Annotated in this window: 48 protein-coding genes and 1 riboswitch (1 of these 49 running past the window's edge); of the genes, 15 read left to right on the forward strand and 33 right to left on the reverse strand. The window is 68.1% G+C overall.

The window, feature by feature from the left end; genetic code table 11:
* Positions 1–153: 153 nt before the first annotated feature.
* The 12 genes from trmB to CMO28_RS06825 all read right to left on the reverse strand — a co-directional run bounded on the left by trmB (position 154) and on the right by CMO28_RS06825 (position 12,444).
* On the reverse strand, positions 154–897 hold the full coding sequence (trmB, locus tag CMO28_RS06770) for a tRNA (guanosine(46)-N7)-methyltransferase TrmB (protein ID WP_296711501.1): 744 nt from the start codon (positions 895–897) through the stop codon (positions 154–156).
* Between the two features lie 99 nt (positions 898–996).
* Complete coding sequence (gene metK / locus CMO28_RS06775) at positions 997–2,166, reverse strand: methionine adenosyltransferase (protein ID WP_296711504.1); 1,170 nt, start codon at positions 2,164–2,166, stop codon at positions 997–999.
* Positions 2,167–2,302: 136 nt separating this feature from the next.
* Positions 2,303–2,379, reverse strand: a riboswitch (SAM riboswitch).
* An 84-nt stretch (positions 2,380–2,463) separates the two neighbouring features.
* The gene (locus CMO28_RS06780) at positions 2,464–2,901 is read right to left on the reverse strand and encodes a helix-turn-helix domain-containing protein (RefSeq protein WP_296711507.1); all 438 of its coding nucleotides are present in this window, start codon (positions 2,899–2,901) and stop codon (positions 2,464–2,466) included.
* A gap of 307 nt (positions 2,902–3,208) precedes the next feature.
* Positions 3,209–4,813, reverse strand: coding sequence for an apolipoprotein N-acyltransferase (gene lnt, locus CMO28_RS06785; RefSeq protein WP_296711510.1), 1,605 nt, complete (start codon positions 4,811–4,813; stop codon positions 3,209–3,211).
* A gap of 38 nt (positions 4,814–4,851) precedes the next feature.
* Entirely contained in the window at positions 4,852–5,760 is a 909-nt protein-coding gene (locus CMO28_RS06790) for a hemolysin family protein (protein WP_296711512.1), read from the reverse strand.
* Positions 5,761–5,999: 239 nt separating this feature from the next.
* Positions 6,000–6,659, reverse strand: a complete 660-nt coding sequence (gene ybeY / locus CMO28_RS06795; RefSeq protein WP_296711515.1) for an rRNA maturation RNase YbeY — start codon at positions 6,657–6,659, stop codon at positions 6,000–6,002.
* On the reverse strand, positions 6,656–7,798 hold the full coding sequence (locus tag CMO28_RS06800) for a PhoH family protein (protein WP_322111304.1): 1,143 nt from the start codon (positions 7,796–7,798) through the stop codon (positions 6,656–6,658). Before CMO28_RS06800 ends, ybeY begins: the two co-directional genes overlap by 4 nt.
* A 41-nt stretch (positions 7,799–7,839) precedes the next feature.
* Positions 7,840–9,243, reverse strand: coding sequence for a tRNA (N6-isopentenyl adenosine(37)-C2)-methylthiotransferase MiaB (gene miaB, locus CMO28_RS06805; protein ID WP_296711518.1), 1,404 nt, complete (start codon positions 9,241–9,243; stop codon positions 7,840–7,842).
* 104 nt (positions 9,244–9,347) lie between these two features.
* Complete coding sequence (locus tag CMO28_RS06810; protein ID WP_296711521.1) at positions 9,348–10,280, reverse strand: lysophospholipid acyltransferase family protein; 933 nt, start codon at positions 10,278–10,280, stop codon at positions 9,348–9,350.
* The gene (locus CMO28_RS06815; protein ID WP_062764089.1) at positions 10,277–11,107 is read right to left on the reverse strand and encodes a GNAT family N-acetyltransferase; all 831 of its coding nucleotides are present in this window, start codon (positions 11,105–11,107) and stop codon (positions 10,277–10,279) included. The genes CMO28_RS06810 and CMO28_RS06815 overlap by 4 nt, the downstream gene beginning before the upstream one ends.
* A 150-nt stretch (positions 11,108–11,257) precedes the next feature.
* A complete protein-coding gene (locus CMO28_RS06820; protein WP_041605099.1) occupies positions 11,258–11,698 on the reverse strand; it encodes a Fur family transcriptional regulator in 441 nt (146 codons plus the stop codon).
* 323 nt (positions 11,699–12,021) lie between these two features.
* Positions 12,022–12,444 carry a MucR family transcriptional regulator gene (locus CMO28_RS06825; protein ID WP_014747042.1) on the reverse strand — a complete coding sequence of 141 codons (423 nt, stop codon included), beginning with the start codon at positions 12,442–12,444 and terminating at the stop codon, positions 12,022–12,024.
* Between the two features lie 285 nt (positions 12,445–12,729).
* On the opposite strand from CMO28_RS06825, the gene CMO28_RS06830 reads away from it, so the two are divergent.
* On the forward strand, positions 12,730–12,978 hold the full coding sequence (locus tag CMO28_RS06830) for a sulfurtransferase TusA family protein (protein ID WP_041605096.1): 249 nt from the start codon (positions 12,730–12,732) through the stop codon (positions 12,976–12,978).
* A gap of 18 nt (positions 12,979–12,996) precedes the next feature.
* Here CMO28_RS06830 and CMO28_RS06835 read toward each other — a convergent pair whose 3' ends face one another.
* Both CMO28_RS06835 and tsaB read right to left on the reverse strand, forming a co-directional pair.
* On the reverse strand, positions 12,997–13,473 hold the full coding sequence (locus tag CMO28_RS06835; protein WP_231889412.1) for a GNAT family N-acetyltransferase: 477 nt from the start codon (positions 13,471–13,473) through the stop codon (positions 12,997–12,999).
* Positions 13,470–14,201, reverse strand: coding sequence for a tRNA (adenosine(37)-N6)-threonylcarbamoyltransferase complex dimerization subunit type 1 TsaB (tsaB, locus tag CMO28_RS06840; RefSeq protein ID WP_296711538.1), 732 nt, complete (start codon positions 14,199–14,201; stop codon positions 13,470–13,472). The genes CMO28_RS06835 and tsaB overlap by 4 nt, the downstream gene beginning before the upstream one ends.
* A gap of 73 nt (positions 14,202–14,274) precedes the next feature.
* On the opposite strand from tsaB, the gene ddpX reads away from it, so the two are divergent.
* Genes ddpX through CMO28_RS06855 form a run of 3 tightly spaced genes read left to right on the forward strand, consistent with a single transcriptional unit; the run spans position 14,275 to position 17,067 of the window.
* The gene (gene ddpX / locus CMO28_RS06845) at positions 14,275–14,832 is read left to right on the forward strand and encodes a D-alanyl-D-alanine dipeptidase (protein WP_296711540.1); all 558 of its coding nucleotides are present in this window, start codon (positions 14,275–14,277) and stop codon (positions 14,830–14,832) included.
* Positions 14,833–14,873: 41 nt separating this feature from the next.
* Positions 14,874–15,575 carry an SDR family NAD(P)-dependent oxidoreductase gene (locus CMO28_RS06850; protein WP_296711543.1) on the forward strand — a complete coding sequence of 234 codons (702 nt, stop codon included), beginning with the start codon at positions 14,874–14,876 and terminating at the stop codon, positions 15,573–15,575.
* A complete protein-coding gene (locus CMO28_RS06855) occupies positions 15,562–17,067 on the forward strand; it encodes a lipid kinase (RefSeq protein WP_296711545.1) in 1,506 nt (501 codons plus the stop codon). The genes CMO28_RS06850 and CMO28_RS06855 overlap by 14 nt, the downstream gene beginning before the upstream one ends.
* Here CMO28_RS06855 and CMO28_RS06860 read toward each other — a convergent pair.
* The 4 genes from CMO28_RS06860 to CMO28_RS06875 all read right to left on the reverse strand — a co-directional run bounded on the left by CMO28_RS06860 (position 16,998) and on the right by CMO28_RS06875 (position 22,733).
* A complete protein-coding gene (locus CMO28_RS06860) occupies positions 16,998–17,879 on the reverse strand; it encodes a glucosaminidase domain-containing protein (RefSeq protein WP_296711548.1) in 882 nt (293 codons plus the stop codon). The two genes, CMO28_RS06855 and CMO28_RS06860, sit on opposite strands and share 70 nt — an antisense overlap.
* Positions 17,880–17,895: 16 nt before the next feature.
* Complete coding sequence (locus CMO28_RS06865) at positions 17,896–18,441, reverse strand: NifU family protein (RefSeq protein WP_014747036.1); 546 nt, start codon at positions 18,439–18,441, stop codon at positions 17,896–17,898.
* An 84-nt stretch (positions 18,442–18,525) separates the two neighbouring features.
* The gene (locus CMO28_RS06870; RefSeq protein ID WP_296711555.1) at positions 18,526–21,615 is read right to left on the reverse strand and encodes a MexW/MexI family multidrug efflux RND transporter permease subunit; all 3,090 of its coding nucleotides are present in this window, start codon (positions 21,613–21,615) and stop codon (positions 18,526–18,528) included.
* On the reverse strand, positions 21,612–22,733 hold the full coding sequence (locus CMO28_RS06875; RefSeq protein WP_296711556.1) for an efflux RND transporter periplasmic adaptor subunit: 1,122 nt from the start codon (positions 22,731–22,733) through the stop codon (positions 21,612–21,614). Before CMO28_RS06875 ends, CMO28_RS06870 begins: the two co-directional genes overlap by 4 nt.
* A 101-nt stretch (positions 22,734–22,834) precedes the next feature.
* Between CMO28_RS06875 and soxR the strand changes: the two genes are divergently transcribed.
* Positions 22,835–23,302, forward strand: a complete 468-nt coding sequence (gene soxR / locus CMO28_RS06880) for a redox-sensitive transcriptional activator SoxR (protein ID WP_296711559.1) — start codon at positions 22,835–22,837, stop codon at positions 23,300–23,302.
* A 127-nt stretch (positions 23,303–23,429) separates the two neighbouring features.
* Positions 23,430–24,734 carry an adenylate/guanylate cyclase domain-containing protein gene (locus tag CMO28_RS06885; protein ID WP_296711562.1) on the forward strand — a complete coding sequence of 435 codons (1,305 nt, stop codon included), beginning with the start codon at positions 23,430–23,432 and terminating at the stop codon, positions 24,732–24,734.
* Here the strand turns inward: CMO28_RS06885 and CMO28_RS06890 are convergent.
* The 14 genes from CMO28_RS06890 to CMO28_RS06955 all read right to left on the reverse strand — a co-directional run bounded on the left by CMO28_RS06890 (position 24,727) and on the right by CMO28_RS06955 (position 41,465).
* On the reverse strand, positions 24,727–25,239 hold the full coding sequence (locus CMO28_RS06890) for a universal stress protein (RefSeq protein WP_296711564.1): 513 nt from the start codon (positions 25,237–25,239) through the stop codon (positions 24,727–24,729). The genes CMO28_RS06885 and CMO28_RS06890 overlap by 8 nt on opposite strands.
* Before the next feature lie 15 nt (positions 25,240–25,254).
* Positions 25,255–26,037 carry a TIGR02186 family protein gene (locus tag CMO28_RS06895; protein WP_014747029.1) on the reverse strand — a complete coding sequence of 261 codons (783 nt, stop codon included), beginning with the start codon at positions 26,035–26,037 and terminating at the stop codon, positions 25,255–25,257.
* Positions 26,037–26,948: a sulfite exporter TauE/SafE family protein gene (locus tag CMO28_RS06900; protein WP_014747028.1), complete on the reverse strand. Its 912-nt coding sequence runs from the start codon at positions 26,946–26,948 to the stop codon at positions 26,037–26,039. Before CMO28_RS06900 ends, CMO28_RS06895 begins: the two co-directional genes overlap by 1 nt.
* A gap of 168 nt (positions 26,949–27,116) precedes the next feature.
* Entirely contained in the window at positions 27,117–28,109 is a 993-nt protein-coding gene (gene trpS / locus CMO28_RS06905) for a tryptophan--tRNA ligase (RefSeq protein ID WP_014747027.1), read from the reverse strand.
* Between the two features lie 172 nt (positions 28,110–28,281).
* Positions 28,282–28,908 (reverse strand): LysE family translocator, encoded by a 627-nt coding sequence (locus CMO28_RS06910; RefSeq protein ID WP_014747026.1) that lies wholly within the window; start codon positions 28,906–28,908, stop codon positions 28,282–28,284.
* Between the two features lie 95 nt (positions 28,909–29,003).
* Positions 29,004–29,702: a phosphate regulon transcriptional regulator PhoB gene (gene phoB, locus CMO28_RS06915; RefSeq protein WP_014747025.1), complete on the reverse strand. Its 699-nt coding sequence runs from the start codon at positions 29,700–29,702 to the stop codon at positions 29,004–29,006.
* 145 nt (positions 29,703–29,847) lie between these two features.
* A complete protein-coding gene (phoU, locus tag CMO28_RS06920) occupies positions 29,848–30,573 on the reverse strand; it encodes a phosphate signaling complex protein PhoU (protein WP_014747024.1) in 726 nt (241 codons plus the stop codon).
* Between the two features lie 27 nt (positions 30,574–30,600).
* Entirely contained in the window at positions 30,601–31,371 is a 771-nt protein-coding gene (gene pstB, locus CMO28_RS06925; protein WP_296711576.1) for a phosphate ABC transporter ATP-binding protein PstB, read from the reverse strand.
* 94 nt (positions 31,372–31,465) lie between these two features.
* Entirely contained in the window at positions 31,466–32,791 is a 1,326-nt protein-coding gene (pstA, locus tag CMO28_RS06930; RefSeq protein WP_296711579.1) for a phosphate ABC transporter permease PstA, read from the reverse strand.
* 19 nt (positions 32,792–32,810) lie between these two features.
* Positions 32,811–34,193 (reverse strand): phosphate ABC transporter permease subunit PstC, encoded by a 1,383-nt coding sequence (pstC, locus tag CMO28_RS06935; RefSeq protein WP_014747021.1) that lies wholly within the window; start codon positions 34,191–34,193, stop codon positions 32,811–32,813.
* A gap of 256 nt (positions 34,194–34,449) precedes the next feature.
* On the reverse strand, positions 34,450–35,472 hold the full coding sequence (locus CMO28_RS06940; RefSeq protein WP_296711582.1) for a PstS family phosphate ABC transporter substrate-binding protein: 1,023 nt from the start codon (positions 35,470–35,472) through the stop codon (positions 34,450–34,452).
* Positions 35,473–35,870: 398 nt separating this feature from the next.
* On the reverse strand, positions 35,871–37,409 hold the full coding sequence (locus CMO28_RS06945) for an acyl-CoA synthetase (RefSeq protein ID WP_296711584.1): 1,539 nt from the start codon (positions 37,407–37,409) through the stop codon (positions 35,871–35,873).
* Positions 37,410–37,534: 125 nt separating this feature from the next.
* Positions 37,535–38,971, reverse strand: a complete 1,437-nt coding sequence (locus CMO28_RS06950) for a sensor histidine kinase (protein ID WP_145978170.1) — start codon at positions 38,969–38,971, stop codon at positions 37,535–37,537.
* Between the two features lie 196 nt (positions 38,972–39,167).
* The gene (locus tag CMO28_RS06955; RefSeq protein WP_062764116.1) at positions 39,168–41,465 is read right to left on the reverse strand and encodes an NADP-dependent malic enzyme; all 2,298 of its coding nucleotides are present in this window, start codon (positions 41,463–41,465) and stop codon (positions 39,168–39,170) included.
* Positions 41,466–41,913: 448 nt separating this feature from the next.
* Between CMO28_RS06955 and mutS the strand changes: the two genes are divergently transcribed.
* On the forward strand, positions 41,914–44,727 hold the full coding sequence (gene mutS / locus CMO28_RS06960) for a DNA mismatch repair protein MutS (RefSeq protein WP_296711592.1): 2,814 nt from the start codon (positions 41,914–41,916) through the stop codon (positions 44,725–44,727).
* On the opposite strand, the gene CMO28_RS06965 is transcribed toward mutS, so the two are convergent.
* Positions 44,706–46,337, reverse strand: coding sequence for a long-chain-fatty-acid--CoA ligase (locus CMO28_RS06965; protein ID WP_322111303.1), 1,632 nt, complete (start codon positions 46,335–46,337; stop codon positions 44,706–44,708). The two genes, mutS and CMO28_RS06965, sit on opposite strands and share 22 nt — an antisense overlap.
* A 366-nt stretch (positions 46,338–46,703) precedes the next feature.
* On the opposite strand from CMO28_RS06965, the gene CMO28_RS06970 reads away from it, so the two are divergent.
* The 8 genes from CMO28_RS06970 to CMO28_RS07005 all read left to right on the forward strand — a co-directional run.
* Positions 46,704–47,924: an ABC transporter substrate-binding protein gene (locus CMO28_RS06970; RefSeq protein WP_296711595.1), complete on the forward strand. Its 1,221-nt coding sequence runs from the start codon at positions 46,704–46,706 to the stop codon at positions 47,922–47,924.
* 250 nt (positions 47,925–48,174) lie between these two features.
* Positions 48,175–50,724, forward strand: a complete 2,550-nt coding sequence (mprF, locus tag CMO28_RS06975; protein WP_296711597.1) for a bifunctional lysylphosphatidylglycerol flippase/synthetase MprF — start codon at positions 48,175–48,177, stop codon at positions 50,722–50,724.
* Positions 50,721–51,488, forward strand: a complete 768-nt coding sequence (locus CMO28_RS06980; RefSeq protein WP_296711600.1) for an AcvB/VirJ family lysyl-phosphatidylglycerol hydrolase — start codon at positions 50,721–50,723, stop codon at positions 51,486–51,488. Before mprF ends, CMO28_RS06980 begins: the two co-directional genes overlap by 4 nt.
* 101 nt (positions 51,489–51,589) lie before the next feature.
* Positions 51,590–52,558: an alpha/beta hydrolase gene (locus tag CMO28_RS06985; protein WP_062766850.1), complete on the forward strand. Its 969-nt coding sequence runs from the start codon at positions 51,590–51,592 to the stop codon at positions 52,556–52,558.
* A gap of 21 nt (positions 52,559–52,579) precedes the next feature.
* Entirely contained in the window at positions 52,580–53,935 is a 1,356-nt protein-coding gene (locus tag CMO28_RS06990; RefSeq protein WP_296711607.1) for a methyl-accepting chemotaxis protein, read from the forward strand.
* Positions 53,936–54,153: 218 nt separating this feature from the next.
* Positions 54,154–54,999: a MetQ/NlpA family ABC transporter substrate-binding protein gene (locus CMO28_RS06995; protein WP_296711614.1), complete on the forward strand. Its 846-nt coding sequence runs from the start codon at positions 54,154–54,156 to the stop codon at positions 54,997–54,999.
* A 199-nt stretch (positions 55,000–55,198) separates the two neighbouring features.
* Positions 55,199–56,065, forward strand: a complete 867-nt coding sequence (locus CMO28_RS07000) for a MetQ/NlpA family ABC transporter substrate-binding protein (RefSeq protein ID WP_296711616.1) — start codon at positions 55,199–55,201, stop codon at positions 56,063–56,065.
* A gap of 194 nt (positions 56,066–56,259) precedes the next feature.
* A protein-coding gene (locus CMO28_RS07005) for a [protein-PII] uridylyltransferase (protein WP_372021211.1) crosses the window boundary here: on the forward strand, positions 56,260–57,671 show its 5' portion. 1,396 nt of this gene lie beyond the right edge of the window; the window shows 1,412 of its 2,808 coding nt (coding positions 1–1,412); it begins with the start codon at positions 56,260–56,262; the stop codon falls past the right edge of the window.

Consider the following 57,671-nt stretch of genomic DNA (forward strand, 5'->3'; position numbering starts at 1 on the left):
GGCTCGTCGGCTTGGGCGCTGGCGGGATCGCCGGCGGTCCGCAATCGCGGACGCTGGTCAATATACGCATATGTCGCGGAACCGCAAGGGGTTTATCCACAGCATCCCCGCGCAGGGATGCGCAGCGGTTGCAGGTCCGCCCTGCGGTCCGGGTCAACCGCGCCGGAAACTCATGAAGACCGGCACACGCCCGGCGGCACGGGCCTTCGCTTCGTAGCGGGTCTCGATCTGCCCGTCCGGCCGCCGCTGCCAGTCGCCCGGCCGCCGGGCCTCCCAGCTGAAATCGGGATGGGCGCGAAGATGGGCCAGCGTCCAGGCGCAGAGATCGGGATGGTCGGTGGCGGCGATCAGCCGCCCGCCCGGCCGCAGCACGCGGGCAAGCCCCGCCACCGTCTCCGTCTGGATGAAGCGGCGCTTGTTGTGGCGGCGCTTGGGCCAGGGGTCCGAGAACAGCAGGTAGACCCGGGCCAGCGAGGCATCGGGCAGGGCATCGAGCAGTTTCGCCGCATCGTCGCCCAGCACCCGGACATTGCGCAGCCCCCGGCGCTCCAGCTCCACCAGAAAGGCCGACATGCCGCCGATATAGGGCTCGCAGCCGATGAAGCCGGTATCCGGTTCGGCCTCGGCCCGGGCAATCAGATGCTCGCCGCCACCGAATCCGATCTCGACCACGATTTCGCGCATCGGCCGGCCGAACAGCCCGGCGGGCTCCAGCCGCGTCCCGGGTTCCGGCAGGGCGATTGCCAGTTCGGGCAGGGTCTCTTCCATCGCCCGGCTGCGCCCGGCCTTGAGCGGACGCCCCACCCGGCGGCCGAAATGGCGGCGGCCCATGCTTTCACCGGCGGCATCCGCCAGGGTATCGGTCCCGGGGGTCCGGGTATCGTCGGCGCTGGTCATCGTCGGCACGGGTCCGGCTTGCGGCTGAAGATCGGGTCGGAAACGCAACGGGGCGGCGGCCGTTCCCGGCCGCCGCCCCGCTGATCGCACGAATGGGGATCAGAGCACAAGCTGCTTGATCGTCTCCGCCAGATCGGTCTTCTCCCACGAGAAGCCGCCATCGGCCTCGGGGTCGCGGCCGAAATGGCCGTAGGCCGCAGTGCGGCCGAAGATCGGCCGGTTCAGCTTCAGATGCTCGCGGATGCCACGCGGCGTCAGGTTCATCGCCTCGCGGAGCGCATTCTCGAGCTTCGCCTCGTCGACCTGGCCGGTGCCGTAGGTGTCGACATAGACGGACAGCGGATGCGACACGCCGATCGCATAGGCGAGCTGGATGGTGCAGCGATCGGCAAGGCCGGCCGCCACCACGTTCTTCGCCAGATAGCGTGCGGCATAGGCGGCCGAGCGGTCGACCTTGGTGGGGTCCTTGCCCGAGAACGCACCGCCACCATGGGGAGCGGCACCGCCATAGGTGTCGACGATGATCTTGCGGCCGGTGAGGCCGGCATCGCCATCCGGGCCGCCGATCACGAAATTGCCGGTCGGGTTGATGTAGAGCCCGGCGTCGTCGCACATCCAGCCGGCCGGCAGCGAGGCTTCGATGACCGGCAGGACGGCCGCGCGGACCTCTTCCTGCGACGCCGAGGCCAGATGCTGGGTCGACAGCACGATCGAGGTCGCGCGCACCGGCTTGCCGTCGACGTATTCCAGCGTCACCTGGCTCTTGGCATCGGGGCCGAGCACCGAGATGTCGCCCGAACGGCGGGCCGTGCGCAGGTTGCGCAGGATGGTGTGGGCATAGTGGATCGGCGCCGGCATCAGCGCGTCGGTCTCACGGCAGGCATAGCCGAACATGATGCCCTGGTCGCCGGCACCTTCATCCTTGTTGCCGGCGGCATCCACGCCCATGGCAATGTCGGCCGACTGCTCGTGCAGCAGCACCTCGACCTTCGCCGTGTTCCAGTGGAAGCCGTCCTGCTCATAGCCGATGTCGCGAATCACCTCGCGAGCGACACGTTCGATCGTGTCGGGCGCGGTGTCGCCATGCGAGCGGATTTCGCCCGCGATCACCACGCGATTGGTGGTGGCAAGCGTCTCGCAGGCGACGCGGGAATAGGGATCTGCGGCGAGCAGATGATCCAGCACCGCATCCGAAATCCGGTCACAGATCTTGTCCGGATGTCCTTCGGAAACCGATTCGCTGGTAAAAAGATAGTTGCTGCGGGCCATGGCGCGTGTTCAACCCCTCAAGAACCGACGACGGACCACGAGATCGGAATCCGTGGTCCGGGCACCATCGCGGGTGGCGAACCGCGCTGGCACCACTGATGGACTCCGTGCGTCTGGGTTCTCGGCAGATAACGCGACAGCGCACCACCAAGCCCACTTAGCGCACTGTTTAACGTGGCGGCAAGCGGCACAAATCCGACCACGGACGATGTAGCGACATCCACGTCTACGCCGGGTGCGCTATCTACACCCTACATATTCACGCAGAAGTTTCAACTTCGTCGTCAGATGAAACTTTCACGGTACGACATCGGAATCAAGAGTGCTTTTTTGAGAGGCAGTCGCGAGGCCGTCGCTGATGGTCCTTGCAAGTTCAACCAGCCGCGCACGCGCACGCGGGTCCTGAATGCGGGAGAAGTTGAAGGCCAGGGTCTGCGCCTCGGGCCCGTCCATGACGAGCCAGTCGAACCCGTCGTCGATCCCGTCCGCGCTCTCTTCGGCCGTCACCGTTCCGACGTCCTCGTAAAAGAACGACACCGGAACATTGAGCGCATGCGCAATGAGGAACAGCCGTCCCGCGCCGATGCGGTTCGCCCCACGTTCATATTTCTGAATTTGCTGGAACGTCAGACCGACCCGCTGTCCCAGCTTTTCCTGACTAAGCCCCATCAGCTGGCGGCGAAGCCGCACCCGGCCACCGACATGGGCATCAATTGGGTTCAGTCGCGTCGCCATCCGTCACATCCCTCCTCGCTCACGGCTGCCTTCAATTCCGGCCCGTTTGTCAGGCGGATAGATGACATCACGCCATGGCATGGGTCAACCCCGGCGCGCGCATTGCAATGGCCGAAACGCGCATTCCGGGTTGCATTGCAAGCCCTACTCGCCTTTGATGACATGTGGCCAACGCCTCGATTGCCGGCTTCGACGCCACGGCGTCGACAGGTAGCCGAACAACCGGTCTGCGATCCGATGCCCCCCGGTCAGGCTCGCCACACGCGAAAGCGGCCGTTTTTCAACCCCGGGCCATCACACCCTGCCATCAGTTTCTCCTCTGCCGGATACGCCGTCCCAGGCCGCCCGGCAGGAAGGCGAGCGCCAGAACGATCAGGCCCGCCAACGCGGCCGAGGCATCGCCGAGGCGGGCATAAAGCGTGGGGGGCAGAGCTGCGGGCAGCGGCCCGTCCAGCACGCCCCGGCGGTCCAGCTCCAGCAGGGCGATGATCCGCCCAAGCGGATCGACGATCGCCGAAATGCCGTTATTCGCCGCACGGACCAGCGGCAGCCCTTCCTCGATGCTCCGCAGCCGGGCGGACGCGAAATGCTGATGGGGCCCCGCCGTCAGGCCGAACCATCCGTCATTGGTGACGTTCAGCAAAAAGCCCGGCCGGACCATGGGCGCCGCCCCCGCCGTCACCTCCCCCGGAAAGATCGCCTCATAGCAGATCAGCGGGCTGGCCGGCGGCAGCCCGGGCAGCGCCAGCGTCGCCGGGCCGGGGCCGGGCGTGAAATCGATGCTGCCGGCGGTAAGCTTCGGGAAGGGGTTGAATTCGCGCAGCGGCACATATTCGCCGAAGGGTACCAGATGTGCCTTGTCGTAGACGCCCACGATCCGCGCCCGATCATCGATCGCCATCACCGAGTTGAACACCCGCGGCTGCGGTTCCGTTCCCGCCGGCGCGCCGGCCGGCGGTGGCGTCCATTCCACACGGGGGGCGCCCGTGATCAAAAGACCGCCCGGCGGCACGGCCCGGGCCAGCACCTCGCGAACCTCGGCTTCCTGCTGCGGATAGTAGCCGACGGCCGTCTCGGGCCAGATCACGTCGGTGATGGTGTCGAAGCCCGGCCCCCGGGTCAGATCCAGATGCGTGCGCAGATGCTGCGCCTTCATCCCGCCGCGCCATTTTTCCTTCTGGTCGATCGCGGCCTGGACAAGGCGGAGTTTCACCCCCGGCACCATGACCGTCGGATGGGCCTCGAGACGCAGGGCGCCCCACAGGCCGACGCCCGCCAGCACCACAAGAATCAGCCCCCCGGTCATCGCCGCCGGCCGGCGGTCCCCCGGCTCCCGCACCAGCAGCAGCGCCGGGGCTGCAAAGACGGCGACGGCAAGCAGGCCCATGCCATAGGTGCCGACGATCGCGGCCCCCTGCGCCAGGGCGGGCACGGCCAGAACCGAGGCACCGGCCAGATTCCAGGGAAATCCCGTCAGCAGATGGCCGCGCAGCCACTCGGCCGCCACCCATGCCACCGCCAGAAACAATACCCGCCCGGCGCCCTTCGGCGCCGCGCGGGCCTGCGCCATGCCGGCCAGCCCCGTAAAGATTGCAAGTCCGGCCGACAGCCCCAGAACCGAGGGCACGGCCAGCGCGCCGAAGGCCGCCGCGTCGACGAAGAAGGCGACGCCGATCCAGTACAGCCCGGCCGCGAACTGGCCGAGCCCGAAAGCCCAGCCTGTCCAGAACCCCGGCCAGAGCCGGCCGCGGACGCCATCGAGCAGCAGCAGAAGCAGGGGGAAGGCAACGAAGCCCAGGGGCCAGGCGTCGGCCGGCGGCAGCGCCGCCGTCGACAGGCCGCCGGCCAGGGCCGCCAGTCCCAGACGTGCACGCACGCCAAGCCCGCCGATCCGGTCGGCGAGGCGGTGCAATCGGCCTTCCGCAGCCGGGCGGTCCCGATCGGCCAGGGTCACGCGGCCGTCGTGGCTTCAGGGGCGGTCACGCGGATGCGCAACCGCTTGATCCGCCGGGGATCGGCATCCAGAACCTCGAAGACAAGCCCCGCCGGATGCTCGACGGTCTCACCCGCCGCCGGCACACGGCCGGTGAGGGCGAAAACCAGACCGCCCAGCGTGTCGACATCCTCGTCGTCATCGACCAGAACCCTGTCGAGCCGCGCTTCCAGCTCTTCGACATCCAGCCGGGCATCGGCCTCGAAGACGCCGTCTTCCACTTCCTCCAGCCGCGGCTGCTGTTGATCGTCGTGCTCGTCCTCGATCTCGCCGACGATCTGTTCGACCAGATCTTCGATCGTCACCAGCCCGTCGGTGCCGCCGTATTCGTCGACCACGATGGCAAGATGAATGCGGGTGGTCCGCATGCGGTTCAGCAGGTCGAGCACGCGCCTGGAGGGCGCCTCGAACAGCACTTCCCGCACCAGCCCCGGGCTTTCCAGCGTGCCGGTTTCTCCCAGACGCCCGACCACATCCTTGATGTGGACCATGCCGACCAGTTCATCCAGCGTGCCGCGATAGACCGGCAGCCGGGAATGCCCCGCCTCGGCCATGGCGCGGAGGGCGGCATCGATGGGTGTGGAGATTTCGATGGCGATGATGTCCGCGCGTGGCACCATCACGTCCTCGACGGTCAGATCGCCGAGTTTCAGCACGTTGGTCACCAGCTGGCGTTCGGCGGGGTAGAGCGCCTCGCGCTCCTCCTCCTCGCCTTCAATGCGCTCGGCCAGTTCGACCAGGCTCTCGCGCAGCTCGTCCCGGTCGCGGGAACGCCCGCCGCCGAGCCAGGACATCAGCAGATGCCCCAGGGAAGTATTGCCGGCCCCGCCCGAGCGGGGCCGTCTAGACGAAGATTGGTCGCTCATCGCTTCCTGCCCGATGGGCCGCCGGCCGACGGATCCTCATGATCCGGGCCCGGGGCCCCTGCCCTCGGACCCAGGTCAGCCCTGCGGTCCGGTCGATCGTATTGCCGCCCTGCCCGGAACGGCCTCCCGATCCTCCGACTTCTCAGACTCTCCAACGAAGGCGGGGGTGTCGTCAATCATCCATCTGAACGCGGCAGCAGCGCGGCGGCCGCATGGTGCCGGGCAACCTTCGCGCGCACTCAGTCCGCGTCGGGCGCGCCCTCGATCTCGGCATAGGGGTCCTGGATGCCGAAGCCCGCCAGACAGCGGATCTCGACGGCTTCCATCTGCTCGGCCTGATCGTCGTCGACATGGTCATGGCCAAGCAGATGCAGCAGGCCGTGGGCGATCAGATGCATCAGATGGGCCCGCGGCACCTTGCCCTGCGCGGCCGCCTCGGCCTTCACCGTCTCGGCCGCGACGATCACGTCGCCCAGCATCAGCGGCGCCTCTGCCGGCAGCATGTCGAGAACCTCATCGATCGTCTCCGGATCCTCCGGATCGATGGACTCTGCGGGAAAGGACAAGACGTTGGTCGGCTTGTCCTTCTCCCGCCAGTCACGGTTCAGCTCGCGCACGGCGGCATCGTCCGTCAGCGTGACCGAGATCTCGATCAGCCGGTCCTCCGCCCGGGCGAGCAGATCCGAGGCCGCCATCGTCAACAGGGCGCCGGCCAGACGACCGATCGCCTCGGGCAGCGGCCCGTCCAACCGGGCCGCCGGCTCGTCCCAGCAGGGATCAGCCCAGATTTGCCCGACGCGCTGCAGGGCGATCTCCACCCGCCCCCCCATGAGAGCAAGCGTTTCGACATCCTCTGCCACGCCCTCGTCGCCATCCTCCTGCGGCGGCAGGTCGATCATGCCGTGTCCTCCCCGGCCTTCGCAGGGGCGGCGCCACGTTCCGCCTGCCGGCGCGGGCGACGCCGGGCTTCGTCGCGGGCGTCATAGGCGCGCACGATGCGGGCCACCAGCGGGTGGCGGACGACATCGGTATCATCGAAGGTGACGACGGGCACCTCCTTAAGCCGCCCCAGCACCGACAGCGCATCCGACAGGCCTGAGACGGTGCCGGCCGGCAGATCGATCTGCGACAGGTCGCCGGTGATCACCATGCGGCTGTTCTCACCCAGGCGGGTGAGGAACATTTTCATCTGCACCGCGGTGGTGTTCTGCGCCTCGTCCAGGATCACGAAGGCGTTGGAGAGCGTGCGGCCGCGCATGAAGGCGAGCGGCGCCACCTCGATCTTGCCGCTTTCGATCAGCTTGGCGACGATGTCGTCGGGCAGGGTGTCCTGAAGCGCATCGTAGAGCGGGCGGAGATAGGGGTTCACCTTCTCCTCCAGCGTGCCGGGCAGGAAGCCCAGCCGCTCCCCCGCCTCCACCGCCGGACGCGACAGAATGATGCGGTCGACCTTCTTTTCCAGGAACAGCGCCACCGCCATGGCCACCGCCAGATAGGTCTTGCCCGTACCCGCCGGGCCGATGCCGAAGACCAGATCATGATCGCGGATCGCAGACAGATAGGCCCCCTGGCGCATGGACCGGGGCGTGATGCGCTTTTTCTTGGTCTTGATGACCACTTCGCCGGTGATGTAGGCACCAGCCTGCGCACCGTGATCGCCGCTGCGCCCTGTCGCCGGATGCGTGACCGTGGTGGTCGCCTCTGCCGGCGGGATTTCCACCGCCTCGGTGCCGAGCGCCGCGGTCGCGGCCTGGGTGACCATGCGGATCGCGGCGTCGACCTCGGCCATGGTCACGATCAGGTTGCGCTTCAGTCGCTGGTAAAGGCCGTCCAGCACATCGGCGGCGGCATCCTGGGCACTTTCACTGCCCTGGATCGCCAGGCGGTTGCCACGGCTGACGATATGCACGCCAAGCTGGCTTTCGATCCGCACCAGATGCTCGTCATGTTCGCCGACCAGCAGCGCGAGCAGGTGGTTGTCGTCGAAATCCAGGATCACCGCATCGATGTCGGCTGCGGCAACCCGCTCGGCAGCCATGGGGGTGCGGCCGCGCGCCGCGCGATCGGTGCGCCGGGCCGTCAAGAAACCACCCCGGCGGACGCGGCGATCCGGCTGTCCCCGGCGGCGGTGATCCCGGTCGGCAGCCATTCGCCGCCCGTGATCCGCCCGTTCAGGCTGAAGGAATTGACGGTGTCGATGTCGACCTCCACCATCCGGCCCGCGGCCTCCGCGGGTGCGTCGACCACCACCGCCTGCATGTAAGGCGAGCGGCCGACCATCTGCCCGGCATGCCGGCCGGGCCTCTCCAGCAGCACCGGCAGGCGCCGCCCCGTCATGCTGGCATTGAAGGCGCGCTGCTGGGACGAAAGCAGGTCCTGCAGGCGCTGCAGGCGCTCGGACTTCACCTCTTCCGGCACCTGGTCGTCCAGATCCGCGGCCGGCGTGCCGGGACGCGGGCTGTATTTGAAGGAATAGGCGAGCGCGTAATCAACCCGCTCCACCAGCCGCATGGTCGCCTCGAAATCCGCATCGCTCTCGCCGGGGAAGCCGACGATGAAATCCCCGGACATCGCCATGTCGGGGCGCACCTCGCGCAGCCGGTCGACGACGCGCAGATAGTCTTCGGCGGTGTGCTTGCGGTTCATCGCCTTCAGGATCCGGTCGGATCCCGACTGCACCGGCAGGTGCAGATAGGGCATCAGCTGCGGCAGGTCGCGATGGGCCAGGATCAGGTCGCCGCCCATGTCGCGGGGGTGCGAGGTGGTGTAGCGGATCCGGGCGATGCCGTCGATTTCGGCAATCGCCCGCGCCAGCCGGGCCAGGGTCCAGTCGCCCGCCGGTCCGCGGGCCCCTTCAGGGGCCGCACCGTGATAGGCGTTGACGTTCTGGCCAAGCAGCATCACCTCGCGCACGCCGTCGGCCGCAAGCGCGCGGATCTCGTCCAGAATGGCCCCCGCCGGCCGGCTGTATTCGGCCCCGCGGGTATAGGGGACCACGCAGAAGGTGCAGAACTTGTCGCAGCCTTCCTGCACGGCCACGAAGGCGGTATGTCCGCTCCGGCCGGTGGCGGTCGGCAGATGGTCGAACTTGGCCTCGGTCGGGAAATCGGTCTCGACCACCGCCTGGCCCCGGCTGGCGCGCTCCACCATGTCGGCCAGACGATGATAGGTCTGCGGGCCGAAGACGATGTCGACGAAGGGGGCACGGGTCCGGATCTCGGCGCCTTCGGCCTGTGCCACGCAGCCGCCGACCGCGATCAGCCGTCCTGCGGGACCGCCGGCCGCGCGCAGCCGCCCCAGATCGGAATAGACCTTCTCGGCCGCCTTTTCCCGGATGTGACAGGTGTTCAGGATCACCAGATCCGCGTCTTCCGCCACCTCGGTCGGCGCAAAGCCCTGGGCGGCCAGCACGTCCGACATGCGTTCGCTGTCGTAGACGTTCATCTGGCAGCCATAGGTCTTGATGTAGAGCTTCTTCGTCACCCTCGCCTCGGGCCTCGTTCTGATCGGGCCGCGGTCCGCTGACCGCCTCACCCGCAAGATATCAGCCGCGCCGCGGCCGCTTCAAGACGCACACCCGGCCTTCGTCAGACCCGCACGTCCTCGGAGGTCGCCTCGCCCTCTGCTGCATCGATCTCCTGGGGGTCGAGCGGCTCGTCCTCTTCGGCCACCTGAAGGGCGCCGCCCTCCACTGCCGGGCCGCGCTGCGCCAGGACATGGCCGATCAGGGCGAGCGCCGCCGTCGAACGGCCCTGCAATGCCTGGGCGACACCGGCCGAGACCGCCTGCTCGCAATGGCGGGCAAGCGCCTTGCGGTCCTTGAAGTCATCGATGGTAACCGGTGGATGGAAAACCAGTTCCACCCGGGCGGGGCCAAGGGTCAGGGCGGTCCACAGATGGCCCGCCAGATCCATGTCACCATACCAGGCATAGGCCGGACGCAGCTTGCGCCCCATGGGCATGCCGCGGACATGGGTATAGGCCAGAGAGACCGGCTGCACCACCAGCGGCCGCCCGGTCGGCCGGCGATCCGCCACCGAGAAGAAGGCGGTGCGGAAGGGCAGCACCCGCTGGCCGTCATTGCTGGTGCCCTCGGGGAACAGGATCAGCCGGTCGCCCGCTTCCAGCCGCCTCGCCACCTCGTCGGCCTGTTCGGCCGTGCGGCTGCGCTCGCGTTTCACGAACACGGTGCGCTGCAGCTTGGCGAGCAGGCCATAGAGCGGCCAGTCCGCCACCTCGCTCTTGGCGATGAACGAGCCGGCGATCACCGATCCCAGCACCGAGATGTCGAGATAGGAGCTGTGGTTGGAAACGAACAGCGCCGGCCGGTCGCGCACCGGCGTGCCGACCACATCGACGTCGAAGCCGATCAGCCGGCAGGTCAGCCGGTGATAGAAGCGCGGGAACCGCACGGCACCGGGCAGCTTCAAAGCCACCAGCGCCGCCTGCACCGGGATCAGTGCCGCCGTCACCGCCAGATAGACCGGCAGAAGCACGGCGGCCCGCAGCCACCCGGTCATGCGCCCTCGTCGCCGGCCTTGCCCCGGCCGCGCCCCGAGCCGCCTTCATAGCGATCCCGGTAGCGCCCGGTGATCAGGTCGCTCTTTACGATCATGCAGACGTCGGTGGTGTTGAACTGCTTGTCCACCACCGCGCCGTCACCGACGAAGCCGCCAAGCCGCAGATAGCCCTTCACCAGCGGCGGCAACTCGGCCAGGGCGCGGGTGGCGTGCAGATCGTCCTTTGCCACCAGATCCATCGCGACGTAGCGCTCGGGCACCGCCACCGGCCGCAGGGCCTCGGGCGCCAGATGATAATGGTGCAGATAGGCGAGCTGGGTCTTCAGCATGTCGATATCGGTGCCGTCCAGACTGGCGCAACCGAACATCAGCTGAATGTCGTAATGCTCGAGATAGATGGCGATGCCGCGCCAGAGCAGCTGCATGGTCGAGCGGTTGCGGTATTCCGCCGCAACGCAGGATCGGCCAAGCTCCAGCAGTTCGCCCTCGACCGTCATCAGCGGGCCGATGTCGAACTCGTCGGCGGTATAGAAGCGGCCATGGGCAAGGGCCACCGACCGGCGCAGCAGCCGGTAGGTGCCGACCACCGTCGGCGCCCCGCTCGGATGGGCCTCGTCGATCACCAGAAGGTGGTCGCAGATCGCATCGAAACCGTCCAGATCGCGCTTCACAGCCGCCATCTCGGGGCTCGGCTGAGCGTGGCGTTCCTCGTAGAACACGTGGTAGCGCAGGCGCTGGGCCGCCTCGATGTCGTCGGCTCCGTCCGCGAGGCACACCCGCAGATTTCCGGAACGCAGGCCGAGGTCGGGTTGGAGTGTTTCGGTCATCCGAACATGCCCTGAAGTCTCGCGGCGATGAGGACCGGCCACCGGGGTGGCCGGTCGTGGGTGAAGGGGCGGACCGGAGCATGGCCCTCTGTCCCGGGATCCCGGACGATCCCGGAGGGGGCCCGCGCCGGTCGGCGGCGGGGCGGCCCGTCAGGCCTTGCCGGCGTCCGTGTCGTCGTCCTGGGGCTGATCCAGCGGAATGCCGTACAGTTCCAGACGATGATCGACCAGTCGGTAACCGAGCTTGCGGGCGATCTCCTGCTGAAGACGCTCGATCTCGGTGTTCTGGAATTCGATCACGGTTCCGTTGCGCATGTCGATCAGATGATCGTGATGCTCTTCGGGAATGGTCTCGTAGCGGGCGCGGCCGTCGCCGAAATCATGCCGCTCCAGAATGCTCGCTTCCTCGAACAGCCGCACCGTCCGATAGACGGTGGCGATGCTGATCCGCGGATCAACGGCACTGGCCCGGCGATGCAGCTCTTCGGCATCCGGGTGGTCGTCGGCTTCCGACAGCACGCGGGCGATCACCCGGCGCTGGTCGGTCATCTTCAGACCCTTTTCGAGACACAGACGCTCCAGTCGCGACATCTCCAAGATGGCCTGGCTCCTTGGGCAGAAAGGGGGCGGAACACGCGGATGGCCGGTCTGCGCGCTTCTGCATGCCGCCACCCCCTGTTCCGTCCGGAACGGAGGCCGCGCCATCGTCGCGCCTTCGGACGACCGTCACGAACGGATAAGGACGGCCCCATCAGAGGCACGGTCCCCGCAATCGGTCGTGGCGGGATGGTCTGGAAGACCACCCCGCCCGTCAGGCCATTATCGGACAGCAGCCGCGCAACGACAAGCGGCGGGCGCCACAGTCTTCCGACCGGCGCCCGCAAAATCGTCAGCCGAGGCAGCTGCGGGCCGGATCAATCCGCGTCGCCGCGGCCCCGACGGCCAAGACCGATGCGCTTGGCAAGATCGCTGCGCTGGCGGGCATAGCCCGGCGCGACCATCGGATAGTCGTCGGCCAGGCCCCAGCGGCGGCGATATTCTTCCGGGGTCATGTCGTAGGCCGTCTTGAGGTGGCGCTTCAGCATCTTCAGCTTCTTGCCGTCCTCGAGGCAGATGATGTAGTCGTCATGCACCGACTTGCGGATCGGCACCGCCGGGGTCGGGCGCTGCTCTTCCTCACGCGGTTCAGGCTCGCGGCCGAGGCCGGCAAGGCTCTGATAGACCTCGCCGATCAGCTGCGGCAGTTCGCCGGCCGACACGGTGTTGTTCGCGACATGGGACGACACGATCTGTGCGGTCAGCGAGAGAAGATCGAGCGGGCTCGGATTTTCGGCCATGATATGGTCTGGACCTCGGTGTCTCGGGCGGAAATCAGGGTCGGGAGCAGATGTCGGGACAGGCCGGGCCTTCCGCGCGGGAATGCCCTTGACTTCGACGGCCCGGGGGACGACGTCGAGGTCTGAGAGCCTGGCGGGTGGTCTGTCCGACCGGGATGACGATGACGAGGATGGACATCGGCACTGATGTCCGGGCCCCGCACCGGTACCGGCCTCCGCCCAGGATGGCCGTCACCGGGACGTACCCGTCCCTCGCACTCCGAGACGACGACCGGATGGTTCGCAATGAAACCAAGTGCAGATCGCTTTCTCGACGTCACGCATGATGTCTGCCCGATGACGTTTGTCAAAACAAAATTAATGATCGGGAAGATGTCCGGCGGTCAGATCGGTGAAGTCCGACTGAAGGCGGGCGAGCCTCTGGAGAACGTACCGCGGTCGGTTGTGGAACTGGGGCACCAGATCGTGGACCTGTCGGCTGAAACGGACACGCCGGACGTGTGGCGGCTGACCTTCCGAATCGCCGGCGGATAACGAAATCTCGGGCAGATTTCAGGCGGGAACCAAAGGCAGTTCCATGACTTCGGCATCCACCGCCGGGGCCTTGCCGCGTGCATAGTAACCGCGCCGACGACCTGCGATCCGGAAACCTGCCGACAGATAAAGAGCCCGCGCCGGCATGTTGTCGACCGCCACTTCCAGCAGCAGCCGGTCTGCCCCGCGGGCAGCTGCCCAGATCGCCGCCCCGTCGAGCAGACGCCGTCCCAATCCACGCCCGCGGCAGGCCGGATCGACGGCGATGGTCAGAATCTCGGCCTCGCCGGCCGCGGCCTGCACCATCACCATGCCGGAAAGCGCCGGCTCAGGGCCCAGGATCATCGCGGCCACCGTCGGCAGGGCCAGCAGATCGCGGATGGCGTCGGCACTCCACTGCGTCTCCCACGGGGCATCGAAGGCCCGCGCATAGAGTGCGGCCATGGCCGGCGCCGTATCGGCCGTTGCCGGCGCCAGATCATGGGTGCCGGTCACGGCGTCTCGATCCCGCTCGGCGCCGGCGGCAGGGCATCGGGTGCCCGCAGATAGAGCGGCACGGGCGGTGTGCCGCCGGCCTGCCCCGCCGCCAGATGGCGCTCTGCCAGGCCGATCAGATCGGCGGCATCCGGTTGCCCATGCCCGTGCGGCAGATCGTCACGGACCAGATCGGCCAGCCCGTGGGCATCCAGCAGCGGGCGCAGCAGCCGCGCCCCTGCCCCCACCGCCAGCGCCGGCCGGGCGACCAGATCGGCCGCCGCCGTCTCGGGCGTCACGGCCGCCGGCTCGCCGGGGCTGCCATCGGCAGCGATGCGCTGAACATAGACCTCGCCGCGCCGTGCATCGATCACTGCCAGCACCCCGCGCCCGCGGGCATCCGCAGCGGCGACATCTTTAGCGGCACCAGCGGCCAGCAGCTCCAGCGTGGTCATGCCAAGAACCGGGCAGCCGGCCGCCAGCGCCAGACCGCGGGCAAATCCCAGCCCGATGCGCACGCCGGTGAAGGTGCCGGGGCCGCGGGTGACCGCCACGGCGGCAAGCTCCACCGGTGCGACACCCGCCTCGGCCATCAGCCCCTTGACCAGGGGCGCCAGCCGTTCCGCCGCCGCCCGGGCATCCGGCAGAAAGAACCGGGCCACCACCTCTCCATGGCGGCCGATCGCCGCCGAGGTCGCCCCGGCGCAGGTGTCGAGTGCCAGAACTGCCGTCCGTCCGCCGAAGGTCATATGTATGTCCGTGCCCCCGGAGCCGTGCCTTGTGCTAGGGTTCCCCCGCCGCATAGCACGGACGGGACAGCTGATGTTAGAAGAAATCCTGAGCGCGCGGGACGGGGTCGATATCGACATCGCCTACGCCACCACCCGCAACTTCACCGGCCGGCCGATCTATGCCCGCGCCGCCTGCTTCCTGCATCCCGAGGCCGCAGCGGCGATGCGCCGGGCGATCGCCATCGCTGCACGCCAGGGGCTGCGCTTCCGCATCTACGACGCCTTCCGGCCGTCCGAGGCCCAGTGGAAGCTGTGGGAACACACGCCGGATCCGAACTTCGTCGCCGATCCGCGTCGGGGCTCGCCCCACTCTCGCGGGGCTGCGGTCGACCTCACGCTGATCGACGGGTCGGGAGAGGCGCTCGACATGGGCACGGGGTTCGACGACTTCACCCCGCTGTCGCATCACGGTGCCGCCGGCATCACGCCCGAGGCGGAACGCAACCGGCTGTTGCTGATGGGGATCATGACCACCGCTGGATGGGATTTCTACCGCAATGAATGGTGGCATTATCAGCTCTTCGACGCCCGACGCCTGCCGGTGTTGAGCGACACGGCCGCAGGCACGCGGCTGATGCCCGCCGGCTGACTGCCGGAACCTGACGCGATCACGAGGGGAGATCCGCCGAGATGTCGATCGAGGGACGCAAGCTGCTGGTCACCGGGGGAACCGGCGCACTGGGCCGCGCGGTGGTGCTGGCCGCGCTGGACCGGGGGGCCGAGGTCGCCGCGACCTATCTGGTGGCAGAGGAATGCGCCGCCGCCGAAACGGCATTCGGCGGCCGGGCGGTGCTGGTCCAGGCCGATCTGGGCAGCGAAGACCAGACGGCGACCGCCGTGGACGCCGCGGCGGCGGCCCTGGGCGGCCTCGACGGCATCGTCGCCATCGCCGGCGGCTTCGATATGGGGCCGCTTGCCGAGGTGGACGGCAGCCGCTTCGACGCGATGATGTCGATGAATGCCCGCAGTCTCTATCACACGCTCCGGGCCGGCGTGCCGCATCTGAAGGCGGCCGGCGGCGGATCGATCACCGCCATCGGCGCCAGGCCCGCGGTCGCAGGGGCGGCACAGATGGCAGCCTATGCCGCCTCGAAGGCGGCGGTGATGTCGCTGGTCCAGAGCCTGTCGCAGGAACTGCTGGCGAGCCATATCCGCGTCAATGCCGTGCTGCCCTCGATCATCGACACCCCGGCCAACCGCGCGGCCATGCCCGATGCCGATCATGCTGCCTGGGTCACGCCCGAGGCACTGGCGAAGATCATCCTGTTCCTGACCTCATCGGAGGCCGCCCCGATCAGCGGCGCCCTGGTGCCCGCCTATGGCCGCGCCTGACCGACCGTCTGCGGCACCCGGCCGCCGCGCCCTGGTCCTGATCCCGCCGCGCAAGCGCGACCGGCTGGCCAAGGGGTTCGATCGCGACGAGCTGGAGCGCCGCCTGATCCGCGCCGGCTTCCGCCCCGACATCCCGGATCTGGACGGGCCCGACGCTTTTCCCGAGGCCATCCGCACGGCAGGCGCCTCGGCGGAGCCGCCGGCCCTCGTCATGGTCGGCGGTGGCGACGGCACCCTCTCGGCCGTGGCCGACGCCATGGCCGAGACCGGGTTGACGCTCGCCATCCTGCCGCTCGGCACCGCAAATGATCTCGCCCGCACGCTCGCCATTCCGGCCGATCCCGCCCAGGCGGTGGACGTGGCGCTGAAGGGGCGCGTGCGGCAGATCGATATCGGCACCGTCGATGGCCGCGGCTTTTTCAACGTCGCCAGCATCGGCCTGTCGGTCGACGTCGCCGAGGCGCTGGATGGCGAGGAAAAGCGTCGTTTCGGCCCGCTCGCCTATCTGTTCGCACTGTTCAGGGTGGTGACCCGGCACCGTCGCTTCCACAGCGTTCTGACGGTCGACAACCGGCGGGTGGAGATGCGGGCGATCATGGTCGCGGTTGCCAACGGCCGCTATCACGGCGGCGGGCTGACCGTTGCCCCCGATGCCGCGATCGACGACGGCCGGCTGGACGTCTATGTGATCGAGCCCGTCTCCCACTGGCGCATGGCCTTGCTGCTGCCGGCGCTGCGTCTTGGAACCGCCGATGCCTGGATGGGTGTTCACCGTATGTCGGGCCGTGAGGTCCGGGTCGAAACCCCGTCCAAGCCGAAGCGGATCAATGTCGACGGCGAAATCCTGACCAAAACCCCGGCGAGCTTCGGCCTGAAACGCCGGGCGATCCGGGTCATGACCCCCGACCGGCCAGCGGCCGAGCTGCCGGGCACCCGGAACCGGCCGGACAACCGGCCTCCGTCATCCCCCCCACGCGCTCCGCACCCGGCGCCGCCTGAAGATCAGGAGGAGCAGATGCATCCCGAAGAGGAAGGCCTTGCCACCGAGGCCGAGATCGCCCTGCAGGATCTGGCCCGTGCCGCCCGCGAGGGCGTGGCGCTGACCGAACGGCTCGCCCTTCATGCCGGCCCGCATCTGGGCGAAGAGGTGGTGGCGGCGCTGGGCCGGATCGGCGGCGCCTGGGGCCGGATCGCCATCACCGCCGACGAGGCGCTGGATGCGATGGACCTGCCCACCCGCGACGCCGATGACGACCGGGCGCTGATCGAGGATGTGGTGAACTGGCTGGAAGGTCTGGTCGGCATGCCGCTGGATCAGCGGGTCAGCCAGCGCCTGCATCAGGCGGCGACCCGGATCGAGATCGCGATCGAAGAGGTCCGTCAGGTCGGCCAGGCCCGCGTGGCCGAAGTCGTTACCGCCGCCTATGACGAGGCCTGGTCGCTGATCGTGGCATCTCTGCCCGATCCCGATGGCGGCGGCGCCTCGGACTGAGCCATCTCGTCGTCGCGGGAGACGCCGCGAATCATCGCCCTGAGCTTGGCGACATAGCGCGGCCCCAGCTCCGAATAGGCACTGAGGCCGCCCGCCAGCTGCAGCGGATCGGGCAAGGTGCCGTCCAGCCGCGCCTCGGCACGGTGGCGCCGGAAGGCGGCATAGGCGCGGTGGGTGTTCAGATTGTGGACATAGGCCGCGACCGAGGCGGTGATGTCGGGGAAGGCACGCGCGACATGGGCCGCCCCGCGCTTGCGCGCCAGCGGCATCACACCGTCGGCCAGCCGCCAGGCCCGCTCGCCGAACAGCGCATGAGCCTCGTGCGCCAGACGGGAGCGGCCCCAGCCGCTTTCCAGGGCCGCCTGGGCGGTGATCAGGGCCGGCGGCACGGTGTCCACCCGCACCAGCAGACGCACCGGATCGTCGGCGGGAACGCCATAACGGGCGGCGATGGCCGCGACCCGCGCCTCCAGCCCGCGGGGCGGCCGACGTCCTTCCGCCCGGGCATCGGCCGCCAGCGTCACCAGCGCCCGTTCCAGCCGCACCCGGGCATTCACCGCCCGGATGGCGGGGTCAAGCGTGTCGCGAAACAGGGCCTTGCGGGTGTCGGTATCGAGCGCACCGGCCAGCTCGGCCGGCAGCGCCCCGGGTGCCGCCGCCTCGGCACGGCGGAGATCTAAGGCCGCCAGCGTCGCCGGCGACAGCCCGAAACCGCCGGCCGGCCGCGGCAGCACGCCCAGAGCGGACCCGAACGCGACCAGCCCGGCCGCAACGGCGACGGCCAGGCAGGCGAGACGGTAGCGGGGTGTCATCACGCGGAAGGTCGGCTCAGACCTGACGGACCTCGACCACCTCGGGCACATAGTGCTTGAGCATGGTCTCGATGCCGTTTTTGAGCGTCATGGTCGAGCTGGGGCAGCCCGAGCAGGCACCATGCATCTGCAGATAGACGATGCCGTGATCGAAACCCTCGAACACGATGTCGCCGCCATCCTGGGCCACGGCCGGGCGGACCCGGGTATCGATCAGCTCGCGGATGGTCGCCGTCACCTCGTCCTCGTCGACGGCCGGAGCGGCTGCCGCATCGCCTTCACCGGTCAGCACAGGCCGGCCCGAGGTGAAGTGCTCCATGATGTCCGACAGGATCAGCGGCTTCAGCAGCATCCAGTCGGCCTGTTCGGACTTGGTGACCGAGACGAAATCGGCCCCCAGATAGATGCCTTCGACGCCGTCGATGGCGAGCAGGGTGCCGGCCAGCGGCGAGCGGGCCGTGTCGTCGCCGCGCGCGAACTGGGCGCCGCCCTCGGCCACATCCCGGCCGGGCAGGAACTTCAGCGTCAGCGGATTGGGCGTCCGCTCGGTCTGGATGAACATCGGACCTGATCCTCTCTGCGGCTTTCGGGTGACGGAACCCATGCCGTCTGTCGTGCCCTGATTTGGCACCTCGATCCGGCGGGATCAAGACGTCTTCGACGCAGCCCCGTTCTGCACGATCCCCTCCTGTGGCACTCCTGCATGCCCCGGGCGGTGATCGCGGGCGAGCACGGTATAGACGGTCGGCAGCACGAACAGGGTGAACAGCGTGCCGACCATCATGCCCGAGACGATCACCACCCCAAGGCCGAAGCGGCTTGCGGCCCCGGCCCCTGCGGCAAAGAGCAGCGGCACCAGGCCGAAGACCATGGCCGCCGTGGTCATCAACACCGGCCGGAGCCGGATCTCCGCCGCCCGCCGGATCGCCTCCCGCCGGGCCAGCCCTTCATGCAGCTGCAATTCGTTGGCAAACTCGACCATCAGGATGCCGTGTTTGGCGATCAACCCGATCAGGGTGACCAGCCCGATCTGGGTATAGATGTTGAGCGTGGCCGCCCCCATCGCCAGCGGCGCCAATGCCCCGCAGATCGACAGCGGTACCGTGATCAGGATGATCAGCGGATCGACCAGGCTCTCATACTGCGCGGCCAGCACCAGATAGATCACCACCAGCGCCGCCAGGAAGGCGATGACGAGGCTCGCCCCTTCCTGAACGTATTGGCGCGAATCCGACTGCCAGTCATGGCTGAATCCGGCCGGCAAGGCCCGGGCCTCGGCGTCGAGAAACGCGACCGCCTGCCCCATGGAGACGCCCGGCGCCGGAATGGTCTGGATGGTCGCGGCATTCTGCTGGTCGAACTGGCTGAGCCGGTTGGGCTCCACCCGCATCGAGATCTCCGCGACCGCCCGAAGCGGTACCAGCGTGCCGTCGCGGCTGCGCAGGAACTGGCGGCCGAGGGCGTCCGGGGTCAACCGCTCACTCTGCAGGCTCTGGGGAATGACGTCGTAGGACCGGCCGGCCATGGCAAAGCGGTTGACGTAGTTCTCGCCCACCAGGACCGCCAGCGTCTCGCCGATATCGGCCATGGCGATGCCCAGGCTCGCCGCCTTGTTCCGGTCGACCGACACCTGCACCACCGGCCGGTCATAGTCCAGATCGCCGTCGACCACCACGAACAGCCCGCTCTCCCGCGCCCGTTGCTTGATCTCTTCCATGGTTCGGTAGAGCACGTCATGAGGCTCGGGCGTGCGCAGCACCATCTGCACCGGCAGACCGCCGGTGGAGCCGGGCAGCGGCGCCGGCTGGAACACGAAGATCGCGCTGCCCTCCACCTCGGCCACCGCCTGCTGCAACCCCGCCTGGACGTCCGACGCCGTGCGGCTGCGGGCCTCCCAGCGGGAGAGATTGGCGCCGCCGAAGCTTGCAGACGGCCCGTCGGTGCCGTTGATGATCCAGGTGCCGACCGTCTCGGGCATCGCCGCGAACACCTCGTCCAGCCGGGCCGCAAACCGCTCGGCATAGGCGAGATTGGCATGCTGGGGCGACTTGATCGCCGCCAGGACCGAGGCCTGATCCTCGACCGGCGCCAGCTCCCGCGCCGGCATCTGGTAGAGCAGCGGCAGGCTGATGCAGACGCCCAGCGCCACCAGCCCGGTTGCCCAGCGATGGCGCAACGACAGGCCGAGCAGATGCCCGTAGCTGCGGGTCAGCCCGCCGAAAACCCGCTCCGTCACCCGCGCCATCCGGCTTTCATGAAGCTTCGCCGTCAGCAGCAGCGAACTCATCACCGGCGAGAGGGTCAGCGCCACCACGCCCGAGACCACCACCGATCCGGCCAGCGTCAGGGCGAATTCCCGGAACAACGCCCCGGTCAGCCCGCCCATCAAGCCGATCGGCGCGTAGACCGCAGCCAGCGTCAGCGTCATGGCGACCACCGGCCCCGCCACCTCGCGGGCGCCGATCAGCGCTGCCTCGAAGGGCGTGCGCCCTTCCTCGACATGGCGATGGACGTTCTCGACCACCACGATCGCATCATCGACCACAAGCCCGATCGCCAGCACCATGGCGAGCAGGGTGAGCAGGTTCAGACTGAATCCGAAAGCGAGCATCAGGGCCGCCGCCCCCAGCATCGACAGCGGGATGGTCACAACCGGGATCAGCACGCTGCGCAGCGAGCCGAGGCAGAGGAAGATCACCACCACCACGATCACCAGCGCCTCGACCAGGGTGTGCAGCACCTCGTCGATCGAGGCCTGGATGAAGCCCGCACTTTCATAGGCGAGATCGACGCGGACATCGGGTGGCAGGGTCTTGCCGATCGCGGGCAGAAGATCGCGGATGCCGTCGACGATCACCAGCGGGTTGCCGGCCGGCGTCGGAAACAGACCGAGGAAGACCGCGGCCTCACCATCCATCACCGCACTGGTCTGGGTGGAGGCGGCGCCCAGCTCGATCGTGGCCACATCGCCCAGCCGGACCAGCCCGCGGGCATCGTCGCGGATCACCATCTCGCGGAAGCCGGCGACGTCGGTGACGTCGGTATTGACCGAGAGGTCCGAGAGCACATAGAGCCCGTCCAGCCGGCCGGGGGCAGCCTGGACATTGTTGGACCTGAGGGCGGCCGCCACATCGCCCCCCGTCAGCCCACGGGCCGCCAGCCGGTCCGGATCGAGCCAGAGCCGCATAGCCAGCTTCTGCCCACCGAAGACCTGGACCTTGGCGACACCATCGATGCCCGAGAACATCGGCTCCACCACCCGTGACAGATAGTCGGTCAGGGCCGGTATCGGCAGGGTATCGCTGGCAAAGCCGACATAGGCCACGGCGGTCGAATCGCCCGCCGAGCGTTCGATCACCGGATCATAGGCCGCTTCGGGCAGGCGGTAGCGGACCGACGACACTTTGGCCATCACCTCGGTCATCGCCCGGGTCGAGTCGCGGTTCAGCTCCATGCGGATCGTCACCGTGCTCCGCCCTTGCACGGAGGACGAGGAGAGATAGTCGATGCCCTCCACCGACGAGACCGCCTGAGTGATCGGCTGGGTGACGAAGCCCTGCATCAGCTCGGCCGAGGCCCCGGGATAGTCGGTGGTGACGGTGATCGTGGCGCTCTCCAGCGCCGGATACTGCCGGATCGGCAACTGGCCGAGCGAGACCGCGCCGCCCAGCAGGATCAACATGCTGACCACCAGCGCCAGCACCGGGCGGCGGACGAAGATGTCGGTGAAGCTCATGGCCGCACCTCGAGCGTGTCATGCGCAACCGGCTCCACCGCCATACCGTCCACCAGCCGCACCTGGCCCGAGGTCACCACCCGGTCGCCATCGGCGAGCCCGGAGACGATCTCGGCACGCCCGTCCCAACGCGCGCCCACCTCGACCGCCACCCGGGTCGCGACCAGCCCGCGTGCCGGATCGGCGCGCGCCACGAACAGGCTGTCGCCATAGGCGGTATAGGTGATGGCGGTCTCGGGCACCACCAGCGCCGGGGGGCCGGAGGGTCTGACCACCCGCACGCCGGCGAACATCCCGGCTTTGAGCCGCCCGTCAGGCTCGGGCAGCGTCGCCTGGATCCGGACCATCCGGGCGTCACCGATCAACGGGTCGATGGCGGTGATCTCCGCCACGAACACTTGATCGGGCCAGGCGTCGGCCGAAACCTCTACCCGCTGCCCCAGGCTCAACTCCGGCATGGCCTGCTCGTCGAGTGCGAAATTGATCCGAAGCAGGCTGGTATCGACCAGGCTCACCACCGGCGCGCCGGTTTCCAGATACTGCCCTGGATGCACCCGGCGGATGCCGGCAACCCCGTCGAACGGCGCCCGGATCGCCTTCTGATCGATAAGCGCCCGGGTCCGTGCGACGGCCGCCGCCGTCACGTCACGCTCCGCCTGGGCATCGTCCAGCTGCTCGCGAGAGGCGGCATTACGCTCGACCAGCCTCTTCAGGCGGGCAAGACGGGCCTCGGCATTGCGCAGCTGGGCCAGTTGCTGCTGCAGCTCGGCACGTTCCACCGCATCGTTCAGCTGCACCAGCAGTGTGCCGGCCTTGACCGCTTCGCCCGAGGTGACGTCGATGCCGGTGATCCGGCCGCTGGTTTCGGCCGCCACGAGCACCTGTCGGATGGCCTCCACCTCGCCCACGCCCTGAAAGCGCCGCGGCACCGTCACCCGTTCGGCCGTGGCCAATGCCACCTTCGTCGCCGGCCAGGCGGGCGCCGCCGGGGCCGGCCGGGGCTCCGCCAGAAGCAACCAGGCGCCGGCGAGGCCGGCGGCGGCGACCGCGGCGAGGCAGATCCTGGCGGTCAGCCAGAGCCAGGCGCTGTCGAGCGCCCGTTCGATGAACCCTGTCACGGAACCGATCCCGTTGCTGAATGAAGGCCGGCAGGCTTGCCGGTCCGGATCGGCCGGACTATAGAACCTCAAGTAAAGTTGAGGTCAATGGGGAACCGGGCATGCCGATAAAGCCGGACGACCGCGCCGATGCGCATCGGATCCTGACCGTGGGGGAGGTCGCAAAACGCGCCGGGGTTGCGGTCTCGACCCTGCATTTCTACGAAAGCCGTGGCCTGATCCGCAGCATGCGCAGCGCCGGCAACCAGCGCCGCTTTCCGGCCGCGGTGCTGCGCAGGATCGCGATCATCAAGGTGGCTCAGCGCGCCGGTATTCCGCTCGAAGACATCGGGGCGGCGCTCGCCCCCTTCCCGCCCGATGCGAAGCTGAGTGCCGCCGAGTGGAAGGACATGTCGTCGCGCTGGCGCGCCATGCTGGAGGCGCGGATCACCCGCCTGACCAGGCTGCGCGACGAGCTGGACGGCTGCATCGGCTGCGGCTGCCTGTCGCTGGCCGACTGCCCGCTGCGCAATCCCGGCGATGCGCTGGGCCGTGAGGGGGCAGGCCCCAGGCTTCTGGAGCGCCCGTGAAAGTCACACCTCCGCAATTATCGGGCAGGCGTGAGCTTTACCACTCGACGCGGGCACATCGAGCCACGATATGAACGTGGGCGCGTTGTGCCGACACGCCCCGCCCCACCGCCTGCAGGACGATCCGATGATGGAAGCCGAACGCCTGGACGACGTCTTAGTGCCGCGTACACCCGTGCGCCGTGCCGCCGCGGTCCCGTCGGTGCTGGGCCCGGATCCGATCGGTGAGTGGCTTGCCCAGGAAGGTCCCGGCCTGCCGGTGGGAGAGCTGATCGCCGGCCTGTCCGAGCGGTTGCTGGCAGCAGGTGTGCCGATCGATCGGGCTACCCTGCATCTGCGCCTTCTGGACCCGCAATTCCGCGGCGTGTCGATCGAATGGCGACCCGACCAGCCGGTCGAGGAGATCCGTCGCGCCCACGGGGTGGAGTTGACCGAGGCATATCTGCGCAGCCCCTTCATGCTCGTCGCCGAACACGGCGTCGGCGTGCGCCGACGGCTGACCGGCCCCAACGCCCAGATCGGCGATTTCCCGATCCTGGCCGAGCTGCACGAAGAGGGCTTCACCGATTATGCGATGATGCCGCTCGCCTTCCATGACGGCACACCCAACGCCCTGTCGCTCGCCACCCGCAATCCCGGCGGCTTCAGCGAGGGCGATCTGCGCCGGGTATCGTCCCTGCTGCCGATGGTGACGCTGGCGGTGGAGGTGATCAGCCAGCGCGGCCAGGTTCGCACCCTGCTCAAGACTTATCTGGGCGACGATGCCGGCGAACGGGTGCTGGCCGGCACCATCAAGCGCGGCGATGTGGAACGGATGAACGCCGCGATCTGGTTCTCGGACCTGCGCGGCTTCACCGCCATGTCGGAACGGGTGGCGCCCGAGGTGCTGATCGCCACGCTGAACGACCATTTCGAGGTGATGAACCGCGCGATCACCGCCCATGGCGGCCAGGTGATGAAGCTGATCGGCGACGGCGTGCTCGCCGTCTTCCCGACCCCGGTGCGCGAAGGGGCCTGCCCCTATGCCGGCTGTGCGGCGCTGGATGCCGCCCGCGACGCCGTCCGCGGCATGGCGGAGCTGAACGCCCGCCGCCGGGCACTGGGCCAGGAACCGCTGGCATTCGGCCTGGGCCTGCATGCGGGCGAAGTGCTCTACGGCAATATCGGGGCCCCCGAACGGCTGGACTTCACCGTCATCGGCCAGGCCGTCAACGAAGCAAGCCGGCTGGAGGTTCTGGCCCGCGATCTGGGCCGCACGGTCGCGATCTCATCCACCATCGCCCGGATCGTCGAACATATGGGCCGCAGGCTCGAACCGCTCGGCACCTTCCATCTGCGCGGGCTCGCCGCCGAGGAAGAGGTCTATACCCTGCCCGAGGATTGCGAGGATTGCGGCGTGGATGTGCCGGCAGAGGCCGCCGCCGTCAGGTAAGACGCAGCAGATCGTCCTCGGACAGGTTGCCGGGGACGATCGTCATCGGCACCAGCAACTCCCCCGCCAGCTGGCTTGCCAGCCAGCGCACCAGCTTGCCCGGCCCTTCCGATGGTGGGCGGGCGGCCAGCACGATCATGCCGATATCCTTGTCCTCGCGCATCTGGCGCAGGATCTCGTCGCCGATCGGGCCGACGCGGACCAGCAGTTCGGGCATCAATCCGGCGAAAGCGTTCACCTCGGCCGCAATCTCCTGCAGCACCTGCTCGGCCTGCTCGCGCAGTTCCTCGGCCATCAGATTGCCGACCGACATCCAGTGCTGGTTCTCGGCCGGCTCGATCACGGTCAGCAGGGTCACCCGGCCACCACGGGCGCGGGCACGCCGGCAGGCATAGCGCACCGCCACCCGGCTATGGGCGCTGCCATCGACGCAGACCAGGAATTTGACGGCGGGCCGGGGCTTGGGCACGGCCGCAGGGTCGGGGGTCGAAGTCTCGTCGGTCATCGGATGACAACCTCCTCAGAAGCGGCGGAACACGAAGCCTGCGGTCCAGCCGGCGGTCAGCGCAATCAGCACCGCGGCGATGCCGTAGCCGAGCGGCTGTTCATGGGCCAGACGGGCGATGTTGTCGCCCAGCCCGTCCTTGCGCACGAACAGGGGCGTGGTCTGCGCCGCCACCACCCGGCCCTCGTTCACCAGGAAGATCTCGGCCCGGTAGCCGCCGGTGGTGACATTGGACGGAAAGGCGACCGTCACCCGGAACAAACGGTCCCCCAATCGCGAGATCGGCTGCACCGCGGGCACGAACAGGCCGGCCTGCTGGCGGTTCCGGATCAGCGCGTCGCGGAAGACGGCGCGTTCCTCGGGGGCCGCATCCTCGCCGCCGGGGAAGTCCAGCCGGGTGAGGCCGATGCGATGCCGGGCCAGCATCTGGTCATTGGTGAAGGTCTCAAGTGGCGCACTTGCCCCCACCCAATAGAAGGCCGGCACCTGATTGAAGCGGATCGTGCGGGCATTGATCCACATGCCGAGGATACGGTCCTTGCGGCGGATGTCGACCGTCTCGGCCGGGCCGCGGATCACCACGATCACCTCGCCCGGGCCTTCGGTCGCGCCGAACAGCAGCAGTTCGGTGCCGGTGAAGCTGGAGGTGATGGAGATCAGATGGCTGGAAAGGTCCGCCACCAGCGGCTGTGCCCGGGCACGCAGGGTTCCCGACACCGCCGTCACCAGCGCGGCCGCCAGGGTCAGCAGAAAGACGAACAGGGCCGGCAGCCTGGCGATGCGCAGCATGTCGGCCATCAGCCCGGCCCCACGACCACGGCCGAGAACAGCTCGTCGGGCCGGATCACCAGATCGGCACCGATCTTGATTGCAGTCAGCACCACCACGGCCGCAAGCAGGCCGCGCAGATGCTCGCCGCGCAGCTTCGTGGTCAGCCTGGAGCCCACCTGGGCGCCGATCACGCTGCCGATCACCAGGATGGCCGCCAGCACCAGATCCACCGCCTCGGTCGTGACCGCGTGCATGATCGTGACGTTCATCGACACGAACAGAATCTGGAACAGCGAGGTGCCGACCACGACCAGCGTCGGCATGCCCAGGATATAGATCATCGCCGGGATCATGATGAAGCCGCCGCCGACGCCCAGAATGGCGGTCAGCACGCCGACCCCCGCCCCCAGCGCCAGCGGCAGCAGCGCCGAGATGTAGAGTTTGGACTTCCGGAAGCGCAGCTTGAAGGGCAGCCCGTGCATCCAGTTGTGCTGATGGCGCTTCTTCGCCGGCTGATTGCGGACCAGCAGGCTGCGGACCGACTCGATGCCCATCAGCACGCCGATCACGCCCAGGAACAGCACATAGGAGACGCCGATCACCAGGTCGATCTGGCCGATCGCCTGCAGCCAGCGGAAGATCAGGATCCCGACGCCGGATCCTGCCAGACCGCCGATCAGCAGCACGCCGCCCATCCGGACATCGACCGTGCCGCGACGCCAATGGGCCAGCAGGCCCGACACCGAGGCCGCAACCACCTGATTGGCCCCGGTCGCCACCGCCACCGGTGGCGGCACACCCACGAACATCAGCAGCGGCGTCATCAGAAAGCCGCCACCGACACCGACCAGACCCGAGAGAAAGCCCACACCCAGCCCCATCAGCAGGATCGCGATCGCATCGATCGACAGCTCGGCGATGGGGAGATAGATCTGCATGACGGTCCGTCTGGCGCGGGGACCGGTCCTGAAGGCGACCGGGCCGGACCATTCTGGTCCGGCCCGTCGGCGCTTGCAACCCGAAGACCGCGGTTTTCCGCGATCCGGGCCATGTCGTGAAGGTCCGCACCCGAAGGCTAAGGCCGCAGCCCGAAGGCTACGGGCGGATCACGGCCGCAACAGACCAATCGTCTCGCGCACCTCGGCCACCACCGGGTCGGCGATGGCGCGGGCACGATCGGCCCCCTTGGCCAGGATCCGGTCGATCTCGGCCGGATCGGCCATCAGGCGCTTCATCTCCTCGGCGATCGGGCCCAGCTTCTCGACCGCAAGGTCGGTCAGCCGCGTCTTCACCGTAGTGAAGGGCGCGTCGGCATAGTCGGCCACCACCTGGTCGGTGGTGCGGCCGTCCAGCGCGGCATAGATCCGGATCAGGTTGGCGACCTCGGGCCGGCGCTCCGGCTCGTAGGTCACGCCGGGCTCGCTGTCGGTCCGGGCCTTCTTCAGCTTCTGGGCGATGGTGTCGCGGTCGTCGGTCAGGTTGATGCGTGCATAATCCGACGGGTCGGATTTGCTCATCTTCTTGGTGCCGTCGCGCAGCGACATCACCCGGGTTGCCGCCCCCAGGATCATCGGCTCGGGCAGCGGCAGCACGTCCTTTTCGTAAAGCTGGTTGAAGCGCTGGGCGATGTCGCGGGTCAGCTCCAGATGCTGCTTCTGATCCTCCCCCACCGGCACATGGGTCGCCTTATAGGCCAGGATGTCGGCCGCCATCAGCACGGGATAGGCATAAAGGCCAAGGCTCGCCTTCTCGCGGTCCTTGCCGGCCTTCTCCTTGAACTGGGTCATCCGGTTCAGCCAGCCGATCGGCGTCATGCAGTTCAGCAGCCAGGCCAGTTCCGAATGCGCGGTCACGGCCGACTGGTTGAAGATCACGCAGCGTTCGGGGTCGATGCCGGCGGCGATATAGGCGGCGGTCAGCTCGCGGGTCTGCCGGATCAGCGCCTTGGGATCCTGCCAGACGGTGATGGCGTGCAGATCGACGATGCAGAACACCGACTCGTAACTGTCCTGCAGCGTCACCCAGTTGCGGATGGCGCCCAGATAGTTGCCGAGATGCAGGTTGCCGGTCGGCTGTGCGCCGGAGAAGATCCTCGCCATCTGGTCCTCGCCTTCGGCATCCGCAGACCGCCCGCCGGGTGTGGATGCCGGCCGGAGCTTGGGTCCGCGATGCGCGGTTCAATGGAAACGCGCCTATATCACGCGCGGGCCGGGGCGCGGTCAAGCGCCGCCGACACGATGAATTTTCACGGAAAGCGGCATTGCGGCCGGCTCAGATCCGGTTGGCGGTGGTCAGGATGCCGCCGATGCCGACAAAGGCCGCACCGGTCGCCCGGTTGAACCAGCGGCCATGGCGCCCCAGCCAGGGGGCGATGCGCCGCGCGGCACCCGCCAGGATCAGCTCGTAGACGAATTCGACCACGGCAAAGGTGCCGCCCAGAACCAGAAGATGGGTCAGGAACGACACGCCCGGCACCATGAACTGGGGCAGGAAGGCGGCGAAGAAGATCAGCGCCTTGGGGTTCGACACCGCCACCAGAAAGCCCTGGGTGAACAGCCGCCAGGGCCCCGCCCCGGCAATGCGGCCCCCGGCATCGGCCAGCGTCACCGAGGGCGGCGGCGCACGGAAGGTGCGGATGCCCAGCCAGACCAGATAGGCCGCCCCGATCCATTTGGCGATGGTGAAAGCCTGTTCCGATGCCGCCAGCAGCGCCCCGAGCCCGGCAAGCGAGGCCGCGACCAGCACCATGAAGCCGGTGACCCCACCCGCCGCGGTGAAGGCGGTACGGCGCACGCCGAAGCGCACGCCGTGATTGAGCGACAGGAGCCCGTTCGGCCCGGGCGTCAGCGACAGCCCCGCCGCCGCCGCCAGATAGATCAACCAGATGTCGAGCGTCATGGGGCCCCCGCGCCATAAACTGCCGGTCGGGCAGTTGCCCCATGCTACGCCCGGCCGCGGGCGCCCGTCCACATCAAGTCGGGTTGCGGGGATCGTCAGGCAGCCGTGCCCTGGGCATCCAGCGCATATCCGGCGGAGCGGACGGTGCGGATCAGATCGGGCAGGTTCTCGCCGTTCAGCGCCTTGCGCAGCCGGCGGATATGCACGTCCACCGTGCGGGGTTCGACATAGATGTCCTGACCCCAGACGCCGTCGAGCAGTTGCTCGCGCGAAAAGACCCGGCCCGGGTGCTCCATCAGGAAGCGAAGCAGGCGGAATTCGGTCGGCCCCAGATGCACGGGCTCCGCCGAGCGGGTCACCTTGTGGGCCGCCAGATCCATCTGCAGATCGGCATAGGACAGCACCTCTTCCGAGAAGGCGGGGCGGATGCGGCGCAGCACGGCGCGGATCCGGGCCACCACTTCCTGGGGCGAGAAGGGCTTGGGCACGTAGTCGTCGGCACCGCTGTCCAGCCCACGCACCCGGTCGGTCTCCTCGCCGCGCGCGGTGAGCATGATGATCGGCAGATTGCGGGTCTCGGGGTCGCGGCGCAGCTGGCGGCACAGCTCCAGCCCGGAAAGCTTGGGCAGCATCCAGTCCAGCAGCAGGACGTCGGGCTTCACCTCGCGAATGCGCCAGAGCGCCTCCTCGCCGTCATTCGCCTCCTCGACGGCAAAGCCCGCGCGTTCGAGGTTGTAGCGCAGGATGGTGACGATCGCGGTTTCGTCTTCGACGACCATGATCTTCGGACGCATCGCTCGGATGTCCTCCAGGAAGTCGGGTGGCCGGCACCAGGAACCCCGGGGGCGTGCCGGCCGGTCAGAGGGGGGTGCGGGGTGCGCGCGGGGGAAGAGACGGCCCGCCGGATCGTCCCGTGGGACGAAGCAGGCCGCCGGGCCGTCAGTCGTCGAGAACGGCGTCGCCCGACCGGTCGAGAACGGTCTCGGCCTTGGGGCGGGCGGTATCGGGCTTGGTGCCCTCGACCACGAAGATCACCTGCTCGGCGATATTGGTGGTGTGATCGCCCATCCGCTCGATGTTCTTGGCGATGAACAGCATGTGCGTGCACGCCGTGATGTGCCGCGGATCCTCCATCATGTAGGTCAGGAGTTCGCGGAACAGGCTGTTGTGCAGCTCGTCGACCTCGGCATCGTTCTGCCAGACGGCACGGGCGCGGCCGGCATCGCGCTCGACGAAGGCGTCGAGCACGTCCTTCAGCATGCGCTGCACCACCGCGGCCATGCGCGGCAGCACATGCACCGGCCGGACCGGGGCCGACTGGTTCAGGATGATCGCGCGCTTGGCGGCGTTCTTGGCCAGATCGCCCATGCGCTCCAGCTCGGCCGCGATGCGCAGCGAGGCGAAGGCCAGGCGCAGATCGTTGGCGACGGGGGCACGCAGTGCGAACAGCCGCACCACCTGCTCCTCGATCATGTCTTCCAGGCCGTCGACCTTGGTGTCGCCCGCGACCACATCGCTCGCCAGCTCGCTGTCACGGCTGGCGATGGCGCGCATCGCAAGGTCGATCTGCGCTTCCACCTGGCCGCCCATGCGGACGATGTCGTTGCCGAGGCGCGCAATCTCTTCGTCGAAGGATTTCACGATGTGCTGACCGGAAATGGGCATGAGACTGGTCTCCCTGGGCAGATCCGGTCAGCCGAAGCGGCCGGTGATGTAGTCCTGGGTCCGGACCTCGCGCGGGTTGGTGAACACCTGCTCGGTGTCGCCGAACTCGACCAGCTGGCCCAGATGGAAGAAGGCGGTGCGCTGCGACACACGGGCCGCCTGCTGCATGGAGTGGGTGACGATGGCGATGGTGTAGTTCTCGCGCAGCTCGTCGATCAGCTCCTCGATACGCGCGGTCGCGATCGGGTCCAGCGCCGAGCAGGGCTCGTCCATCAGGATCACCTCGGGGTCGACCGCGATCGCACGGGCGATGCACAGACGCTGCTGCTGACCGCCCGAGAGGCCGGTGCCGCTTTCCTGCAGGCGGCTCTTCACCTCTTCGTAAAGGCCGGCCCGCTTCAGCGACCGCTCGACGATCTGGTCCAGCTCTTCCCGGCTGTCGGCCAGGCCGTGGATGCGGGGACCGTAAGCCACGTTGTCGTAGATCGATTTCGGGAAGGGGTTGGGCTTCTGGAACACCATGCCGACCCGGGCGCGCAGCTGCACCACGTCGACCATGCGGTCGTAGATGTCGGCGGTCTCCAGCTTCACCTCGCCCTGGATCCGGACATTGGGGATGGTGTCGTTCATCCGGTTCAGGCAGCGCAGGAAGGTCGACTTGCCGCAACCCGAGGGGCCGATCAGCGCGGTCACGCTGTTGGCGTGGATGTCGAGATCGACGTCGAACAGCGCCTGCTTCTCACCATAGAACAGGTTCAGCTTGCGCGCGGTCATCTTGGGCACGAGGCCGGAAGTCATGGGCGGGCTCTCCGCTGAAGGTCTCTGATCCGCCCGGCCGGGGTCCGGGCAACGGCATCCCGGCCGGGGGAGGAGGAAGGTCTCCCGTGCCGGCTTACCAGCGGCGCTCGAAGCGCCTGCGCAGCAGGACGGCGATCGCGTTCATGATGATCAGGAAGCCGAGCAGCACCAGGATGGCGGCGGCGGTCTTTTCGACGAAGGCGCGTTCCGGGCTGTCGGCCCAGAGGAAGATCTGCACCGGCAGCACCGTCGACGGCGTGGTGAAGCCACCCGGCACGTCGGCGATGAAGGCGACCATGCCGATCATCAGCAGCGGCGCGGTCTCGCCCAGCGCCTGGGCCATGCCGATGATCGTGCCGGTCAGGATGCCCGGCATGGCCAGCGGCAGCACGTGATGGAACACCACCTGCACCGGGCTGGCACCCAGCCCCTGGGCCGCCTGACGGATCGAGGGCGGCACCGCCTTCAGCGCGGCGCGGGTTGCGATGATGATGGTGGGCAGGGTCATGAGTGCCAGCGTGAAGCCGCCGACCACCGGTGCCGATCGGGGCATGCCGAAGAAGCCGATGAACACCGCAAGACCCAGCAGACCGAACACGATCGAGGGCACCGCCGCGAGGTTGTTGATGTTGACCTCGATCAGGTCGGTCCAGCGGTTCTTGGGCGCGAACTCTTCCAGATAGATCGCCGTGGTGACGCCGATCGGGAAGGAGAGGATGAAGCAGACGAAGAGGGTGAGGGCAGAGCCGACGGTCGCTCCCCAGATGCCGGCCAGCTCGGGCGAGCGGCTGTCGGCACCGGTGAAGAAGCGGGTGTTGAAGTCGCGGCTGATCGCGTCCTTCGCCACCAGCGCGTCGTACCAGCCGAGCACCCGATCGTCGATCGGCCGCTGCGTCTCGGGCAGATCGCGGTCGATCCAGCCCTTGTCGAGCATGTCGAGATCGCCCGAGGCCGTCAGCCACACCGTCTGGGTGGTGCCGATCAGATCCGGATTGGCCAGCACGAAGTCGCGCAGCTCGAAGCGGGCATCGCGGCTGAACAGGCCCAGGGCCTTCAGGATGTCGCGGCGCTGGGTGGCGCCGAAATTGTCGCGGACGATGTCGGTCAGCAGGCCGGTATAATTGGCGTCCGCGAGCGTCTTCTGGTCGCGCGTGCCCTGCGGGTCCAGACGGGCGGGGTCGAGATTGACCTCCACCGCGATCTGGGTCTGGGTGAAGGCGCCGAGGCCCTGGCCCGCCAGCGTGCCGACCAGCACCACCAGCATGACGATGGCGAGCAGGACGGCGCCCAGACCATAGGCCTTGAAGCGGCGTTCCGAGCGGCGCCGGGCCCTGAGGCGGGCAGCAGCCGCCTGGCCGGCGTGGGGGCTTTCCCGTCCGGCGATCGGGGCGCCGGCAGGGTTCAGGGTGCTGTCGGTCATGACCTGTTGCTCCCGTCGCTCAGTCATAGGCCTGGCGATATTTGCGGACGATGTGCAGGGCCACCACGTTCAGCGCCAGGGTCATGACGAACAGGACCAGACCCAGGGCGAAGGCCGCGAGCGTCTTGGCACTGTCGAATTCCTGGTCGCCGACCAGCAGGGTGACGATCTGCACGGTGACGGTCGTGACCGCCTCGAAGGGATTGGCGGTGAGGTTCGCAGCCAGGCCGGCCGCCATCACCACGATCATGGTCTCGCCGATGGCGCGCGAGAAGGCGAGCAGGCAGGCGGCGGCGATGCCCGGCAGGGCCGCCGGCAGGATCACCAGCTTGATCGTCTCGGAGGTGGTGGCGCCAAGGCCGAGCGAACCGTCGCGCAGTGTCTGGGGCACGGCGTTGATCACGTCGTCGGCCAGCGACGACACGAAGGGGATGATCATGATGCCCATGACCAGACCGGCGGCCAGCGCCGATTCCGAGGCGGCATCGATGCCCAGGCTCTCGCCGAAACCGCGGATCAGCGGCGCCACGGTCAGTGCCGCGAAGAAGCCGTAGACCACGGTCGGGATGCCGGCCAGGATTTCGAGCAGCGGCTTGGCCAGCGCGCGGGTCTTGCGACCGGCATATTCCGACATGTAGATCGCCGCCAGCAGGCCGATCGGGATCGCCACCGCCAGGGCGATGAAGGTGATCAGCAGCGTGCCCGCGAACAGCGGGATCATGCCGAACGAGCCTTCCGAGGCGACCTGATCGGCGCGGATCGCGATCTGCGGGCTCCAGTGCAGGCCGAACAGGAAATCCAGGATCGGGATGCGCTGGAAGAAGCGGATCGATTCGAACAGCACCGAGAACACGATGCCGATGGTCGTGAAGATCGACAGCGTCGAGGCGATGACCAGCAGGATCCGCAGGATCCGCTCGACCCGGTTGCGGGAGCGGAAATCCGCGGTGATCCGCCGATAGGCCGCGGTAAGGCCGGCCAGCGCCAGGGCAAGACCGATGCCGGCAAAAGCCAGGTTCACCGTGCGGGTCAGGCCGGTGATGATCGATGCCGCCTCGCGGACTGCCGGGCTCGGATTGGACGAGACGATGTTGCCGGTGGCGAGGTTGTAGGCATCGGCCATGAACAGGTTCACGGCACCGGCGCCTGCCGCCATCACGTCTTCCGGGATCACGTCATGGACGGCACCGTTGACGATGGGTGTGCGGGCCACGATCCAGACAAATGCCAGCAGCACCGCCGGCAGGCCGCACCACAATGCCACATACCAACCGTAGTAGCCGGGGCGCGAATGCAGGGTGGACAGCCTGCCATTCGCAAGCGACACCGAGCGCCGCCGTCCGAGGAAGAATGCCACCGCGCTCAGAATGAGCACGATGAGCACGAAGGAGCTTACCGTCATGCGCCGCCTCTGCCTTCAGGCATCGGGCCGGTGGGGCCCTTCAGGTTCGCGGGTTCCGCAAGGTCGCGGACGAAAACGTTCGATGCGGCCGTTCTGTCGCGGCTGCTTCGGATGGGCGCCGGCCGGGAGGGCAGGCCTCGGCAGGCGAACGGCGGCTCCGGCGGTGCCAGCCTGCACCGGACGAAAGCCGCCGGGTCGTCTTGCGATGGTTGGGGCTGGCTGCGCCGGTATGCCGGTACAGCCAGCCCTCATCCGATCACATCTTCAGCGGAACCAGGCCCTGGGCGGTCTTCGCCACTTCGGCGCGCTCCGCATCCGGCAGGGCGATCAGGCCACGCTGGGCCAGATAGCCGACCGGGCTCATGGCGTCTTCCGAGGTGAACTCGGCCACGTATTCCTTCATGCCGGGCACGGTGCCGACATGGGCGTTCTTCACGTAGAAGTACAGCGAGCGCGAGACCGGGTATTCACCGCTCGAGATGGCGTCGTATTCCGGCGCCTTGCCCTCGATGGTGGCAGCCTTCACCTTGTCGCCGTTCTGCTCAAGGAAGCTGTAGCCGAAGATGCCGAAGGCGGCCGGGTTCGAGGCCAGCTTCTGAACGATCAGGTTGTCGTTCTCGCCGGCTTCGATGAAGGCACCGTCCTCGCGGATCGACTTGCAGACCGCGCCGCGCATCTTCTTGTCTTCGATCGCCTTCACGGCGTCGAATTCCTCGCAGCCGTGCTCCATGACGAGCTCGACGAAGGCGTCACGGGTGCCCGAGGTGGGCGGGGGGCCGAGAACCTCGATCGGCTCGTTCGGCAGCGAGCCGTCGATGTCCGACCAGCTCTTGTAGGGGTTCTCGACCAGCTTGCCGTCGACCGGAACCTGCTTCGCCAGCGCCTGCCACAGCTGGGCGCGGGTGATGTTCATGTCCGGGCCGTTGACCGCATTCGCCAGCACGATGCCGTCGAAGCCGATCTTCACCTCGGTGATCTCGGTCACGCCGTTCTTGGCGCATTCCTCGATCTCGGACTTCTTGATCCGGCGCGAGGCGTTGGTGATGTCAGGGTGCTGCGTGCCGACGCCGGCGCAGAACAGCTTCAGGCCGCCGCCCGAACCCGTGCTCTCGATGACCGGGGTCGCGAAGCCCGAGGTCTTGCCGAACTCTTCGGCGACCGCAGTCGCGAAGGGGTAGACGGTCGACGAGCCGACGATGCGGATCTGATCGCGGGCAAGGGCCGGAGTGGCGACCGCAACGATCGCAACCGCCGACAGAAGCGCGGCTTTCTTGAACACCGTTCCAACTCCTGTTGGATGTTCGTCATGTGTGCTGGCCGGCGGCAGACACGCCACCGGTCCCGATCTCGAAACGCGGCAGGCGGCGTCGTGTTTCCACCCGGCCTCGCGTCACACATGGTCTAATCCTGCTCGACGACGGGAATATCACAGTTTCATGACGGAATCATGACACACTTCGCCGCAGCCGACCCGCGCCGCTTTCTGGACAACCATTTGTAATTTCTTGGTTTAATCCAGAGGCCGGCACGCCGGAGACCCCCATCGACAATCTGTGGAAAGTTGTCTATACCTCCGGGGAAACCTTCCGGAAGCGACTGTCATATAAAGGAAAACCGCGGCAGTGTGACCTGCCGCGGCCTGACGTCGATGCATGGCTGCCGTCACGGATTCCGGCATCAGCCCTGCTCGGCAAACTCCTGGCGCAGCGTGCGCTTCAGGATCTTGCCGGCGGTGTTGCGCGGCAGGGCGTCGACGAAATGCACGGCCTTGGGCACCTTGTAGGGCGCCAGCCGCTCGCGGGCATGGGCCACCAGCTCGTCGATCCCGACCTCCTGACCGGGCCGGAGCACGACCAGGGCCGTCACCGCCTCGATCCATTTCGGATCGGGCAGGCCGATCACCGCCACTTCCGAGACCGCAGGATGGGTGAAGATGGCATCTTCGACCTCTCGGCTGGCCACGATCACGCCGCCGGTCTTGATCACGTCCTTCACCCGGTCGACGACATAGAGATAGCCCTCGTCGTCGAGATAACCCACATCGCCCGAATGGAACCAGTCGCCAGAGAAGGCGTCTGCGGTCTCGTCCGGCTTGTTCCAGTAACCGGTCAGCAGTTGCGGCGAACGGTGAACGATCTCGCCCTGCACGCCCGGGGGCACGTCGTTCATCTCGCCATCGACGATCCGGGTCTCGACATTCATCACCGGCCGGCCGGCGGAAGCGGGGCGCGCCTCGTGCTCGTCGGGGCCGAGAACGGTGGCAAGCGGGCCGATCTCGCTCTGGCCATAGCAGTTATAGGGCTGGGCGCCGGCCAGCCGCCGGCGCAGCTCCTGCAGGATCGGCACCGGCATGATCGAGGCGCCGTAATAGACGTTCTTCAGGCTGGAGAGGTCGCGCCGGTCGAAATCGGCATGGCGCAGCAGGCTGATCCAGACGGTGGGCGGCGCGAAGAACGAGGTGATGGCCTCTTCCTCGATCAGCGCCAGGCACTGCTCCGGCACCGGGGTTTGGATCAGGATGGTGGTGGCGCCGACCAGCAGCTGGGGCATGGTGAAGCAGTGCATCTGCGCCGAATGGTAAAGCGGCAGGGCTGCGAGCGCCCGATCGCTGCCTTTCAGGTTCAGTTCGACGATGCAGCTGATGTATTCGGCCAGCAACGCACGATGGGTCATCATCGCGCCCTTGGGCGCCGCCGTGGTGCCCGAGGTGTACAGGATCTGCGCCAGATCCTCGTCGGCAAGCCCGACCTCCAGCGGCTCTGCCCCGGCCGAGCCCAGCGCGACCTCCAGCGGGTCGAAATCCGCATCGCCCGTCATCGGGACGGCGAAGGCGAGATCCACCCGCCCCGCCACCGCCCGGGCGGTTTCGGCCAGATCCGGGTCATAGATCAGGCCGCGGGCGCCCGACTGCTCCACGATGTAATGCAGCTCGGTCTCGGTCAGTGCGTAGTTGATCGGCACGTGGACGAGGCCTGCGCGGAGGGCGCCCAGCCAGACCAGCAGATAGGTGTCGGAATTGCGGGCATAGACCGCCAGCCGGTCGCCGCGGCCGAGCCCGGCCTCGATCAGCCGGCGACCGATGGCATCGGCGGCGCGGTTCACCTCGGCGAAGCTCCAGCGCCGGTCGCCATGGCGGAGCGCCAGACGGTCGCGGAACTTGGCGGCCGCACGGCGCACGGCATCATTGATGGTGTTTCGGCGGATCAGATCCGACATGGCGTTCCCTCAAGCTTCGATCTTCTTGCACCGCAGGGCGGTTCTTCAGCTCATAGCATGAATCCGGGTTCACGGGGCAGCGGAAGCGGCCATGGCAGCAGCGCACAGGATAGCGTGCAGGGATGTCAGGAAGCGGCCGCCACCGGCGCCCGGCCGTTGCCGCGGCCGGCCAGCGGCAGATAGACCGTAAAGCACGACCCCTCGCCCACCCGGCTGTCGATCGCCAGATGGCCGCGATGGCGGTTGACGATGTGCTTCACGATGGCCAGCCCGAGACCGGTGGAGCCGACCTGCCGCGACCGGGCGCTGTCCACCCGGTAGAAGCGCTCGGTCAGCCGCGGCAGGTGCTCCCGCGGAATGCCGTCACTCTGGTCGGTCACCGAGAAGCCCACCGCCTCCAGGGTTGCGGCCAGCCCAACCGGCCGCGGTGCCTCGGTCGTGCGGAACAGCCGCACGGTGATCCGGCTGTCGTTGCGGCCGTATTTGATCGCATTGTCGATCAGGTTCTGGGCGACCTGGGTCAGTTCGTCCGGATCACCCAGTGCCGGCACCAGGGTGGGATCGGTCATGATCTCGATCTCGATCCCCCGGGCATGGGCCTTGAACTCCAGCCCCGAGATGACGTCGTCGATCACATCGGTCAGGTCGACCGCCGCAGCGGGCGGCATATGTTCGTTCATCTCGATCCGCGACAGCGACAGCAGGTCGTTGACCAGCCGCGACATCCGCCGGGCCTGATCGTCCATGATCGACAGGAAATGCTCGGCCGCATCCGGATCGTCGCGGGCGGGCCCGCGCAGGGTCTCGATGAAGCCGATCAGAGTGGCGAGCGGCGTGCGGATTTCATGGCTGGCATTGGCGACAAAATCGGCGCGCATCTGCTCCAGCTTGCGGATCTGGGTCAGGTCGTGGAGGGCGATCACTGCCCGGCGCGCCTCGGTATGCTCATCGCCGGCCCGCAAGGCCTCGATATGCGCCTTGTATTCCCGCCGGTCGGGGGCGGCGGTGGAGAACACCACATCAGCGAATTCACCCCGCATCAACGCCTGATCGACCGCATCCAGCAGGGCCGGATGGCGCAGCACGGCAACCAGCTCGCGCCCGACCAGCCCCTCGCCCATCGTCTCTTCGGCGGCACGATTGGCCGAGCGGATCCGCACCTGATCATCGACCGTCAGCACCAGCAAAGGCAGCCGGTCGAGAATCTGACCGAAATCATCGGCCTGAACCGCCAGCCGCTCGGCACGGCGGCGTTCCTTGAGCCAGAGCCGGAGCATGGCACGGGCGATGTCCTGGACGATCCGCCCGCCGGGCGGCGGGGCCGGGCGTTCCTCGCCATGGGCAAGCGCCTCGGCAAAATCCCGCAGGGCATGGAAGCCGCCGAGCAGCAGGCGGGCGACGGCCATGGAGCCGGCGACCGAGACCACCACACCGGCCAGCGCCCAGTGCCAGTCCAGCGCGCCCGCAAAACACAGGCCGCCGAGCGTACCCACGGCAGGGGCCGCGATCGCCGCCGTCGCGCCGAAGAAGCGCCTGATCTCGTTCCGGTCGAATACCGCCATGTCCACCCGCCATCGGCCGTGCCGCATCTGCCTGCCCCCGGTGCACGCTTCCCGGCGGCACGGCCCGCCAGACTGCCCGAGCCCGGCGGCCGGTCAAGCAACCTCGCCATGAAAGTTTTACGACGCGCGCATCCCCGGGGACACGCGCGTCGCAAAGAGGCAGAGGCGAACCGCGAAAGAGGGAGAGCGGCCGCGATCAGCGGCCGGTCTTCTCCTCCTGGTCGAGGATGGCGTCATGAGCGGCCACGGCCGCGATGTTCACCATCTCGGCCACGGTGGCACCCATCTGCACGATCTGCACCGGCTTCGACATGCCGCGCAGGATCGGGCCGATCTGCACACCGCCGCCCAGCTTCTGCAGCAGCATGGCCGAGATGTTGGCGCTGTGCAGGCCGGGCATGACCAGCACATTGGCCGGCCCGGTCAGGCGCGAGAACGGGTAGTAGCGCTGCATCAGCTCTTCATCCAGCGCCACATCCGCCGACATCTCGCCGTCGAACTCGAAGCCGACCCCGCGCTCCTCCAGGATCCGGCAGGCCGCACGGATGCGGTCGGCCTTTTCGCGGTGGGGGTTGCCGAAATTGCTGTAGGACAGCAGCGCCACCCGCGGCTCCAGCCCGAAGCGCTTTGCCGATGCCGCGGCCTGCATGGCGATATCGGCCAGGGCTTCCGCCTCGGGCAGCTCGTTCACGGTGGTGTCGGCGATGACGATGGTGCGGCCGCGGCTGACCATCACCGACAGGCCGATCAGGGTCTCGTCCGGCTCGGGATCGATCACCAGCTGCACGTTCTCGAGCGCGACCCAGTAGTTGCGGGTCAGGCCCGTGATCAGGGCGTCGCCGTCGCCGCAGGCCACCATGCAGGCGCCGAAGACGTTGCGGTCCTGGTTCACAAGGCGCTGGACGTCGCGGTAGAGATAGCCGCGGCGCTGCAGGCGCCTGTACAGGAAGTCGGCATAGACCTTGTTCTTTTCCGACAGCCGGGCGTTGTGGATGTCGATGTCGAGATCCGTGCCGTCGCCCAGGCCCAGGCGCAGCATGCTGGCCTTGATCCGCTCCTCGCGGCCGATCAGCACGGGCTTGCCCAGGCCCGACTTGGCCCACTGAATGGCGGCGCGGATGGTCTGCTCTTCCTCGCCCTCGGCGAAGACGACCCGCTTCGGGTTCTCGTGCACCCGCTCGATCAGCCGCTCCAGGCTGTCGGCGGTGGGGTCGAGCCGGGCGCGCAGCGCGCGGACATAGCGGGGCGCGTCGACCAGCGGCTTGCGGGCAACACCGGTCGCGGTCGCGGCCTTGGCCACCGCCACCGGCACGGTCGACATCAGCCGCGGATCGAACGGCGCCGGGATGATGTAGTCGGGGCCGTACTGCATGCGGCGGTTGCGATAGGCACGGGCCACCTCGTCGGGCACGTCCTCGCGCGCCAGGCTCGCGATCGCATAGGCGGCCGCGATCTTCATCTGCTCGTTGATCTCGGTCGCCCGCACATCCAGCGCGCCGCGGAAGATGTAGGGGAAGCCCAGCACGTTGTTGACCTGGTTCGGATAATCCGACCGGCCGGTGGCGACGATGGCGTCGTCGCGGACCTGGGCGACTTCTTCCGGGGTGATCTCGGGGTCCGGATTGGCCATGGCGAAGATGATCGGCTTCGGCGCCATCGAGGCCAGCATCTCAGGGGTGAAGGCGCCCTTGGCCGACAGGCCGAACGCGACATCGGCGCCCTTCAGGGCATCGGCCAGGGTGCGGGCATCGGTTTCCACCGCATGCGCCGACTTCCACTGATTCATGCCCTGCTCGCGGCCCTTGTAGATCACGCCCTTGGTGTCGCAGAGGATGGCGTTCTCATGCGGCATGCCCATGGCCTTGACCAGTTCCAGGCAGGCGATACCGGCCGCGCCGGCGCCGTTCACCACCATGCGGATGTCGCGCAGCGACTTGCCGGTGATGTCGAGCGCGTTGATCAGCCCCGCAGCCGCGATGATCGCGGTGCCGTGCTGGTCGTCATGGAAGACGGGCACGTCCAGCAGCTCGCGCAGGCGCTGCTCGATGATGAAGCATTCCGGGGCGCGGATGTCTTCCAGATTGATGCCGCCCCAGGTGGGGCCCAGGAAGCGCACGCAGTTCACGAATTCCTCGACGTCTTCGGTCGAGACCTCGATGTCGACCGCATCGATATCCGCGAACTTCTTGAACAGGACGGCCTTGCCCTCCATCACCGGCTTGGAGGCGAGCGCCCCCAGATTGCCGAGGCCGAGAACCGCGGTGCCGTTCGAGATGACGGCGACCATATTGCCCTTCGACGTGTAGTCGTAGGCCTTGTTCTCGTCCTTGTTGATGTGCAGGCACGGCCAGGCGACGCCGGGGCTGTAGGCGAGCGACAGGTCGCGCTGGGTCATCAGCGCCTTGGTCGGCGTGATCGACAGCTTGCCCGGCCGGTCGCCCTGGTGGAACTCCAGCGCCTCCTGCTCGGTCACGTAATACTTCTCGCCATCCATCCGGGTAGCCCTTCGGGTTTTTGATCTTCTCTGAGGTCAAGACGACGGCCCGCCCCCCAGGCCGCAAAACGGCCGCAACCCTTGCGCGGGTCACGAAAGGCAGACACTGTAACGAAATTTCAAGAGATCGTCGCGCGACATGATTGGGGCCACATGCCGTGCAGGCAGGGGGCCGCGGGCACCGTTCTCCGTCTCCGCCGCCATCGGCAGAGAGGGCACCGCCGATGGGTCATACAGTTTTATAAATCATCGGCTTCCGGTCGTATTATTCCAAAAGGTCGCGGTTGTCCGTTTTTTTATAGCCGAAGCCGGTCCATGTGTCGACGGGTGAAACCCGCCCCGGACGCAGGGGGCCGGTGGCGGCCCTTGTCGGGTGCCGGGCTCTCGCGCTAGGGTCGGCCGGCCCGCATGCGCCCTTGCGGCCAACCCCCTTCTGCCGAGCTGCCCGATGACCAGATCCCGCCAGCGGACCCCCGACGACCGCCCCGACGCAGCGGCCGACGACGAGATCGCCGGTGCCACGCCGATGATGGCCCAGTATCTGGCGGTCAAACGCGAGCATCCGGGCTGCCTGCTGTTCTATCGCATGGGCGATTTCTACGAGCTGTTCTTCGACGATGCGATCGAGGCGGCGCGCACGCTGGACATCACCCTCACCCGCCGCGGCCAGCACAAGGGGGAGGACATCCCCATGGCCGGCGTGCCGGTGCATGCGGCCGAGCACTACCTGTCGCGGCTGATCCGCGCCGGCCACAGGGTGGCGATCTGCGAGCAGACCGAGGATCCGACCGAGGCCCGGCGCCAGCGCGGGTACAAGGCCCTGGTCCGGCGCGAGGTGGTGCGCGTCGTCACCCCGGGCACCATCGTCGAAGACACGCTGCTCGATGCCCGGCGATCGAACAATCTGGTCGCCCTCGCCCGGGCCGACAATCGTCTGGCGCTGGCCTGGGTCGATGTCTCGACCGGCGAGTTTGCGGTGACCGGCATCGAGATGGCGGCGCTGGCGGCCGAGCTTGCGCGGCTGGAGCCCTGCGAACTGGTGGTCGCCGACCGGCTGCTTGAACGGCCCGAGATCGCGGCCGCCCTGGCCGAACTCGGCCCCGCCCTCACGCCGCAACCCACCGCCCTTTTCGACCCCGGCGCCGCGACGAAGCGGGTGATGGAGCATTACGGTGTCGGCGCCCTCGACGCCTTCGGCATCGAAAGCCGCGCCGAGGCCGCCGCCTGCGGCGCGCTGATCGACTATGTCACCCTCACCCAGAAGGGCCGCGTGCCGCATCTGTCGCCGCCCCGGCGCGAGGGTGTGGAGACGGTGATGGCGATCGATCCGGCCACGCGCCGCAGCCTCGAGATCGTCCAGACCATGGCAGGCGAGCGTCGCGGCAGCCTGTTGGGGCTGATGGATCTGACGGTGACCGGCGGCGGTGCCCGGCTGCTCGCCCGCCGGCTGTCGGCGCCGCTGACCGACCCGGAAGCGATCGGCGCCCGGCTGGATGCGGTCGCCCATCTGCTCGACGACGACCTGCTCTCGGAAGAGCTGCGCGACCTGCTGGGTGGCATGCCCGATCTGGAGCGCGCCCTGCAGCGACTGTCGCTCGGCCGCGGCGGCCCCCGCGACCTGCGCGCCATCGGCGACGGTCTTTTCCGGGCCGGCGAGATCCGCGACCGGCTTCTTGAAGACGGCAAGGGTTTCGGCGACCTGCCCGAGGAACTGGCCCGGGGCCTTGCCGCCCTCGGCTCTCATGGCGCGCTGGCGCACCGGCTGCGCACCGCCATCGAGGCCGAACCGCCGCTGCTCGCCCGCGATGGCGGCTTCATCGCCCGTCAGTTCGATCCGGCGCTCGACGAGCTGCGCTCGCTTGCCACCGAAGGCCGGCGCCATATCGCGGCGCTTGAAGGCGAATGCCGCCGCGACACCGGCATCGCCTCGCTCAAGGTCAAGCACAACAACGTGCTGGGCTTTTTCATCGAGGTCACCCCTGCCCATGCCGACAAGCTGGCCGGGCGCGACGGCTTCATCCACCGCCAGACGCTGGCCAATGCGGTGCGCTTTACCACCGTCGAACTCGGCGAGCTGGAAACCCGCCTCACCCGTGCCGCCGATCAGGCCCTCGCCGCCGAGCTTCAGGCCTTCGAACAGCTGACCGCCGAGGTGGTCGCGGCTGCCGACGGGATCGCCGCAGCCGCAGCAGCCCTGGCGGTGATCGACGTCTCGGCCGCGCTCGCCGAACTCGCCCGCGCCCGCAACTATGTGCGCCCCGACATCGACCGCAGCACCGCCTTCGCAATCGAGGGCGGCCGCCATCCGGTGGTGGAAGCCTTCGTGGAGGCAAGCGGCGGTGGCCGCTTCGTCGCCAATGACTGCGATCTGGGGGGGCCGGCAGGACAGGCGGGGGATGACGGCAGGCCCGGTCTCTGGCTGCTGACCGGCCCGAACATGGCCGGCAAGAGCACCTTTCTGCGCCAGAACGCCCTGATCGCGGTGATGGCCCAGGCCGGTAGCTTCGTGCCGGCGACCCGCGCCCGGATCGGCGTGGTCGACCGGCTGTTCAGCCGTGTGGGTGCGGCCGACGACCTTGCCCGCGGCCGGTCCACTTTCATGGTCGAGATGGTCGAGACCGCGACGATCCTCAATCATGCCGGTCCCCGGGCGCTGGTGATCCTGGACGAAATCGGCCGCGGCACCTCCACCTGGGACGGTCTGTCGATCGCCTGGGCGGTGGTGGAGCATCTGCACGACGTCAACCGCTGCCGCGGGCTGTTCGCCACCCATTATCATGAACTCACCGCCCTTTCGGCCCGGCTCGACCGATTGTCCTGCCACACCATGCGGATCAAGGAATGGCAGGGCGAGGTGGTGTTCCTGCACGAGGTGGCCGCCGGTGCCGCCGACCGGTCCTATGGCATCCATGTCGCCCGGCTCGCCGGCCTGCCCAAGCGGGTGATCCGCCGGGCCGAGGCCGTGCTGGGCCAGATCGAGCGTGGCGAGGCCGGCTCTCCGGCCGCAAAACTCGCCGACGATCTGCCGCTGTTCGCGAGCCTCCGCCTGCCGGAACCGCCGCCGGCGCCGGCGGCACCGGACCCCAATCCGGAAGCCGAGGCGGCGCTGGCGCTTCAGGCCCGTCTTGCCGCCCTCGACCCCGACGATCTCACCCCCCGCGCCGCGCTGGAGCTGGTCTACCGGCTCCGGCGCGAGGCGCGGGGAGAGGCCCCCGGGGAAGGCGACGTGGCGGAAGGCGATCAGGCCGTCGGCAGCCTGTAGTCTTTGAAGGCCTCCCGCAGCTTGATCTTCCAGATCTTGCCGGTGGCGGTGTGGGGCAGTTCATCCAGCACCACCACGTCGTCGGGCATCCACCAGCGCGCGATGCGCGGCTCCAGATGGGCCAGCACATCCTCGCGCGTCAGCTCGGCGCCCGCCCGCGGGGTGACGATCAGCAGCGGCCGTTCCTGCCAGCGCGGATGCGGCACGCCGATCACCGCCGCCTCCAGCACGCCCGGATGGGACACGGCCTCGTTCTCGATCTCGATCGAACTGATCCATTCGCCGCCCGACTTGATGACATCCTTGGTCCGGTCGGTGAGGCGCAGATAGCCGTCGGCATCGATGGTGCCGACATCGCCGGTCGGGAACCAGTTCCGATCGTCGACCGCCAGCCCGTCGCGGCCGAAATAGCCCTTCACGATCCAGGGGCCGCGGACCTGGACATTGCCGGGCGTCCTGCCGTCATGGGCAACCGGTGTGCCCGCCTCGTCGACGATCCGGACCTCGGTGCCATAGACCGGCCGGCCCTGGGTCAGGCGCAGGCTGCGCAGCGCCTCTTCGTCCAGCCCCTCATGCTTGGCCAGCGGCAGGGCCACGGTCACGATCGGGCTGGTCTCGGTCATGCCCCAGGCATGAATCATGGTCACGCCAAGCTCGCGATCAAAGCGTTCCATCAGCGCGCGCGGCAGGGCACTGCCACCCACGAAGACCCGCTTCAGCCGGGTCGGCCGGTCCTCGGGGTGCTGGTCCAGATGCTGGAGATAGGTCACCCACACCGTGGGAACGCCGCCGCTGACCGTGACCCCCTCGCCGTTGATCAGCTCCACGATGCTCGCGGGATCGAGTTTCGAGGCGGGGAAGACCAGCTTCGATCCGGCCATGGCCGCGGCATAGGGCACGCCCCAGGCATTGGCGTGGAACAACGGCACCAGCACCAGGATCGTCTCTGCCGCAGACGCTGCGATGGTGCTGTCGACCGAACAGCTGATCAGTCCGTGCAGCACGGTGGAGCGGTGGCTGTAGAGCACGCCCTTGGGATTGCCGGTCGTGCCCGAGGTATAGCAGAGCACCGCGGCCGCGTTCTCATCCAGCTGCGGCCAGTCATATTCCGTGGGCTGGACGGCGATCAGCGTCTCGTAGCAGAGCGCACCGGGCAGGCTGGTCTCGGGCATATGGGCGTCGTCGGTCAGGATGACCCAATGGGTCACGCCGGGCAGATCGGCGGCGACGCTTTCCGCAACCGACACCAGGTTCAGGTCGACGAACACCACCCGGTCGTCGGCATGGTTCATGATGAAGGCGACCTGATCGCGGAACAGCCGCGGATTGACCGTGTGCAGGACCGCGCCCGAGCCCGAAACGCCGAAATAGAGTTCGTAGTGGCGATGGGTGTTCCAGGCCAGCGTCGCAACCCGGTCCCCCTCGGCGATGCCAAGTGCCGCCAGAGCATTGGCCACCTGCCGTGCCCGGGCTGCGACCTCGCCATAGCTGGTGCGGAGGATCGGGCCTTCATTGGTGCGGGTGACGATTTCCGTGGCGCCATGGGCCCGCGCCGCATGCTCGATGATCGACGAGATCAGCAGCGGCATGTCCTGCATAAGTCCGTTCACGTGAACCTCCCTGGAGCGGGTGGATTCGTGACGCCCACCCTGGTCTTTCTTCGTGTCGCCGCACCGGACTCCGGTGCATTTTTCATGATGCAACGCAATAGATTGCTGCGATGCAGGGAAGACAACCGGGTTCCTTCCGGCATTCTGCCTGATCAGGCCGCTGTTTTCTTGGCCGCAGATGCGGTCCCGCGGTTTTCGTTGCAGGGATACTTGACGCCTGAACCCATGGGCATATACCTTACCCATGAGTAAATAATCTAACAACAGTTAGAATAAGGAACCGCCATCCACCCGGACCGGCGGCTCCGGTGGCACGCGCGGGCCCCTGGTTTCGCGCCGGAACCCATCGTCCTGGGGAGGACATCCATGACGTCTCGCTGGAAGACCGCGATCGCTGCGGCCGCTCTGATGCTGTTCCCTGCGGCCGGTCAGGCGCAGGTTTCCGACGATGTGGTCCGGATTGCGGTCATGAACGACCGCAGCGGTGCCTATGCCGATTTCGGCGGGGAAGGCTCGGTCGCCGCCGCCCGGCTCGCGGTCGAGGATTTCGGTCCCACCGTGCTCGGCAAGCCGATCGAGGTGATCTCGGGCGACCACCAGAACAAGCCTGATCTGGGCGTCTCGCTCGCCCGGCGCTGGGTGGATACCGAAGGCGTCGACATGATCATCGACTTCGGCAACTCGGCGGTCTCGCTCGCGGTGCAGGATCTGACCGCGGGCCGGCGCGTGGTCATGCATGTCAGCTCGGCCTCGGATGCGCTTTTCGGCCCGCGCTGCTCGCCCACCGGCTTTCTGTGGAACTACGACACCACGGCCATCGCCAATGCCATCGGCAAGGCCTCGGTCGAGGCCGGCAATGACAGCTGGTTCTTCATCACCGCGGACTATGCCTTCGGCCATGCCATGGAGGCGCAGCTCACCCGGGTGATCACCGCGGCAGGCGGCAAGGTGCTGGGCCAGGTGCGCCATCCGGTCGGCAATACCGATTACAGCTCCTTCGTGTTGCAGGCCCAGGCATCGGGGGCGAAGATCATCGCCCTGCTGAATGCCGGCGGCGACACCACCAACACCATCAAACAGGCCGCCGAATTCGGCCTGGTCGCGGGCGGGCAGAAGCTGGCCGGCACCACATTCTATATCCTGAACGTCCATGCCCTGGGGCTGGAAGCCGCACAGGGCCTGCAGGTGGTGACGCCGTTCTACTGGGATCGCAACGACGCCTCGCGCGACTACACCCGTCGCTGGCGGGCGGCGATGAAGACCGACAAGGCCCCCACGCACAACCATGCCGGCGTCTACAGCGCCACCCTCTCCTACCTCAAGGCCATCCAGGCGGCCGGCACCGACGAGGCGATGGCGGTGTCGAAGAAACTCAAGGAACTGCCGGTCGACGACTTCTTCGGCGAAGGCGCCCATGTCCGCGCCGACGGGCGGATGATGAAGGACCTGTTCCTGGTGCAGGTCAAATCGCCGGCCGGATCGAAGGCCCCCTGGGACTATTACACCGTGCTGAACCGCATTCCGGCCGAACAGGTCGTCCGGCCGATGTCCGAAGGCGGCTGCCCGCTGGTGGCCGGCGCCTCCTGAGGCTCATCTGCGGAACCCGATCCCACGCGGAAGATTTCTTAACCACGGATGGCGTATCCCGTCGGGATCGATGATCCCGACGGGCGGACCTGCCCGAAGGGCCGGTCTTCTTGTCGCTTGTCCCCCCGCGCAGACGGCCGGATAGTGTCGTCCCTCTGACCCGTCCGGCCCGGACGGGTGACAGGGATGTTCGCATCTGGCTGGTCCAGCGACGAGGAACGGGATGAACGGGCAAGGACGTTTGGCACGGTTGCTGGCACCCCAGATCCTGCGGCCGGCCGCAGCGATCGCGATGTTCGCCGTGTTCGGGCTGGCGCTCTGGGTGATCCATTACGAAACCCGGACCATGTCCTTCGAGGACATCCGCGCCGCAATCGGCAATGTCGGCATGATCGACGTCGCCGCCGGCTGCGGGCTGACGGCGCTGTCCTTCCTGATGCTCATCGGCTTCGATGCGCTGGCGCTCAGATCCTCGGGGATCAGGGTGCCGTTTTCGCGCATCGCCTTTGCCGCCTTCTGCGCCCAGGCGATCAGCCATACGGCCGGTTTTGCCGCCCTGACCGGTACCTCGGTCCGGCTGCGCGTCTATGGCAATGCCGGCGTGCCGCCCGCCGCCGTGGCGAAGCTGATGGTGTTCTGCGCCACCGCCTTCACGCTGGGCGCCGTCACCCTGGGCGGGCTTGCCGGGCTGTTCGAAGGGACCAGGGTCGCAGCCGCGCTCAACCTGCCTGAAGCCGTGGTCCATCTGGCCGGCATTCTGGCGCTGGCGGCCTTTCTGATCTATGCCACGGCATCCGCGCGGGGGGCCGGCATCCATGTCCGCAGCTGGCGGATCGCCGTGCCGGCCCTGCCGGTCACGATCGGCCAGACCCTGCTCGCGATCGGCGATCTGATCGCTGCCGGTGCGGTGCTCTGGGTGCTGCTGCCGGCAGATCTGCCGCTGTCTTTCCCGGCCTTCCTGGGCCTCTATGTGGTCGCGATCGTGGCGGGCGTGCTGGCCCATGTCCCGGCGGGGCTCGGCGTGTTCGAAGGCATCGTCCTGCTCTTCCTGCCCGGCGTGCCGGCACCGGAAGTGCTGGGCGCGCTGGTGGTCTATCGTTTCGTCTACAACCTGGTGCCGCTGATCCTGGCCGCCACCCTGATCGCGCTCGCCGAGGCCGGCCGGGCGGCCGGGCGCATGGCGCCGGCGATCCGTCGGGCCGGGGCCGGTGCAGCCCAGATCGCGCCCATCGCCTTTGCCCTGCTCGCCATCGCCTCCGGTGCCGTTCTGCTCGCCTCGGCCGCGACCCCCGCCGCCACCGGCCGGCTCGATCTGCTGGACGGCCTGCCGCTGGTCGTGGTGGAAGCCTCGCATCTGGCCAGCGGCGTGGTCGGCCTGCTGCTGCTGGTGATCGCCCGCGGCCTCGCCCGCCGGGTGGATGCCGCCTGGATGGCCGCCACCATTCTTTCAGGCCTGGGCGCCGTCCTGTCGCTGCTCAAGGGCTGGGACTGGGAAGAGGCGATCCTGCTTGCCGTCGTGGCCGGCCTCCTCATTCTCGCCCGTCGGGCCTTCTATCGCCGCGGCTCGCTGCTGCGCCAGCCGATGACGCCGGCCTGGGTGGGCGCGCTCGCCATGATGGTGGGCGCGGCCGCCTGGCTCGCCTGGTTCTCGTTCCGTCACGAAGCCCTGTTCTCCCAGGGCCTGTTCACCTTTGCGCTTGAAGCCGAGGCGCCGCGCAGCCTTCGGGCGACGGTCGCGGTGCTGGCGCTCGGGCTGGTGCTGTTCGCCGCCCGCCTCTTCGCCCCGGTCCGTGCCCGCCCCGGCCCCCCCACCGAAGAAGATCTGGTTCAGGCCGAACGGATCGTCGCGACATCCACCTCCAGCACCGCCCAGCTCGCCTTCACCGGCGACAAGAGCTTCATCTTCTCGGAATGCGGCGACGCTTTCGTGATGTATGCCGCCTCGGGCCGCTCGCTCGTCGCCATGGGCGATCCGGTCGGGCCGCGCCACGCCTGGGCCAATGTCGCCTGGATGTTCCGCGAACTCTGCGATGCCCATGGCGCGATCCCGGTCTTCTACCAGGTCTCGGCCGAAGCCCTGCCGCTCTATCTCGATCTGGGCCTCAGGATCGTGAAGCTGGGCGAGGAGGCGGTGGTGCCGCTCGCGCAGTTCTCGCTCGACGGCAAGCCGCGGGCGGAGCTGCGCTATGCCCATCGCCGCGCGATCAAGGACGGCGCCAGTTTCGAGATGCTGGCCCCGGGCGAGGCGCGGCTGCTGATGCCCGAGCTGCGCAAGGTCTCGGATGTCTGGATGGAGCAGCGTCAGGCGCGCGAAAAGCGCTTCTCGCTCGGCCGGTTCGAGCCGGCCTATCTGAACCACTGCCCGATCGCAGTCGTCCGCCAGAACGGCCGGATCGTCGCCTTCGCCAATCTCTGGCCATCGGCCGGGCACGAGGAAATGGCGCTCGATCTGATGCGCCATCTGCCCGATGCGGGCTATGGAATCATGGACTACCTGATGGTGGAGATCATGCTCCACGCCCGTGATGCCGGCTGGAAGTACTTCTCGCTGGGCATGACCCCCCTCGCCGGCCTGCCCGACAACCCGCTCGCCTCGGCCTGGAGCCGGGTCGGCACCTTCATCTACGAACACGGCGAGGGCATCTACAACTTCCAGGGACTGCGCCGCTTCAAGCAGAAATTCCTGCCCGACTGGCGGCCGCGCTACCTCGCCTCGCCTGGCGGCACCGCCCTGCCGCAGGTCGGGCTCGACGTCGTCGCACTCATCTCGGGCGGCATCAAGGGGGTCATCGGACGATGATCTGGCGGTCGCTGCGCCGGGTGGCGCATCTTGCAGTGCTGGCCCTGCTCTGCGCCGTCCATGGCGGCGCCGCGCAGGAACCCGAACACGATACGATCCGTACCGACTGGCTGGTCGACGAACCGGCCGACGGCGCACAAGGCCCCCATGCCCGGGATCTGGCGGTGATCATCTCGGGCGATGGCGGCTGGGCCGATCTCGATCGCGATCTCGCTGCCCGGCTGGAAGCCCGCGGCGTCGCCGTGCTCGGCGTCGATGCGCTGCATTATTTCTGGACCCGCCGCACCCCCGACGAGGTGGCCCGCGAACTGGCACCGCCGATCGCCGATCGGATGGCCCGCTGGAAGCGCGACCGGCTGATCCTGATCGGCTTTTCCTTCGGCGCCGGCATCCTGCCCGATGTCGCAGCCCGGCTGCCCGGGGATCTGATCGACCGCTCGGTTCTGGCGGTGATGCTTACCTCCAACACCTGGGCGAACTGGGAGGTGCATCCGGGCGACTGGCTTCTGGACGAGCCGCACAAGGAATCGACCGATGTGGTGGCGCCCGCACTGGCGCTCGCCCATCCGCCGATCGTCTGCGTCTACGGCACCGACGAGACCGATGTCTCGGCCTGCCCCAAACTCACCGGCCATGCGACGGTCATTCCCCTGCCGGGCGGTCATCATTTCGACGGAGATTACGATCGTCTGGCCGATCTTGTGCTTGCGCATGTCGATGCCACCCCAACCGTCGCCGAGGCCGAAGCCGCCGCGGCGAAGTGAGCGCATCTCCGTCAACGTTGCCGTTGATCCCGACCCGTCTCCGGCGCAAAACTGTTGCCGCGGCCCCGCCGCACCCGGCGACCGATGGAGACCCCGCCCGCATGAGCAGCACCCGCAATCGCACCCCGGATCCCCAGGCCGTCTGGATCCTGGATCTGGTCAAGGCATCCGAACGCGACCCCTATCCGAAAATGGGGGTAGAGGCGGCGCGCCGGATGTTCGACGAGGTGGTGGTGCTGCTGGATCTGCCCCGGGCGGAACTGCCCGTGGTCGAGGATCATACCCTGCCGGGGCCTGACGGCACCGATCTGCCGGTCCGGCTCTACCGGCCGGCGGCTCTCGATCCCGATGCGCCCCCTCTGCCGGCCCTGCTTTACATTCACGGCGGTGGCTGGACCATCGGCAGCCTGAACGCCTATGACCGGCTCTGCCGCCATATCGCGGCGGCGGCCGGCATTGCGGTCGTCTCGCTGGATTATCGCCTGGCGCCGGAACATCCCTTCCCGGCAGCGGTCGACGACGCGATCGCCGCCTGGGCCGCCCTGCCCGGGGCGGCCGCCCGCTTCGGCATCGATCCCGAGCGTCTTGCGATCGGCGGCGACAGCGCCGGCGGCAACCTGTCGGCGGTGGTGGCGCTTGCGGCCCGGGACGACGGCATGCATCTGCCCCGGCTGCAATGGCTGGTCTATCCGGCCACCGACCTCGCCCATCGTCACCCCTCGCGCGACGATTTCGCCGAAGGGTATCTGCTCGACGACGCCACCATCACCTGGTTCCTGGACCAGTACCTGCCCGACCGGACGGCCGCCGTCGACTGGCGGGCCTCGCCGCTCAGGGCCACGGATCACCGTGGCCTGCCGCCGGCGCTGATCGTCACCGCCGGGTGCGATCCGCTTGCCGACGAAGGCCAGGCCTATGCCGAGGCACTCAGCCGGGCGGGTGTCGCGGTCGAACACCGGGTCTATCCCGGCATGCTGCACGGTTTCATCAACACAGCGGGCGCGCTCGATCAGGCGCGCGACGCCGTCGCCCGTTCCATCGATGCGCTCAAGGCCGCATTGCGCGGCTGACGCCGACCGGAGACCCCCATCGTGAACGCACCCCTGGCCGCAGGCACCTCTGCCGGCGACGCGCTGATCGCCTATGTCGACGCCCTGACCCAGGGCCGCTATGACGCCACGCCCCCCGCGGCGAACGACCCGCTGGGCCTGGCCATTCTCCGCCTCGGCGCCCGGCTTGCCGAGCAGGCCCGTGAAGACACCGATCGCATCGTCGGTGCGTGCATCGATTCGGCCGAAGCCAGTGTGGGCGTGGTGCATGCCGTGGCGGCCGCCCGCGACCTGGAGGCGCGCACCGCCGGCGCCGCCTCGGCCGTGGCCGAACTTGCCGCCAGCGGCAACCGGGTGCGCGAGGGCGGGCGCCGGGCCGCAGAAGCGGCGGCCGTCGCCAATGAACAGGCAGAGGCCGGCGTGCGCCAGCTGCGTGCCTCGGCCCGGTCGGTCGCGACGCTCGCCGACGGGGTCACCGCGGCGGCCGGCCGGGTGGATGCCCTGGCGGCGGCATCCGAGCAGATCGACGCCATCGTCGGTTCGATCGAGGCGATCGCCCGTCAGACCCGCCTGCTGGCGCTGAACGCCACCATCGAGGCCGCCCGCGCCGGAGAGGCCGGCAAGGGCTTCGCGGTTGTGGCATCGGAAGTGAAGAACCTGGCCCAGCAGACCGCTGCCGCCACCGACGACATCCGCTCGCGCATCGACGGGCTGCGCAGCGAAATGGCCGCGATCGTGGCGGTGATGGGCGATGGTGCCCGCGGCGCCGCCGAAGGCCGGGCCGCGATCGACGGGCTCGGCCGCGAGATCGAGGCCCTGGGCCGCGGCATTGCCGATGTTTCGCGCCAGATGGCCGAGATCGCGGGCGAGATCGACAGCCAGGGTGTGGCATCCGACCGTCTGGCCGGCGACATTGCGGCCCTGGCAGGCCTTGGTGCCGACAACCGCGCCGGCATCGAAGCCGTGGCCGACGCCCTCGACCATCTGGAAGGCCGCATCGGCCCGGCGCTGCAGGCACTGGCCGGCCGGCATTTCCCGGATCAGGTCGTGCGTCTGGCCAAGGCCGATCACGCCCTGTGGAAGAAGCGTCTGGCCGCAATGGCGACCGGCCGGGCGAAGCTGTCGGAAAGGGAACTGACCGATCACCATTCCTGCCGGCTGGGCCGCTGGTATTACGGTGACCAGTCTGCCGCCTGGAGGGGAGACGCAACTTTCCGCGCCCTGGAAAAGCCGCATGCGGCCGTCCACGACCACGGCCGCGAGGCGGCAAGGGCGATGGCGGCCGGTCGGCCGCGCGATGCCCTGGCGGCCCTGGACCGGCTGACCAGCGCATCAGGCGAAGTGTTGCAGCTTCTGGAACGTATGGCGCCAGAGGGTCGGCCGACCGGGCGGAACTGACCGCCACATTCCGGAAAACTGTTGACTATCAAGGGCTCCGACCACATCGTGTGCGGGCGGAAACGGGTTTGTGCCGGCGCAGGAGCCGCGGCCGGCATGCCCGACCTGCGGGTCTGTCATTTTGCATGACGCACCTCCCGTTCCGCCCGCGCAGGCGGGTGCTGCGGGTTCCGGGCCTACCCGGCATAAGCGGCCCTCCACATGCGTGAGCACCTGGCATGCCCCGACTGTCCCGCCGTCTGCGCGCCATCCTGGCATCCGGCCTCCGTCCGCTGTTGCTGATCGCGTTTATACTTGCGGGTTTTGCCACATATTCAGACGCCGCCACACCGGTGCAGCAGCCGTCGCCGGTCCGCCTGGGCGTTATGAAGGGGCCGGAGACCGAAGTCGCCGAGGTGGTGAAGACGGTCGCCGCGGGCAAGGGCCTGACGGTGGAGCTTGTCACCTACACCGATTACAGCGAGCCCAATGCGGCGCTGGCGCGCGGCGAGATCGACGCGAACGCCTTCCAGCACCGGCCCTTCCTGGAGGCGGAGATGGTCGCCAAGGGCTATGACCTGGTCTCGGTCGGCTACACCATGGTCCAGCCGATGGGCATTTATTCCCGGACCTACAAACAGCTGCGCGACCTGCCGGATGGTGCCCGGATTGCGATCCCGGAAGACCTGAGCAATGGCGGCCGCGCCCTGCGCCTTCTGGCCGAGCGGGCGATGATCGGCCTGGCACCGGGGGCGAAGCTCACGCCCACGCCCAAGGACGTGATGATCAACACCCGCAGGTTCCAGTTCGTCCAGCTGCCGGCCGATCAGGTCGCCGGCGCCATCGATCTGGTGGATGCGGCGGCGATCAACGGCAACTACGCCCGGGCCGCCGGTCTTGATCCGCGCCGCGACACCATCGCGGTCGAAAACCGACGCAGCAACCCGTATGGCAACATCCTGGTCGTCCGCCGGGCGGATCAGGACCGGCTCGAGATCCACACCCTGCTCGAAGCCTTTCAGTCGCCCGAGGTTGCAGCCTTCCTGAACACGCGTTTCGAGGGCGCCTTCCTCCCGGCCTGGTGAGCGGACGCATACCAGCGTCAGCATCCAGCCTGCGTCCGAAAATAACATTATATTTTCGTATATATTTTTGCGTTGACTGTACTAAGTGTGGAATACATCGTTCCCACACGCTGTTCCGCGATATCATCGGAATGGGCCCGGCATTGCCTCTTCGCCGGTCGTTCTTCTCCCCGCAGGACCACCGCACAGGACCGCCATCATGTTCCGCTCCTTCGCCCAGCCGCGGCCCCGGCGCAAAACCGCCCTCGAAGATGGTCGCCGCCGCCTGTTCACCGCCATTCTGGGGCTCGCCGCCCTGGTCGCCGCCTTTGCCGCCGGCGGTCTCGCCGCCCGGGCGGCCGGGACCGAAACCGTCCGGCTGGGCGTCATCGCCGGCGCGGAAGAGGAAATCGCCGAGGTCGTGAAGCAGGTCGCCGCCCGCGACGGGCTGGATGTCGAAATCGTCACCTTCCAGGATTACGTGCTGCCGAACGAGGCGCTGGCCGCCGGGGATCTGGATGCCAATGCCTTCCAGCACCAGCCCTATCTGGATGCCCAGATCGCGGCCCATGGCTATGACATCGTCAATGTCGGCTACACCATCGTCGAGCCGATCGGGATCTATTCCACCCGGGTGAAGCGCCTGGCCGACCTGGCCGAGGGCGCGAAGCTCGGCATCCCCAACGACCCGTCGAATGGCGGCCGGGTGCTGAACCTGCTGGCCCGCGAAGGCATGATCGAACTGGCCCCCGGCAAGGGGCTCACCCCCACCCTGCTCGACATCACCGCCAATCCGAAGAAGCTTGAGATCGTCGAACTGGATGCCGCCCAGCTGCCGCGTGCGGTGCCCGACCTGGATGCGGCGGCGATCAACGGCAACTACGCTCATGACGCCGGTTTCGACCCCACGAAGGATGCGATCGCGATCGAAAGCCGGGCCGACAACCCTTATGGCAATTTCGTCGCCGCGCGGGCGGCCGATGCCCAGGCGCCGCGGATCCGCAAGCTGGTGGCCGCCTATCAGTCCGACGAGGTGAAGGCCTTCCTGGCCGAGCGATTCAAGGGCGCGATCCTGCCGGCCTGGTAGGCCCGCCCGCCCGCACGGCTCCGATTTCACCACGCAGGATCCAGGGGGTGACGGCGCCTCGCCTCCGCCCCATCTCTCAGGTAGTCTGACAAGGCCGGCCGCCCGTTAGGGGACGACCGGCCTTCGCCGTTGCACGAGGATCCCCCGCCCCCGTCGCACATACCGCCGCCGTATCGCCGACATCCGAGGCCCCGATCCACATGACCGCCATCCGCAACAAGAGGCAGATCATCCACCGTCGTGCCCTGATGGCCGACATCGAGCAGCAGGTGGAGGAGACGGGCAAACCGGTCGAAAAGCTCCGGCGCGAGATCCTGGGCATGCTGAAGGAGCATCTGGCGAAGGGGCGGGAAGAGATCCGCAAACGCTTCGACGCCGGGGCCGACGGCGCCCATGTGGTGCGCGAGAACTGCTATCTGATCGATCAGATCGTGCGCACCCTGTTCGATCTGGCGACCACCCATGTCTATCCGGTCGCCAACCCCACCTCGGCCGACCGGTTGTGCCTGGTGGCGATCGGCGGCTATGGCCGCGGCGAGCTGGCACCGCATTCCGATGTCGATCTGCTGTTCCTGATGCCCTACAAGCAGACCCCGCGCGGCGAGCAGGTGGCGGAATACATCCTCTATCTGCTCTGGGATCTGGGGCTCAAGGTCGGCCATGCGGTGCGCTCGGTCGACGAATGCATCTCGCGGGCGCGCGGCGACATGACCATCCGCACCAGCCTGCTGGAAAGCCGCCAGCTTTGTGGCGAGATGGTGCTGTACGAGGATCTGCGCCGTCGCTTCGCCACCGACATCATGGTCGGCACGGCGGGCGAGTTCATCGAGGCCAAGCTCAACGAGCGCGACGAGCGCCACCGTCGGATGGGCGACAGCCGCTACGTGCTGGAACCCAACGTCAAGGAAGGCAAGGGCGGGCTGCGCGACCTCCACACCCTGTTCTGGATCGCCAAATACTCCTACCGCGTCCACAACCTGTCGGACCTCGTCGAGCAGAAGGTCTTCACCGCCGGCGAATACCGGCGCTTCGCCAAGGCGCAGAACTTCCTGTGGACGGTGCGCTGCCACCTGCACTACCTGGCCGGCCGCCCCGAGGACCGCCTGACCTTCGACGTCCAGACCGAAATCGGCCGGTTGATGGGCTATGCCGACCGGCCGGGCGTGCGCGGGGTCGAGCGCTTCATGAAGCACTATTATCTGGTCGCCAAGGATGTGGGCGACCTGACCCGGATCCTGTGCGCGGCGCTGGAAAGCGCCAATCAGCGCCAGCCCAAGATCCGCATGCCCAGCATCCTGATGCGGCGCGAGATCGACGGCTTCCGGATCGAAGGCGGCCGGCTGACACTCGCGAACCGCCACGAACTCGCCGAACAGCCGATCAAGATGCTGAAGCTGTTCCGGGTGGCCCAGAGCCGCGAGATGGACGTCCATCCGCAGATCCTGCGCTGGATCACCCAGAACCTGAAATACATCGACGACGGCGTGCGCGAGGATCCGTCGGCCAACCAGGTCTTCCTCGACATCCTGACCTCGCCCAAGGATCCGGAGGCGACGCTGCGCCACATGAACGAGGCCGGTGTCTTCGGTCGCTTCATTCCGGATTT

Source organism: Tistrella sp., assembly GCF_002684955.1.
GTDB classification, from domain to species: domain Bacteria; phylum Pseudomonadota; class Alphaproteobacteria; order Tistrellales; family Tistrellaceae; genus Tistrella; species Tistrella mobilis.

Bases quoted from the DNA above. Each gene is read 5' to 3' on its own strand.
- ybeY (WP_296711515.1), bottom strand. From the start codon at position 6,659: ATGATCGACCTGCCGCCGCAGGAGGATGGCGACGAGGGCGTGGCAGAG.
- CMO28_RS06790 (WP_296711512.1), bottom strand. From the start codon at position 5,760: ATGAGCGACCAATCTTCGTCTAGACGGCCCCGCTCGGGCGGGGCCGGC.
- CMO28_RS06895 (WP_014747029.1), bottom strand. From the start codon at position 26,037: ATGGCCGACATGCTGCGCATCGCCAGGCTGCCGGCCCTGTTCGTCTTT.
- phoB (WP_014747025.1), bottom strand. From the start codon at position 29,702: ATGCGTCCGAAGATCATGGTCGTCGAAGACGAAACCGCGATCGTCACC.
- CMO28_RS06890 (WP_296711564.1), bottom strand. From the start codon at position 25,239: ATGACCGACGAGACTTCGACCCCCGACCCTGCGGCCGTGCCCAAGCCC.
- mutS (WP_296711592.1), top strand. From the start codon at position 41,914: ATGACCAGATCCCGCCAGCGGACCCCCGACGACCGCCCCGACGCAGCG.
- CMO28_RS06820 (WP_041605099.1), bottom strand. From the start codon at position 11,698: ATGTCGCGACTGGAGCGTCTGTGTCTCGAAAAGGGTCTGAAGATGACC.
- CMO28_RS06950 (WP_145978170.1), bottom strand. From the start codon at position 38,971: ATGGCGGTATTCGACCGGAACGAGATCAGGCGCTTCTTCGGCGCGACG.
- pstC (WP_014747021.1), bottom strand. From the start codon at position 34,193: ATGACGGTAAGCTCCTTCGTGCTCATCGTGCTCATTCTGAGCGCGGTG.
- metK (WP_296711504.1), bottom strand. From the start codon at position 2,166: ATGGCCCGCAGCAACTATCTTTTTACCAGCGAATCGGTTTCCGAAGGA.
- CMO28_RS06815 (WP_062764089.1), bottom strand. From the start codon at position 11,107: ATGACCGAAACACTCCAACCCGACCTCGGCCTGCGTTCCGGAAATCTG.
- CMO28_RS06900 (WP_014747028.1), bottom strand. From the start codon at position 26,948: ATGCAGATCTATCTCCCCATCGCCGAGCTGTCGATCGATGCGATCGCG.
- pstA (WP_296711579.1), bottom strand. From the start codon at position 32,791: ATGACCGACAGCACCCTGAACCCTGCCGGCGCCCCGATCGCCGGACGG.
- CMO28_RS06995 (WP_296711614.1), top strand. From the start codon at position 54,154: ATGCCCCGACTGTCCCGCCGTCTGCGCGCCATCCTGGCATCCGGCCTC.
- CMO28_RS06830 (WP_041605096.1), top strand. From the start codon at position 12,730: ATGAAACCAAGTGCAGATCGCTTTCTCGACGTCACGCATGATGTCTGC.
- CMO28_RS06780 (WP_296711507.1), bottom strand. From the start codon at position 2,901: ATGGCGACGCGACTGAACCCAATTGATGCCCATGTCGGTGGCCGGGTG.
- CMO28_RS06945 (WP_296711584.1), bottom strand. From the start codon at position 37,409: ATGTCGGATCTGATCCGCCGAAACACCATCAATGATGCCGTGCGCCGT.
- CMO28_RS06980 (WP_296711600.1), top strand. From the start codon at position 50,721: ATGATCTGGCGGTCGCTGCGCCGGGTGGCGCATCTTGCAGTGCTGGCC.
- soxR (WP_296711559.1), top strand. From the start codon at position 22,835: ATGCCGATAAAGCCGGACGACCGCGCCGATGCGCATCGGATCCTGACC.
- CMO28_RS06825 (WP_014747042.1), bottom strand. From the start codon at position 12,444: ATGGCCGAAAATCCGAGCCCGCTCGATCTTCTCTCGCTGACCGCACAG.
- CMO28_RS06910 (WP_014747026.1), bottom strand. From the start codon at position 28,908: ATGACGCTCGACATCTGGTTGATCTATCTGGCGGCGGCGGCGGGGCTG.
- CMO28_RS06885 (WP_296711562.1), top strand. From the start codon at position 23,430: ATGATGGAAGCCGAACGCCTGGACGACGTCTTAGTGCCGCGTACACCC.
- CMO28_RS06985 (WP_062766850.1), top strand. From the start codon at position 51,590: ATGAGCAGCACCCGCAATCGCACCCCGGATCCCCAGGCCGTCTGGATC.
- phoU (WP_014747024.1), bottom strand. From the start codon at position 30,573: ATGCCCATTTCCGGTCAGCACATCGTGAAATCCTTCGACGAAGAGATT.
- trmB (WP_296711501.1), bottom strand. From the start codon at position 897: ATGACCAGCGCCGACGATACCCGGACCCCCGGGACCGATACCCTGGCG.
- CMO28_RS06955 (WP_062764116.1), bottom strand. From the start codon at position 41,465: ATGGATGGCGAGAAGTATTACGTGACCGAGCAGGAGGCGCTGGAGTTC.
- trpS (WP_014747027.1), bottom strand. From the start codon at position 28,109: ATGGCGAGGATCTTCTCCGGCGCACAGCCGACCGGCAACCTGCATCTC.
- pstB (WP_296711576.1), bottom strand. From the start codon at position 31,371: ATGACTTCCGGCCTCGTGCCCAAGATGACCGCGCGCAAGCTGAACCTG.
- CMO28_RS06855 (WP_296711545.1), top strand. From the start codon at position 15,562: ATGGCCGCGCCTGACCGACCGTCTGCGGCACCCGGCCGCCGCGCCCTG.
- CMO28_RS06810 (WP_296711521.1), bottom strand. From the start codon at position 10,280: ATGACCGGGTGGCTGCGGGCCGCCGTGCTTCTGCCGGTCTATCTGGCG.
- CMO28_RS07000 (WP_296711616.1), top strand. From the start codon at position 55,199: ATGTTCCGCTCCTTCGCCCAGCCGCGGCCCCGGCGCAAAACCGCCCTC.
- CMO28_RS06865 (WP_014747036.1), bottom strand. From the start codon at position 18,441: ATGTTCATCCAGACCGAGCGGACGCCCAATCCGCTGACGCTGAAGTTC.
- tsaB (WP_296711538.1), bottom strand. From the start codon at position 14,201: ATGACCTTCGGCGGACGGACGGCAGTTCTGGCACTCGACACCTGCGCC.
- CMO28_RS06850 (WP_296711543.1), top strand. From the start codon at position 14,874: ATGTCGATCGAGGGACGCAAGCTGCTGGTCACCGGGGGAACCGGCGCA.
- CMO28_RS06860 (WP_296711548.1), bottom strand. From the start codon at position 17,879: ATGACACCCCGCTACCGTCTCGCCTGCCTGGCCGTCGCCGTTGCGGCC.
- CMO28_RS06870 (WP_296711555.1), bottom strand. From the start codon at position 21,615: ATGAGCTTCACCGACATCTTCGTCCGCCGCCCGGTGCTGGCGCTGGTG.
- ddpX (WP_296711540.1), top strand. From the start codon at position 14,275: ATGTTAGAAGAAATCCTGAGCGCGCGGGACGGGGTCGATATCGACATC.
- CMO28_RS06970 (WP_296711595.1), top strand. From the start codon at position 46,704: ATGACGTCTCGCTGGAAGACCGCGATCGCTGCGGCCGCTCTGATGCTG.
- CMO28_RS06800 (WP_322111304.1), bottom strand. From the start codon at position 7,798: ATGGCTGCCGAGCGGGTTGCCGCAGCCGACATCGATGCGGTGATCCTG.